The sequence below is a fragment of the Alicycliphilus sp. T452 genome (genome assembly GCF_054512775.1).
Window position 1 is genome coordinate 1 of record NZ_JBTNEH010000017.1, and the last position, 52881, is coordinate 52881.

Consider the following 52881-nt stretch of genomic DNA (forward strand, 5'->3'; position numbering starts at 1 on the left):
CGTGCGCCTGACGCTGCGCAGTAACAGCTCTATCTCGGCAAACTTCTCTCGGCTGATGTCGCTCGGGTATTGCTTTCTTTTCACACCCCTATTGTCTGAGGTCGGAAGATCGCAAACAGGCTCTCAGAAGTTCCACATCGAACCGGGTCAAGAGCCCTCCGAGGAATGGTGGCAATGGCGAGATCATCGTGTCCACCTTGACACTTACCGAAACCCTCATGCGAGTGTCAAAGTGATCCTGTTCCATGGGGTGGGAACCAACGGACGTCAGATGTCCATGGTGCTTGGCGCGCCTTTGGCGAAGCGTGGATACGAGACCATCGCCATCGACATGCCTGAGTACGGCATGACCGAGGTGGCCAAGGGGGCCCCGGTTCGTTACGACGACTGGGTTCAGGCTGGCAGTGACCTGATCGATGCCGAACTCGCCAAGGATGACAGGCCCATCGTCCTGTACGGCTTGAGTGCTGGCGGCATGCTGACCTATCACGTCGCCGCGCTCAACAAGAAGGTCAAGGGCATCGTAGGGATGACCTTCCTCGACAACAGCAGTCAGCAGGTTCGTGACGAGACTGCCCTCAACTGGTTCATGAGCCGAGTCGGCGGCCCAATGCTGCGACTGGGCGCGGCCAGCCCGCTTGCCTCGATGCGCATGCCCATGACCTTGGCAAGCAAGATGCACGCGCTGGTCAACGACCCCGCAGCGCTGCAGGTGTGGCTGTCGGACAAGCGCTCTGCTGGCAATGCGAACACTTTGGCCTTTCTCAGCTCCTACCTGGTCTACCGGCCTGTGGTCAATCCCGAGGACTTCGATATCTGCCCTATCTTGCTGACCCAGCCAGCGGAAGATCGGTGGACACCTCTGCACCTCAGCGAGCCCTTCCTGCGGCGTATTGACAAGGTCCGAGTCCAGACGGTCATGCTTGATCGGGCTGGACACTATCCATTGGAAGAGCCGGGGCTCTCACAGATGGTCGACGCCATCGACGGCTTCTATCAGGAACTCGCAGCCCGGTAGAGAGTCATGGTTCAGCAATGGATGGCTGCGGCCACGACGGTTCTTTCGACAGGGCGCCCATCCTAAGGCGGTGCGCGCGGGCGGTGGAGTTCGACGCTCTGCCGCAACCGTACGTTGCGTGCCGCAGGCAGGCATGTTCCCAGGCGGGAGCCGTGGTGCGTTGGCGCGCGCCAACTCACCGCCAAGCGGCCGCGTGGGTTGTGGGCGGCAGCAACGGGCCGTGGGCCGCCACCTACCGCTCAAACCCGAAAGTCATAGCCAATCGTCAGCGGCGCATGGTCGCTGAACTTGATGTCCTTGAAGATCGCCGCCGCGCGGGCGGTGGCCGCGAGTTCGGGGGATGCCAGGTGGTAGTCCAGCCGCCAGCCCACGTTGTTCGCATACGCCTGGCCCCGGTTGCTCCACCATGTGTAGCAGGCGTCCGTCGTGTCCGGCTGCAGCTGGCGGTACACGTCCACCAGGCCGCCGTCCGCGTCGTCGCCCAGCAGCTTCGTCATCCACGCGCGCTCCTCGGGCAGGAAGCCGCTGTTCTTCTGGTTGCTGCGCCAGTTCTTCAGGTCGGCCTGCCGGTGGGCGATGTTGATGTCGCCGCACAGGATGAACTCGCGCCCGGCCTTCAGGCGCATCAGGTGCGGGTGCATCTGGTCCAGAAAGCGGAACTTGGCCTGCTGGCGCTCCTCGCCCGAGGAGCCGCTCGGAAAATAGGCGCTGATGATGGACAGCCTGCGCGCCGGCGTGTCGAAGCGCAGCTCCACGTAGCGGCCCTCGGCGTCGAATTCCTCGGAGCCGTAGCCGACCAGCACATCGCTGGGCTCGTGGCGCGTGTAGACGCCCACGCCCGAATAGCCTTTCTTGGCCGCGAAGTGGAAGTGGCCCTTGAGGCCCGCCAGTTCCTCGAAGCGGCCCTGCATGTCCGCGGACTGGGCCTTTATCTCCTGTACGCAAATACAATCCGGGCGGTTCTGGTCCATCCACGCCTCCACGCCCTTGGACGTGGCCGAGCGGATGCCGTTGAGGTTGAGACTGGTTAATTTGAACAAGGATGCATCCATGGTGACAGAGAGCGCGCAAGGCCCCGGGCGGGACCGTCTGGCGCAGGATTTCGTGCGTTTCGCGGTCGAATCCGGCGTGCTGCGCTTTGGCGAGTTCAAGACCAAGGCGGGCCGCATGAGCCCGTACTTCTTCAACGCCGGATTGTTCGACGACGGCGCCAAGATGGGCCGGCTCGCGCAATTCTATGCACAGGCGCTGGTGGCCAGCGGCATCGAGTTCGACATGCTGTTCGGCCCCGCCTACAAGGGCATCCCGCTGGGCGCCACCGTGGCCGTGGAGCTGGCGCGCCTGGGGCGCAACGTGCCCTTCGCCTACAACCGCAAGGAGGCCAAGGACCACGGCGAGGGCGGCACGCTGGTGGGCGCGCCGCTCAAGGGCCGCGTGCTCATCATCGACGACGTGATGAGCGCCGGCACGGCCGCGCGCGAATCCATCGCGCTGATCCGCGCCGCGGGCGCCACGCCGCACGCCATCGCCATCGCACTCGACCGCCAGGAGAAGGCCACCGAGAACGGCCGCGACGTGGACCACAGCGCCGTGCAGTACGTGCGCCGCGAGCTCGGCATGCAGGTCTGCGCCATCGCCCGGCTCGCCGACCTGCTGCGCTACCTGGAAGCCGATGGCGGCGACCCGCAGATCCACGCCCACCACGAGCGCGTGCTGGCCTACCGCCAGCGCTACGGCGTGGACGATTGAGGCAGGGGCAGAGGGGCGCGATGGCGGGCGTACGGCGGATGGGCGGATTGCTGGCATGCGCGGCCGGCCTGGCGCTGGGCGCGCTGGCGCCGGCCTGGGCGCAGCAGGGCACGGCCGCGCAGGAGGTCTACACCTGCATCGACAGGCAGGGCCGCCGCATCACGTCCGACCGGCCCATCGCCGAATGCGTGGACCGCGAGCAGCGCGTCCTGGACCACACGGGCACCGAGCGCCGCCGCATCGGCCCCACGCTGACGGAGCACGAACGCGCGGCCCAGGAGGCGCAGCGCCGCCAGGAGGCGCAGGAGCGCGCGCGCTTCCTGGAGGAGCGCCGACGCGAGCGCGTGCTGCTGGCGCGCTACCCCGACGAGGCCGCGCACCAGGCCGAGCGCGAGGCCGCCATCGACCAGGTGGAGGAGGTCATCGCCGTGGCCCACAGGCGCATCCAGGCGCTGAAGGCCGAACGCAGGCGCATCGACGTGGAGCTGGAGTTCTACCGCGGCGACCCCGCCAAGGCGCCCGTGAAGCTGCAGCGCCAGATTGCCGAGAACGAGCAGGCCCTGGCCGAGCAGCAGCGCTTCCTGGCCGCGCAGGACCTGGAGAAGCGCCGCATCCACCAGCGCTTCAACGCCGAGCTGGCCCAGCTGCGCCAGCTGTGGGCGGCCCAGCGGGCCTCGGCCACGCAATGGGCGCCGCCGCCCGCCACCGCGCCGGCGCAAAAATAAAGGCCCCGCGGGGCCTTCATTGTTTTGATAGCTGCCAGCGCTTGGCTGGCGGGCGTTTCAGGCCAGTTTAGCCTTCAAAAGTTCGTTGACCTGCTGGGGGTTGGCCTTGCCCTTGCTGGCCTTCATCACCTGGCCCACGAGCGCGTTGAAGGCCTTGTCCTTGCCGGCCTTGTACTGCTCCACGTTCGCGGGGTTGGCGGCGATGACCTCGTCGATGATCTTCTCCAGCGCGCCGCTGTCGTTCATTTGCTTGAGGCCCTTGGCGTCGATCACGGCGTCCACGTCGCTGCCTTCGCCGCTCCACAGCGCCTCGAACACCTGCCTGGCGGCGTTGTTGCTGATGGTGCCGTCGCCGATGCGCCCGATCAGCGCGGCCAGCTGCCGGCTGGAGACCTTCACCGCATCCATGCCGATCTCCTCGGTGTTCAGGCGGCGCGAGATCTCGCCCATCACCCAGTTGCTGGCGAGCTTGGGCGCGCCGCAGGCCTGGGCGGCGTCCTCGAAATAGGCGGCCATGGCCTGGCTCTGCGTGAGCGTGGTCGCGTCGTACTCGGGCAGGCCGTACTGCTGCACGAAGCGCGCGGCCATGGCGCGCGGCAGCTCGGGCATGGCGGCCAACACCCGCTCCACCCATTCGGGCGTGATGACCAGCGGCGGCAGGTCGGGATCGGGGAAGTAGCGGTAGTCGGCCGCGTCCTCCTTGGTGCGCATGGCGCGCGTCTCGCCCGTGTCGGGGTCGAACAGCACGGTGGCCTGCTGGATGGCGTGGCCGTCCTCCAGCTGCTCGATCTGCCAGCGGATCTCGTAGTCGATCGCCTGCTGCATGTACTTGAAGCTGTTGAGGTTCTTGATCTCGCGGCGCGTGCCCAGCGGCTGGCCCGGCTTGCGCACGGAGACGTTGGCGTCGCAGCGGAAGCTCCCTTCCTGCATGTTGCCGTCGCAGATGCCGATCCAGGTCACGATCTGGTGCAGCGCCTTGGCGTAGGCCACGGCCTCTTCGGTGCCGCGCATGTCGGGCTCGGTCACGATCTCCAGCAGCGGCGTGCCCGCGCGGTTCAGGTCGATGCCGCTCATGCCGTGGAATTCCTCGTGCAGCGACTTGCCCGCGTCCTCCTCCAGGTGGGCGCGCACCAGGCGCACGGTCTTCTTCTCGTCGCCGAGGTAGAAGCCCACCTCGCCGCCCTGCACCACGGGAATCTCGAACTGGCTGATCTGGTAGCCCTTGGGCAGGTCGGGGTAGAAGTAGTTCTTGCGCGCGAAAATGCTCTGCGGCGCAATGTGGGAGCCGAGTGCCAGTCCCAATTTGATAGCGCAGGCCACCGCCTCGCGGTTCATCACGGGCAGGGCGCCGGGCAGGGCCAGGTCCACGGCGCAGGCCTGGGTATTGGGCTCGGCGCCGAAGGCGGTGCTGGCGCGGCTGAAGATTTTGCTCTTCGTGGCCAGCTGGGCGTGGGTCTCGAAGCCGATGACGACCTCGTAGCCTTGGATGAGTTTCTCGGTCATGGTCAGATGCCCTCCGGCGCCCGGAGGTGGAAGTCGGTCGCCTGCTGCAGGCGGTGCGCGGCATTGAGCAGCCGCGCTTCCTGGAAGTAGTTGCCGATCAGCTGCAGGCCCACGGGCAGGCCGCCTTCGCCGAAGCCCGCGGGCACGCTCATGCCGGGCAGGCCGGCCAGCGATGCGGGCAGGGTGTAGATGTCGGCCAGGTAGTTGGCCACCGGGTCGTTCTGGCTGCCCAGCCGCCAGGCCGTGGTGGGGGCCACGGGGCCGGCGATCAGGTCGCATTCCTTGAAGGCTGCCTGGAAGTCGTCGGCGATCATGCGGCGCAGCTTCTGCGCCTGCAGGTAGTAGGCGTCGTAGTAGCCCTCGGACAGCACGTAGGTGCCGATCATGATGCGGCGCTTGACCTCGTCGCCGAAGCCCTGGGCGCGGGTCTTCTTGTACATGTCCAGCAGGTCGGCGTAGTCCTTGGCGCGGTAGCCGTAGCGCACGCCGTCGAAGCGCGAGAGGTTGGACGAGGCCTCGGCGGGGGCCAGGATGTAGTACACGGGCACCGACAGATCGGTGCGCGGCAGCGTGATGGGCACCAGCCGGGCGCCGAGCTTCTCGTACTCCTTGAGCGCCGCGTCCACGGCGGCGTGCACGTCCGCCGCCAGGCCTTCGCCGAAGAACTCGGCCGGCACGCCGATGCGCAGGCCCTCCAGGCTGTCGCCCAGCGCGCGGCCGAAGTCCTCGGCGGGCCGGTCCAGGCTGGTCGAGTCGCGGTCGGGGTCGGGCCCGCACATGGCCGAGAGCAGCAGCGCGCAGTCCTCGGCCGAGCGGGCCATCGGCCCCGCCTGGTCCAGGCTGGAGGCGAAGGCGATCATGCCGTAGCGGCTGGCGCGCCCGTAGGTGGGCTTGATGCCGGTGACGCCGCAGAAGCTCGCGGGCTGGCGGATCGAGCCGCCCGTGTCCGTGCCCGTCACGGCCGGCGCCAGGCGCGCGGCCACGGCGGCGGCCGAGCCGCCCGACGAGCCGCCGGGCACGCGCGCGCCGTCCCAGGGGTTGCGCACGGGCTGGGGCGCGTCGAACCCCACGGGGGCGATGGCCGAGTTCTCGTTGGTGCCGCCCATGGCGAACTCGTCGCAGTTGAGCTTGCCCAGCGTCACGCAGCCGGCTTCGGCCAGCCTGGCCACTACGGTGGCGTCGAACGGCGAGCGGTAGCCCGCCAGCATGCGGCTGGCGGCGGTGGTGGGGAAGTCGCGCGTGACGAAGATGTCCTTGTGCGCGATGGGCACGCCCGCCAGCGGCGCGGCGGTGCCTGCGGCGATCGATTCGTCCTGCGCGCGGGCCTGGGCCAGCGTGGCGTCCTCGTTCAGCGCCACGTAGGCGCCCAGGTGCTGGTGGCTCCTGGCGCGGGCCAGGAAATGCCGGGCGGCCTCCACGGCCGAGACCTGGCCGCCGCGCAGCGCGGCGGCCAGCCGGGCCACGCCCATGTCGTGCAGTGCGGTGGAGCTCATTCGATCACCTTGGGCACGAGGAAGAGGCCGCGTTCCACGGCGGGGGCGCTCTGCTGGTTCGCTTCGCGCTGGTCGGGCTCGCTGGCCACGTCGTCCCGCAGGCGCAGGTGCACGTCCTGGATCGCCGCGACGGGGTGGGGCAGCGGGGCGATGCCGCTGGTGTCCACGGCGCGCATCTTCTCGACGATGCCGAAGAAGCCGTTGAGCTGCGTTAGCATGCGCTCGCTTTCAGCAGGGCTGAGTTCGAGCCGCGCCAGATGGGCGATGCGGCCGATGTCCTGGGGTGTCAGTGCCATAAGGGGATGGGGCGCGGGGAAACCGGATGTAAAGCTGTCATCCGCGCCGCGCCAAGAGAGTTATTCACAGGGGATGCGTTATTATCCCGGCTTTGCCGCAAGACCTCCACATTGCCGGTCATTGTGTGAAAAAAGCCAGCAAACACCCTGTAAATACCCGGCGATGGCAGGCCGAAGCGCATGCCGTGCCTGAGAGGATCCTTGAATGTTCGGAGCTTTCCGTCGGTACTTCTCCACCGACCTGGCCATTGACCTTGGTACCGCCAACACCCTGATCTTCGCCCGCGACAAGGGCATCGTGCTCGACGAGCCTTCGGTCGTCGCCATCCGCCACGAAGGCGGCCCGCACGGCAAGAAGGTGATCCAGGCCGTGGGCCACGAGGCCAAGGCCATGCTGGGCAAGGTGCCCGGCAACATCGAGGCCATCCGCCCCATGAAGGACGGCGTGATCGCCGACTTCGTCATCACCGAGCAGATGATCAAGCAGTTCATCAAGATGGTGCACCCGCGCTCGGTGCTCACGCCCAGCCCGCGCATCATCATCTGCGTGCCCTGCGGCTCCACCCAGGTCGAGCGCCGCGCCATCAAGGACGCGGCCGAGGCCGCCGGCGCCACCGCCGTGTACCTCATCGAGGAGCCCATGGCCGCCGGCATCGGCGCGGGCCTGCCCGTGTCCGAGGCCTCGGGCTCGATGGTCGTGGACATCGGCGGCGGCACCACCGAGGTGGGCGTCATCAGCCTGGGCGGCATGGTCTACAAGGGCAGCGTGCGCGTGGGCGGCGACAAGTTCGACGAGTCCATCATCAACTACATCCGCCGCAACTACGGCATGCTGATCGGCGAGCCCACGGCGGAGTCGATCAAGAAGAACATCGGCAGCGCCTTTCCCGGCAGCGAGGTCAAGGAGATGGAGGTCAAGGGCCGCAACCTCTCCGAGGGCGTGCCGCGCAGTTTCACTATCTCGTCCAACGAGGTGCTGGAGGCGCTGACCGAGCCGCTCAACCAGATCGTCTCGGCGGTGAAGACGGCGCTGGAGCAGACGCCCCCCGAGCTGGGCGCCGACATCGCCGAGCGCGGCATGATGCTCACCGGCGGCGGCGCGCTCCTGCGCGACCTCGACCGCCTGCTCGCCGAGGAAACCGGCCTGCCCGTGCTGGTGGCCGAGGAGCCCCTGACCTGTGTGGTGCGCGGCTGCGGCATTGCGCTCGAGCGCATGGACCGCCAGGGCAGCATCTTCACCAGCGAATAAGCGCGCGCCGCGCTTGGCAGGCAGCCCGCATGCCCCTGGGAACCCTGGACCGCACGGCCCCCACGCTGTTCAAGCACGGGCCGTCGCCGCTGTCCCGGCTCACCCTCTACAGCGCCTTGGCGCTGTTTTTGATGGTGGCGGACGCGCGCTTCCACGTCGCCGATCCGCTGCGCAAGGCCGTGGCCACCGCGCTGTATCCGCTGCAGTGGCTGATGCTGCAGCCCGTGGATCTGGCCGGCAAAGGCGCGCAGTATTTCCAGTCGCTGCAGGCGGCGCAGCAAGGCGCGGACGAGTCCCGCAGGAAGATGGCGCAGATGTCCGTGCGCGCGGGCGAGGCCGACCAGCTGCTGCGCGAGAACGCCGAGCTGCGCCAGCTGCTCGCGCTGCGCGAGCGCCTGGACACGCCGGCACAGGCCGCGCAGGTGCTCTATGACACGGCGGACCCGTACACGCGCCGCATCGTGGTGGACCGCGGCCAGCTGGCCGGGGTGGAGCCGGGCTCGCCCGTGGTGGACGCGGCCGGCGTGCTCGGCCAGGTCACGCGCGTGTTCCCCATGCTCAGCGAGGTCACCCTGCTCATCGACCGCGACCAGGCCATACCCGTGCTCAACCTGCGCACGGGCGCGCGCAGCGTGGCCTACGGCGATCCCGTGGCCGGCCCCGGCGGGGGCATGGAGCTGCGCTTCACGCCCGCCAATGCCGACGTGCAGGAGGGCGACCTGCTCACCACCAGCGGCGTGGACGGCCTGTACCCGGCGGGCCTGCCCGTGGCGCGCGTGCTGCGCGTGGAGCGCCGGGCGGATTCGGCCTTCGCGCGCATCTACTGCGCCCCCCTGGCCCAGGTCCATGGCGCGCGCCACGTGATGGTGCTCAAGCCCCTCGCGGCCGACATGCCCGAGCGCCCCGCGCCCGAGCCGGCGCCGCAGAAGCGCGGAGGCCGCAAATGATCATGCCCAAGGGCCAGCAGCTGCTGCTGCCCGTGAGCCCCGCCTTCATCTGGGCCAGCCTGCTGGCGGCCCTGGCGCTGAACATGCTGCCGCTGGGCCGCGTGGTCTGGACGCCGGACTGGGTCATGGTGCTGCTCGTGTTCTGGGGCATGCACCAGCCGCAGCGCGTAGGGCTGGGCGTGGCCTTCGCCATGGGGCTGTGCATCGACGTGAACCAGTCCGCGCTGCTGGGCCAGCATGCCCTGGTGTATTGCGGGCTGATGTTCGGCGCCCAGTACACCCACCGCCGCCTGCTGTGGTTCGGGCCGCTGCTGCAGGCGCTGCAGCTGCTGCCGCTGTTCTTCGCCGCCCATGCCGTGGAGCTGGCGCTGCGCGTGGTCGCCGGCGGCGGCACCCTGCCCGGGTTCGAAGGCCTGGTGGCGCCGCTGCTGGAGGCGGCCATCTGGCCCCTGGCCAGCTGGGTCCTGCTGGCGCCGCAGCGCCGTCCGCCGGACCAGGACGACAACCGTCCCTTGTGAGCAGGTTCTCATGACCGAGCTGCGCAATGCCGAGGCCGACACCTGGCGCTTTCGCCTGCGCGTGTTCGTGCTGGGCGTGGTGGTGCTGCTGGCGTTCCTGCTCATCGCCGCGCGCCTGGTGGTGCTGCAGGTGGTGCGCCACGAGGACCTGGCCGACCAGGCGGAAAGCAACCGCACGGCCATCGTGCCCATCGTGCCCAACCGCGGCCTGATCCTGGACCGCAACGGCGTGGTGCTGGCCACCAATTATTCGGCCTACACGCTCGAGATCACGCCCTCGCGCGCCATGGACCTGGAGGCGACGATCGACGCGCTGGCCCAGATCGTGGACATACAGCCGCGCGACCGGCGCCGGTTCAAGCGCCTGCGCGAGGAGTCGCGCAGCTTCGACTCGCTGCCGATCCGCACGCGCCTGTCCGACGAAGAGGTGGCGCGCTTTGCCGCGCAGCGCTACCGCTTTCCGGGCGTGGAGATCAAGGCGCGCCTGTTCCGCACCTACCCGATGGGCGAGGTGGCGAGCCACGCCATCGGCTACATCGGCCGCATCAACCAGCGCGAGAAGGAACGCATCGAGGACTCGGACGACGCGGCCAACTACCGCGGCACCGACTACATCGGCAAGCTCGGCGTGGAGCAGAGCTTCGAGTCCACGCTGCACGGCCACACGGGCTTCGAGCGCATGGAGACCTCGGCCGGCGGCCACGCCGTGCGGCGCCTGAACAGCCACCCGGCCACGCCGGGCAACACGGTCATGCTGTCGCTGGACATCAAGCTGCAAAAGCTCGTCGAGGACATGTTCGGCGAGCGCCGCGGCGCGCTCGTGGCGCTCGACCCGCGCAATGGCGAGGTGCTGGCGCTGGTGTCCAAGCCCACGTTCGACCCCAACCTGTTCGTCGAGGGCATAGACCAGGAGAACTGGCAGGCGCTCAACGAGTCCATCAACAAGCCCCTGCTCAACCGCGCGCTGCGCGGCACCTACCCGCCGGGCTCCACCTACAAGCCCTTCATGGCCCTGGCGGCGCTGGAGCTCAAGAAGCGCTCGCCCACGCAGGTCTACAGCGACCCGGGCTTCTTCAACTACGGCGGGCGCACCTTCCGCAGCCATGAAGGGGGCCTGGGCGGCGTGGACATGCACCGCGCCATCCAGTATTCGAGCAACACCTATTTCTACTCGCTGGCCGTGGACATGGGGGTGGACGCCATCCACGACTTCATGAAGCCCCTGGGCTTCGGCCAGATCACCGGAATCGACCTGGGGGGCGAGGTGCGCGGCGTGCTGCCCAGCACCGAGTGGAAGCGCAACACCTACAAGCGCCCGGAGATGAAGCGCTGGTATTCGGGCGAGACGGTGTCGCTGGGCATCGGCCAGGGCTACAACAACTTCACCATGCTGCAGCTGGCCGTGGCCGAGGCGACGCTCGCCAACGGCGGCACGCGCCACCGCCCGCACCTGGTCAAGGCCGTGAAGGACCAGGTCAGCGGCCAGGTGAGCGAGGTGCAGCAGCCCCCGGACGAGTCGCTGGGCTTCAACCCCAGGAACGTGGCCATCGTGAACAACGCGCTCATGGCCGTGAACCAGGCGGGCACGGGCCGGCGCGTGTTCATGGGGGCGCCCTACACGTCGGCCGGCAAGACCGGCACGGCCCAGGCCGTGAGCCTGGGGCAGAACGTGAAGTACAACGCCAGGCTGCTGGAGGAACACCAGCGCGACCATTCGCTGTTCGCCGCCTTCGCGCCGGTGGAGGACCCCAGGATCGCCGTCGCCGTGATCGTGGAGAACGCGGGCTTCGGCGCCGCGGCCGCAGCGCCCATCGTGCGCCGCGTGTTCGACTACTGGCTGCTGGGCCAGTACCCGAACGAGCAGGACCTGGCGGCCGTCACCAAGGGCCAGGCAGCGGCCCCCATGGGCGTGCCGCGGCGCGCCGACGAAGTCACCGTCGTGCCGGAGCCTTGAGCGCCTGAACAGGCTCTAGGCGCGCATCAGCGTGGACTTGCCGAACAGGCTCTCCAGCAGGTCCACCGCCAGCTCGGCCGTCTGGTTGCGGATGTCCAGCGCCGGGTTCAGCTCCATGACGTCCACCGAGCCCAGGGCGCCGCTGTCGGCCAGCATTTCCATGCACAGCTGGGTCTCGCGGTAGCTCGGGCCGCCGCGCACCGGCGTGCCCACGCCGGGCGCGATCGTGGGGTCCAGGCCATCCATGTCGAAGCTCAGGTGCAGGTGCGTGTCCTCGTCCACGTCGGCCAGGGCCGCCTGCATCACGGAGCGCATGCCCAGCTCGTCGATGCTGCGCATGTCGTAGACCTCGATGCCCTGCGCGTTGACGAAGCGCTTCTCGGTCGCGTCCACGCTGCGCACGCCGATCAGCGTGATCTGCCGCGCCTGCAGCGCCGGGCCCGAGCCCGCCAGTTGCGTGAGCTGCTGCGGCCCATGGCCCAGCAGGCAGGCCACGGGCATGCCGTGCAGGTTGCCGCTGGGCGAGGACGCGGGCGTGTTGGCGTCGGCATGGGCGTCGAGCCACAGCACCTTCAGGCGCCGGCCGCGCTGGCGGCAGTGCCGCGCCGCGGCACTGATCGAGCCGATCGCCAGGCAATGGTCGCCCCCCATGAGCAGCGGCAGCCGGCCGGCATCGAGCGCGGCCAGCGTGGCGGAGAACACCGCCTGGTTCCAGGCCGTCACCTCGGCCAGGTGCCGGAAGCCCCCGCTGGGCGCGGCCTGCGGATTGCCCGGGCCGCTCAGGTTGCCCAGGTCCTGCACGTCGGGCTCCAGGGCGCGCAGGGCGCGGGCGATGCCCGCGATGCGCAGCGCGTCCGGCCCCATGCTGGCGCCGAGCACGCTGGCGCCCACGTCGGTGGGGGCGCCGATCAGGGTCACGGGAGGCATGGCGTTTTCTCCTTGCGTCTGGGGCTCAACGCAGGAAGGCGTCGTAGCCGGTCTTGAGGATGAGCAGGCTCACCACCAGGATGAAGATGGCGCGCACGAAGCCCGTGCCATGGCGCAGCGCCATGTGCGTGCCCAGCAGGCTGCCCGCCATGTTGGCCACGGCCAGCGGCAGCGCGAAATGCCACCAGATGTGCCCCTTGCTCGCGAACAGGATGATGGCCGCGACGTTGGTGGCCAGGTTCAGCAGCTTGGCCGACACCGAGGCGTTCAGGAAGTCGTAGCCCAGCAGGCGCACGAACGCGAACACGAAGAAGCTGCCGGCGCCGGGGCCGAAGAAGCCGTCGTAGAAGCCGATGGTCAGGCCGATCAGGCAGGCCAGCGCCGTCTCCATGCGGCCCGCGAAGCGCGGCTCGTGGTGGCGCCCCAGTTCCTTCCTGGCCAGCGTGTACAGCAGCACCGCCAGCAGGATCAGCGGGAGCAGCTTGCGCAGGAAGTCGGCCGAGACCACGGTGACGGTCCAGGCGCCGAAGAACGAGCCGGTGAAGCCCGCGCCGGCCGCGGGCAGCATGGCGCGCCAGGGCATCTGCACGCGGCGGCTGTATTGCCAGGTGGCCATGGCCGTGCCGCAGATGGAGGCGCTTTTGTTGGTGCCCAGCAGGGTGGCGGGCGGAGCGCTGGGGAAGGTGGCGAACAGCGCAGGGACCAGGATCAGGCCGCCTCCGCCCACGATTGCATCCACGAAACCGGCGAGCAACGAGGCCAGCGAGACGACGATCCATTCCATGCGCTGGATTGTCGCATCGCCGCCGTCGCGCCATTGGCGGGTACGCATCTGCGAACGAGACGGGCAATAAAAAAGGCACCTGGGTTGCAGGTGCCTTGTGAGCTGGCATCTCGTTGCGGATGCCTGATTTGATTTGAGTGTTCTTGGTTAGGGTTGTCTCCTCGGTCCCCTCGTTTGGCGGGCCAAGGCACGCGTCGAGTGGCAGAACTGTAACGCGGCCGTCGCGCATGGGACATTGGTGATTTCCCGCAGCGAGGATTCGTGGCTGCAGGGGCGTCACTGCTTGGCGCGTGAGGCCTCGGTGATCCACCGCGCCGCCATCTCGGCCATCATCAGCGTGGGCGAGTTGGTGTTGCCGCTGGTGATGGTGGGCATGGCGCCAGCGTCCACCACGCGCAGCCCGGCCACGACGCCGCCCCGGCCGTCGCGCACGCGCATCTGCGCGTCCAGCACGGCCTGCGGATCGTCCACGCGCCCCATGCGCGTGGTGCCCACGGGGTGGAAGATGGTGGTGGCGATGTCGCCGGCCAGGCGCGCCAGTTCCTCGTCGCTCTGGTATTGCGGGCCGGGCTTGTATTCCTCGGGCCGGTAGGGGGCCAGCGCCGGCTGGGCCACGATGCGGCGCGTGAGGCGCAGGCTGTCGGCGGCCACTTGGCGGTCCTCGGGGGTCGAGAGGTAGTTGGGCGCGATGGCGGGCGCGGCGCGGAAGTCCGGGCTCTTGATGTGGACGCTGCCGCGGCTCGTGGGGTTCAGGTTGCAGACGCTGGCCGTGAAGGCCGGGAAGCCGTGCAGCGGCTCGCCGAAGGCTTCGAGCGACAGGGGCTGCACGTGGTATTCGAGGTTGGGGTGGGGCAGGCCGGGCCGGCTGCGCGTGAAGGCGCCGAGCTGCGACGGCGCCATGCTCATGGGCCCGCTGCGCTTGAGCAGGTATTCCAGGCCGATCTTTGCCTTGCCCGCCAGGCTGCCGGCCATCTGGTTCAGGGTCGGCGCGTCCTGCACCTTGTACACGGCGCGGATCTGCAGGTGGTCCTGCAGGTTGGCGCCCACGCCGGGCAGGTCGAGCGCCACGTCGATGCCGTGCTGCTTGAGCAGCGCACCGGGGCCTATGCCCGACAGCTGCAGCAGCTGCGGCGAGTTCACGGCGCCGGCGCAGAGGATGAGCTCCTGCTGCGCGTGGGCCGTGATCATCTCGTCGCCCGTCCACGCCTGCACGCCGGCGCAGCGCAGGCGGCCGTCCGGCTGGCGCTCCAGGAGCAGCCGCGTGGCCTGGGCCGAGGTCCACAGCTCGAAGTTCGGCCGCCCGTAGCAGGTGGGGCGCAGGAAGGCCTTGGCCGTGTTCCAGCGCCAGCCGTTCTTCTGGTTGACCTCGAAGTAGCCCACGCCCTCGTTGGTGCCGCGGTTGAAATCGTCGGTGGCGGGAATGCCGGCCTGCTGCGCGGCCTGGGCGAAGGCGTCCAGGATGTCCCAGCGCAGGCGCTGTCTGTCCACGCGCCATTCGCCCGTGCTGCCCGTGCGCTTGTTGCCGTGCAGGCGCTCGAAGGCCTCGTCCGCGCCGCCGGGGCGGTCCAGGCGCCAGTGGTCCTCGTGGCGGCGGAAGGCCGGCAGCACGTTGTCCCAGCGCCAGGCGTCGTCGCCGGTGACCTGCGCCCACTGGTCGTAGTCGCGCGCCTGGCCGCGCATGTAGATCATGCCGTTGATGCTGCTGCAGCCGCCCAGCGTCTTGCCGCGCGGGTAGCGCAGGCTGCGGCCGTTCAGGCCCGCGTCGGGCTCGGTCTGGTAGAGCCAGTCGGTGCGCGGGTTGCCTATGCAGTACAGGTAGCCCACGGGGATGTGGATCCAGTGGTAGTCGTCCTTGCGGCCGGCCTCCACGAGCAGCACGCGGCTGCGGGGATTCGCGCTCAGGCGGTTGGCCAGCAGGGCGCCGGCGGTGCCGCCGCCGATGATGATGTAGTCGAATGTGGTGTCGCTCATGGATGCCCAGGGAAAGGCGCCGCCGTTCCAGCCCGCGCGTTGATGCAGTGCAGCAGGCGATTGTGCAAAGCGGTATCCGGGTGTCGAGAGGGAAACCCCGGGATGCTATTATTTTCGTTGCTGCTTGCGCTTGTCCCATGAGCGCAAGCGCCCCATTTTGATGTTTTTTCACGGCCGCCGCGGCCATGCTTTTGCCTCGCGGCGATCTGTGAAATGATGTGCCGCACATCCGCCGCAGTCCCGAGGAAGCCTTCGTTCTGACCACCATGTCCGCCCTCATTCCGCCATCGGTCGTGCAAGACGGCACCGCCACGCCCCGCGCGCTGCCGCAGGGGGACTGGGTGGCTGCGGCCTTTGCCGACCGGCGAGCCTGGCGGCGCCTGGCGGCGCAGCTCAAGGCCTGCGGCCCGGGCCATGCCTGGAGCCTGCAGGGGCTGGCGCGGCTGGACCACGTGGGCGCGCAGGTGCTGTGGGACCACTGGGGCCGGGCTTGGCCGGCGCAGGTCGACCTGAGCGCGGCGCAGCGCGACATGCTCGAGCGCGTGGCGCGCTTTTCCACGCCCTGCGCGCCCGCGCCGCCCTGGCGCCTGGCCGACCAGATCGACCGCCTGGGCGTGCTGGTGCTGCGCGCGCTCGGCCATCTGGCCGACATGGTGGAGCTGGTGGGCCAGCTGCTGCTGGACCTGCTGCGGCTCGTGCGCAACCCGGCGCGCGGGCCCTGGCGCGACATCTCGGGCCACGTGTACCAGATGGGCGCCAAGGCGCTGCACATCACGGCCCTGGTGGGCTTCCTGATCGGCGTGGTGCTGGCCTACCTGATGAGCCTGCAGCTGCGCCAGTTCGGGGCCGAGGCCTTCATCGTCAACATCCTGGGCATCTCGCTGATCCGCGAGCTCGGGCCCATGCTCGGCGCCATCCTCGTGGCCGGGCGCTCGGGCTCGGCCATCACGGCGCAGATCGGCGTGATGCGCGTGACCGAGGAGCTCGACGCCATGCGCGTCATGGGCATCGCGCACGGCTTTCGCCTGGTGATGCCGCGCGCGCTGGCGCTGGGCCTGGCCATGCCGCTGATCGCGCTGTGGACCACGCTGGCGGCGCTGGCCGGCGGCATGCTGGCGGCGGACCTGACCATGGGCATCTCGTCGGCCTATTTCCTGCAGGCGCTGCCGGCCGCGGTGAAGGTCTCCAACCTGTGGCTGGCCATGGCCAAGTCGGTGGTGTTCGGCGTGTTCATCGCGCTCATCGGCTGCCACTGGGGGCTGCGCGTCAAGCCCAACACCCAGAGCCTGGGCGAAGGCACTACGGCCTCGGTGGTCAGCGCCATCACCATGGTCATCGTGGTGGACGCGCTGTTCGCGGTGGCCTTCAAGAATCTGGGGTTCTAGAGATGATCATCCCCCTGGGCGGCTTTGCCGCTTCCCCCTTCTCTCGCAGCGCTGAACGCTGCGGGAAGGGGGGCGACGCCAGCGCGGCGGGGCGGCTCTTGCGCGGCGTCCGCTGGCTTGGGGCACGCCAGTTTCATGCGTTGCGCGCGGTGTGTGGCACGAGGGAGGGGCGAGATGGCTGACACGCAACCCGTCGTCGACATCCGCGGCCTGGCCACCGTCTTCGGCAAGGGCGGCGACGCCTTCACCGTGCACGACGACCTGCGGCTGGCCGTGGACAGGGGCGAGATCCTGTCGCTCGTGGGCGGCTCCGGCACGGGCAAGACGGTGCTGCTGCGCCACATCCTGGGCCTGACGCGGCCCACGCGCGGCAGCGTGACGGTGCTGGGCCGGCCGGCGGCCGAGCTCGGCGGCGAGGGCGCGAGCAGCCGCGTGGGCATGCTGTTCCAGCACGGCGCGCTGTTCTCGGCCTTCAGCGTGATCGACAACATCGCCTTCGCGCTCAACGAACTGGGCACGCTGCCGCCCGCGCTGGTGCGGGACGCCGCCATGGTCAAGCTGCGCCTGGCGGGCCTCAAGCCCGAGCACGCCACGCGCATGCCCTCCGACCTGTCGGGCGGCATGGTCAAGCGCGTGGCGCTGGCGCGCGCCCTCATCATGGACCCGCCCCTGCTGCTGCTCGACGAGCCCACGGCGGGGCTGGACCCGAACAGCTCGGACGAGTTCTGCGGCCTGCTGCGCGAGCTGCATGCGGCGCTGGGCCTCACGGTGATCATGGTCACGCACGACCTGGACACGCTGTTCGCCCTGTCCACGCGCGTGGCCGTGCTGGCCGACCGGCGCGTCATCACCAGCGGCACGCCGCAGCAGGTGGCGCGGTTCGAGCACCCTTTCGTCGACCACTTTTTCCGCGGGGAACGCGGCCGCCGCGCCATGGCGCAGCCGCCCGCCGCCGCGTCCAAGGAAGCCTGATGGAAAACAAGTCCCATGCCCTCGCTGCGGGCATCTTCGTGATCGTCGTGGCGGCGCTGCTGGCCGGCCTCGGCATGTGGCTCACGCGCGACCAGACCTCCTACCGGGTCTACGAGCTGTCGAGCAGGGACAGCGTGAGCGGCCTGCAGCCCCAGGCGCCCGTGCGCTACAAGGGCGTGGCCGTGGGCAAGGTCACGCGGATCGGCTTCGACCCCGAGGCCCCGGGCAACGTGCTGATCCGCATCGCCGTCAACACCACGGCCCCCATCAGCGCCACCACGTTCGCCACGCTGGGCTACCAGGGCGTCACGGGCCTGGCCCACGTGCAGCTCGACGACGCCGACGCGCCCCTGCCCCAGCCCGCGCCCGGCGCCAGCGGCCTGCCGCGCCTGCCGCTGCAGACTTCCACGTTCAGCCAGGTGGCCGAGCAGGGGCCGGCCATCATGGCCCAGGTGCAGCAGGCCACGGAGCGCATCAACACGCTGCTGGGCGACGAGAACCAGCAGCGCTTCGCCACGGCGCTGCAGCAGCTGGGCGCGGCCGCGGGCAGCATCGACCAGCTGGTCCGTCACCTGGACAACACGGTGAGCACGCGGCTCGACCCGGCGCTCGCCGGCGTGCCGGCGCTCACGCAGGACGCGCAGCAGACCCTGCATGCGCTGCGCCAGGCCGGCAGCAGCGCCGCCGGCGCGGCCGACGAGGTGCGCCAGGCGGTGCGCGCGCTCAATGCCGAAGGGGGCGCCCTGGCCGAGATCGCCAGCGGCGCCAAGTCGCTCACGACGGCGGCCGACCGCTTCGGGCGCGTCACGCTGCCGAGCCTGAACCGCGCGGCCGACGAGACCGCGCGCGCCGCGCGCCGCCTGGGCCGCACCGCCACGGGCATCAACGACAACCCGCAGTCGCTCATCTACGGCCCGGGCCGCGCCGCGGCCGCGCCGGGCGAGCCCGGATTCGTCGCGCCGCCCAACCAGCCTTGAGAGAGCCTTCATGAAGACTATCGAAAAAATAGCTGCCCGCGCTTTCTGGAAGCGCGTCAGGGCCGTTTTTTGCATGATGCTTGCGGCCCTGGCCGCGGGCTGCTCCGTGCTGCCCGCTCCGCCCGTGCGCGCCGACGTGTACGACTTCGGCCCCGGCCCCATGCAGCCCGCGGGCGGCGCGCAGGCCGCCGCGCCGCTCGCCCCCATCGTGCTGGCCGCCGTGGACACCGTGGGCATGCCCGAGGGCAGCTCCGCCTTGCTGTACCGCCTGGCCTATGCCAACGCCCAGCAGCTGCGCCCCTACACCCAGGCGCGCTGGAGCCAGCCCCCCGCCGACCTGCTGGCCCAGGCGCTGCGCGAGCGCCTGGGCGAGCGCCGCATGGTGCTCTCGGGCGATGGCGGCGCGGCCCTGCAGCTCGACCAGATCCGCCAGGCCAGCGTGCTGCGCGTGCAGCTCGAAGAGTTCAGCCAGATCTTCAGCACCCCCGATGCCAGCACCGGCCTGGTGCGCGTGCGCGCCATGCTGGCGGACGCCGGCCCTGCCGGCGAGGCGCTGCGGGCCCAGCGCGTGTTCATCGCCCGGCGCCCGGCCGCCACGCCCGACGCGGCGGGCGGCGCCCGAGCCCTGGCCGAGGCCGCGGCGCAGGTGGCCGACGAACTCGCTCACTGGGTGCAGCAGCAGGGCCGCTGAGCCGCCGGGCGCTCACGCGCCGCCGGCCTTGCGGCCTATGCGGCCGAACTCCACCGGCACCTTCACGTAGGTCAGCTCGATGTCCTCGCGCGCCAGGGCCTCCATCAGGCTGCGGCACGCCGCCTCGTCCACCGACACCGTGACCGCCAGCGGCTGGTCGGCCAGCTCGAAGAAATGCGCCGAATGGAAGCGCCCCGTGTGGTCGAAGCCTTCCGCCGCGCCGACCAGCGTGCCGCCTGCCGCGCCGTGCTGGCGCGCGAACTCCAGCAGCCACTCGCCAAGAGGCCTGTGCCCGTGCCGCCGGTCCTGCGCCGTGAAGAACGTCAGTTGATAGCCTTGCATGACCAGTCCTTTCATGACGGGCGGGTGAACGAAACCGTGGCCATGCCCAGCAGGGTCATCGCGAGCGAGCCGCCCAGGTGCAGGGCCACCATGCCGGCCGACCAGCCCAGGCGGCCGTCGCGCAGCAGCGCGAGCAGTTCGGCCGAGAACGTGGAGAACGTGGACAGGCCGCCCGCCAGCCCCGTGACCACGAACAGCCGCCAGTACGGCGAGAGCCCAGGCATCGCCGCGAAGAGCGCGATGGCCGCGCCGACGATGTAGGCGGCGATCAGGTTGGACGCCAGCGTGCCCATCGGGATGTGCGGCACCAGCGCGTTCATCGCCAGGCTCAGCCCGTAGCGCGACAGCGCGCCGACGATCGCGCCCAGGCTGATCGCCAGGGCGGCATGGGCGCCCGTCATCGCCGCTCTCCCTGTCCGAAACGTGGGAATGTGTGCATGGGTCATGGCCTCCAGGAAGGTTGCAGGCTGACCGGCGGCGAAAGCTGTATGCGGGAACGCCTACAGACCCGGCCGCGGCCAGGTTCCGTAGGCGTCATCAACCGCGCGATGCGGTGGTTCGAGGAGGAACGCCATCTCCTGGCGGCCACTATATCCCGTTCGCGCCATCAGTGCCCTGCGAGCACGGGGAACAGCTTGCTCAGCCCGTCGGCCATGACCTCCACGGACAGCGCCGCCAGGATCAGGCCCATGAGCCGCGTCATGACGTTGATGCCGGTCTTGCCGAGCGCGCGCTCTATGGGTTCGGCCAGCGCGAAGCACAGCGCCGTGGCCGCGCCCACCACCACGCCGTAGCCCACCAGGGCCAGGTGCTGCCAGAGGGTCTGGGCGCGGTCGGCATAGATCACCACCGTGGACATGGCCGCCGGCCCCGTGAGCAGCGGAATGGTCAGCGGCACGACGGCGATGCTGGAGCCCTGGGCCGCCTTTTGCGCGCCGGCCTCCAGTTCGTTCGTGTGGGGCTTGGCCTCGGCCGGCTGGGCGTTCAGCATGTTCATGGCGCTGATGAGCAGCAGCAGGCCGCCGCCCACCTGGAAGCTCTGCAGCGAGATGTTGAAGAAGTCCAGGATCTGCAGCCCCACGAGCGCGCAGGCCGCGATCACGCAGAACGCGCTGAAGGCCGCCACCTGGATGGTGCGCCGGCGCTGCGCGGCGCTGAAGCCGTTGGTGTAGTGGATGAAGAACGGCACGATGGCCAGCGGGTTCACGATGGCCAGCAGCGTGATGAGCGGCTTCAGGTCCATGCGAGCTCCCGCGCGGCCGGGGCGCCGCCGATGACCACAACAATCTTGCCCATGAACGCGCGACTCCTGAAACAATCGCGCATTGGAACACGCTTTAGTCAGGAGATCACGACATGGGACAGTGGGTAGACCTCACATCGGGCGACGGCTTCATTTTCCCGGCCTGGGTGGCGCGCACCGATGGCGCGCCGCGCGGCGCGGTGGTGGTGCTGCAGGAGATCTTCGGCGTCAACGCGCACATCCGCTCCGTGGCCGACCGGTTCGCCGCGCGCGGCTACCTGGCGGTGGCGCCGTCCACCTTCGCGCGCGTGCAAAAGGATGTGGACCTGGGCTACGGCCCCGAGGACATGCAGGCCGGCATGGCGCTCAAGGCCGCGGTGGAGGGCCTGCCCGCGCCGGGCGTGCTGCCCGACATCCAGGCCGCCATCAACTATGCGGCGCGCCAGAGCGGCCGCAAGGTCGGCGTGGTGGGCTACTGCTGGGGCGGGCTGCTGGCCTGGCGCGCGGCCTGCCTGGCCGAGGGCCTGTCCGCCGCCGTGCCCTACTACGGCGGCGGCATCACCTCGGCCGGGGAGGCCGCGCGCCGGCCGCGCGTGCCGGTGCTGGCGCATTTCGGCGAGCGCGACCGCTGGATCACGCAGGACGGCGTGCAGGCCTTCGCGCAGGCCCATCCCGAGGTGCAGGTGCATGTGTACCCCGCCGACCACGGCTTCAACTGCGACCAGCGCGCCAGCTACGACGAGGCCGCCGCCCTGAACGCGCGCGAGCGCACGATGGCCTTCCTGGCCAGGCATGTGGGCTGAATCTGGATCGAATATGGACCGGGCGCTTGCCTGCAAAGCGCCAGACGCTATGGTTTTGATGAGTCAATGCGCCCCCGCGGCCGCGTCGGCGCTGCCCGCTGCCGCGTGCGGCGCGTGGGCCAGCCAGACCAGCGGGATCAAGAGCAGGAACAGCGCGGCCGAGACGTAGAAGATGTCGTTGGCCGCGAGCATGAAGGCCTGCTGGTTCACCAGCCGCTCCACCTGCGCGAGCGCCTGCCCGTGCGTGAAGCCGCCGGCCTGCAGGCCCTGCAGCGCCTGGGCCAGCGCCGTGTTGCCGTGGTGCAGGCCCTCGGTGAGCTGGGCGTGGTGCAGCGTGGCGCGGCGCTCCCACAGCGTGGTGGCGATCGACGTGCCCACGGCGCCGGCGGTGATGCGCATGAAGTTCGACAGGCCCGAGGCCGCGGGGATGCGGTCGGGCGTGATCTCCGAGAGCGTGACCGTCACCAGCGGGATGAAGAAGAACGCCATGGCGATGCCCTGCACGATGGTGGGCACCATGATGGTCGCCAGGTCCGCCTGGGTGTTGAAGTTCGAGCGCATCCACAGCACCAGCGCGAACACCAGGAACGCGAAGGTGGCGAAGCGCCGCGGGTCGGTCCTGCCGATGTTCTTGCCCACCCAGGGCGAGAGCACCATGGCCAGCAGGCCCACGGGCGCCATTACCTCGCCGGCCTGCGTGGCGGTGTAGCCCATGTACTGCTGCAACCACAGCGGCAGCAGCACCACGTTGCCGAAGAACACGCCATAGCCCACGGCCGTGGCCAGCGTGCCGGCCCAGAAGTTGCGGTTCCTGAACAGTGTCAGGTCCACCACCGGATGCTCCTCGCCGCGCTCCCAGATCAGAAAGGCCGCCAGGCCGATGATGGCCACCAGCGCGCAGGCCACGACCCAGGGCGACTCGAACCAGTCGTGCTCCTTGCCGATGTCCAGCATGATCTGCATCGCGCCCACCCAGATCACGAGCAGCGCCAGGCCGATGGAGTCGATGGGCAGCTTGCGCCGCACCGTCTCGCGCTTGTGGAAGATGCCCCAGGTGACCAGCACGGCCGCGATGCCCACGGGCACGTTGATGTAGAAGATCCACGGCCAGGCCAGGTTGTCGGTGATCCAGCCGCCCAGCAGCGGCCCGGTGACGGGCGCGATCAGCGTGGTCATGGACCACATGGCCATGGCCAGCCCGGCGAGCGCGCGCGGGTAGCTCGACAGCAGCAGCGACTGCGACAGCGGGATCATCGGCCCCGCGACGAAGCCCTGCAGCGCGCGCGCCGCGATGAGCATCGCCATGTTGGGCGCCAGGCCGCACAGCAGCGAGGCGATCACGAACAGCGTGACGCTGGCCACGAACAGCCGCACCTGCCCGAAGCGCTGCGACAGCCAGCCCGTGAGCGGCACCGCGATGGCGTTGGCTACCGCGAAGCTGGTGATGACCCAGGTGCCCTGCGTGGGGCTCACGCCCAGGTCGCCCGCGATGGCGGGCAGCGACACGTTGGCGATGGACGTGTCGAGCACGTTCATGAACGTGGCGGCCGACAGGGCCAGCGTGCCCCAGGTGCGCGCGCTGCCGGTGAGCGGCGGGGGCAGCAGGGGCGCCGGGTGGGCGGGGGCGGCCATGGTCAGCGCGCGCCCAGGTTCGCCCGGATGATGCGGGCCACGTCGGCGTCGGCGCCGTTGTCCAGCGATGCGTACACGGCCGTCTGCGCCACCGGCTCCTGGCGCGGCGCCTCGGCCAGCGATGCGCCGCCGCGCTCCTTCGTGTCCACCGTCACCTCCATCGACAGGCCCACGCGCAGCGGGTGCTCGGCCAGCTGCTCGGCGTCGAGCACGATGCGCACGGGCACGCGCTGCACCACCTTGATCCAGTTGCCCGTGGCGTTCTGCGCGGGCAGCAGCGCGAAGGCCGCGCCCGTGCCCACGCCCAGGCCCGCCACGGTGCCGGTGTATTCGACCTTCTTGCCGTACAGGTCGGCCGTGAGCTTCGCGGGCTGGCCCAGGCGCAGGTGGCGCAGCTGGTTTTCCTTGAAATTAGCGTCCACCCACACCTGCGACAGCGGCACGATGGCCATGAGCGGCGTGCCAGCGGCCACGCGCTGGCCGAGCTGCACGCTGCGCTTGGCCACGTAGCCGTCCACGGGCGCGGGCAGGGCGGTGCGGCGGTCGGCCAGGTAGGCCTCGCGCACCTTGGCGGCGGCGGCGAGCACGCTGGGGTGCTCCTGCACGGCCACGCCCTGGGTCAGCGCCTGGTTGCTGGCGAGTTGCTCGCGCGCCGCCGCCACGCCGGCCTGCGCGGCCGCGAGCTGGGTGCGCGCGGTGTCGAGCTGGCTCTGCGCGTGCTGCAGCTCCTCCTTGGAGACGGCGCCGTCGCCCGTCAGCATCTGGCGGCGGCGCAGGTCGTCCTGCGCGCGGGCGATGTCGGACTGGGCGCGCGCCACGTCGGCCTCGCGCAGGCGCACCTGGGCGGCCAGCGTGGCGTTGTTGGCGTAGAGCTGGCGCGCCTGGCGCACGGCCTGGGCCAGCGCGGCCTCGGCCTGCTGCAGCGCGACGCGCGCGTCGGCCGGGTCCAGGCGCACCAGCGCGCTGCCTGCGCGCACCAGGTCGGTCTCGTCGGCCAGGATGGCCGTCACCGTGCCGCCGGTCTGCGGCGTGATCTGGATGACGTTGCCCTGCACGTAGGCGTTGTCGGTGTTCTCGTAATGGCTGGCCACCAGCCAGTCGTACAGGCCCCAGGCGGCGCCTGCGAGCACGACCACGCCTGCGAGCGTGAGCAGGGCCTTGCGGCGGGCGGGCTTGGCGGCGGGAGATTGCGGTGCGTTCATGGTGGATGCGGGACTTGTGTTGGGGGGAGTGGATTCAGCTCGCGGCATAGCCGCCGCCGAGGGCGCGCATCACGCCGGCCTGGGCGTCCAGGCGGCGCGCGGCCAGATCGACGGCCAGGCGGCGCTGGGCCAGCACCTGCGTCTCGGCCGAGAGCACCTGCAGGTAGTTGCCCAGGCCGGCCTCGTAGCGCTTGCGCGCGATGGCGTAGGCGGCCTCGGCCGCCTCGCCGGCCTGCCGCTGCTCGGCCATCTGGCGCTCGACCGACGCGCTCGATGCGAGCTGGTCGGCCGCGTCGCGCACGGCGTCCAGCAGCGCGGCGTTGTAGCTCTCCACCGCCGCGTCCAGGTCGGCCGACTTGCCCGCCAGGTTGGCGCGCAGGCGGCCCGCGTCGAAGACGGGCAGGCGCAGCGCCGGGCCCACGCCCCATTCGCGGCTGCCCGCCTCCACGAAGTTGCCCAGGCCCATGCTGGCCAGGCCCACGAAGGCCGTCAGGCTCACGTTGGGGTAGAACTGCGCGCGCGCCACGGCCACGTCCTGCGTGGCGGCTTCCACACGCCAGCGCGCGGCGGCCACGTCGGGGCGGCGGCCCAGCAGGTCGGCGGGCAGCGCGGCGGGGACCGCTGCGGATTGCATAGCTGCCAGCGCAGATGGGGTAAGCGCTAGGGCTGCTTTTGGCTCTCCGGCCAGCGCGCCCAGCGCGTTGCGCGTGAGGGCGGCCTGCTCGCGCAGCGCCTCGATCTGCTGGCGCGCCTCGGGCAGCGCGCCCTCGCTCTGGCGCAGCTCCAGCCGCGTGTCCAGGCCGGCGCTCACGCGCTGCTGCACCAGGCGCAGCACCTCGCCGCGCTGGGCCAGGGTGCGATCGGCCACCTGCAGCTGCTCCTGCAGCCGCGCGAGCTGCAGGTAGGCGTGCACCACGTTGGCCGCGAGCAGCAGGCGCGCGGCATCGGCGTCGGCGCGCGCGGCGCGGGCCGTGCCCAGGGCCGATTCGAGCGCGGCGCGGTTCTTGCCGAAGAAGTCGATCTCCCAGCTGCCCGACAGGCGCGCCGTGTCGATGTCCAGGATGCTGCCGGCCTGGCCCGGCGGGTAGGGGCCGTTCTCGCTGTAGCGCTGGCGCGTGAGGTCGGCGCCCGCGTTCACCTGCGGGCCGAGCGCGGCGCGCGCGGACCGCGTGAACGCCTCGGCGCGCGCGATGCGCGCGGCCGCCTGGCGCAGGCCGGGGTTGCCGTCCAGCGCCTGCTGCACCAGCGCGTCGAGCTGCGCGTCGCCGAAGGCGCGCCACCAGTCGGGCGCCATGGCGGCGGCTGGCGCGCCGGGATCGACGAGCGTGGCCGCGTCGCGCAGCCGTGCCTGCGGGGCGATGCCCGACATGTCGGCGCAGCCCGTGAGCGCCAGCAGCGCCGCGGCCAGCGCGGCGGCATGGAGCAGGGCCGCGCCGGGCGCAGGGGGGATGGAGAGCTGGTTCTTCATGTTGTGGTTCTCTCGGGTGGACGGGGCTTCTTCAGGAGCCCGGCATGGCGCGGGTGTTGGCGTAGATGCGGGCCAGGAAGTCGCGCAGCTGCGCCTCCTCGGCCTCGCTGAAGCCGCCCAGCAGCTCGTCCTGCACGCCGGTCAGGATGGCCGGCAGCCGCTCGGCCACGGCGCGGCCCTCGGGCGTGAGGGCGATGTTCACCACGCGCCGGTCTTCCAGCGAGCGCTCGCGCTGGCACAGGCCCTTGGCCTCCAGGCGGTCGAGCAGGCGCGTGAGGCCGCCCGCGTCCAGGTGGCACATGCGCGCCAGCGCCGCGGCCGTGCCCGGCGGGTCGAGCAGCAGGCGCAGCAGGGGTCTCCACTGCGCGTCGGTCAGGCCCAGGGGCTCCATGCGGCGATCGACCTCGGCGCCCAGCAGCGTGGCGATGCGGCGCAGCTGGAAGCCGATGCTGCGCTCCACTGCGAACGGCACGGGCAGCGACGGGTCCGACAGCGGACACAGGCCGTCGCCACCGGGGGGATCTTCTTCATGCGGTGATTTCATAGTGGAGACAATAATTGTCTTGGCAATTATTTACATGGGCAAATATCGAACCCCTGCCAGAAAGAGGGTTTTCCGGGTCCGTGCGGTCCATGGCGTGTGGAGTCGGGCGCGTCCGAGGCCAGCGGCCGCCGCAGCCGCTTGGACCTTGAACGCGCTCTCAGGGGGCTGGATCCCTGCCCGTGCGGGTCAGGTAGCGCTTGCGCCAGAAGAACACGGTGAGCGCCGCGGCGATCGCGGCCATGGAGCCCATGGCCCACCAGAAGCCTTCCCGCGTGTGCACGAAGGGGATGAACTCGAAGTTCATGCCGAAGATGCCGGCGATCAGGTTCAGCGGCAGGAACACGGCGGTGAGCACCGTGAGCGTGCGCATGATGTCGTTGGTGCGGTTGCTCTGCACCGAGAAGTGCATCTGCAGCACGGCCTCGGTGCTTTGCTCCAGGCGGCGTACGTGGTGCACCACGCGCTCGATGTGCTCCAGCACGTCGCGCGTGCGCACCTTGAGCAGGTCGAGCTCGCGCAGCGCGGCGGGCGTGTCGGGCTGCGGCGTCCAGGTGGAGAGGGCCTCGCTCCAGGCCTGCACGGCGGCGCGCTGGTCTTCGCAGATCTCGTCGAGCTGGTGCAGCGCCAGGCGCGCGCCGAGCAGCGCGCTCCAGTCGGTGAAGCGCGTGCTGGGCCGCAGCAGCTCGGTCTGCCAGTGGTCGAGCTGGCGCGAGAGCTCGCGGCGCAGATCCAGGTAGTTGTCCACGATGTGGCCCACCACGCGCACCATCAGGTCGGCGGGGCTGGTGGGCAGCCGGGCGCCGGCCACGGGGCCGGCGCGCAGCTCGCGCACCACGGCCTCGGCGGGGGTGGCAGCGGGTGAGGAGGGCGCTGCCTGCGAGAGCAGCCGCGCGGCGTAGGCGTCGCGCACGCCGCAGTCGCCCGGGTGCACCGACAGCAGCACCTGGTCGAACACGGCGAAGCCCACGGGGCTGGTGTCTATGCGCCGCAGCACGGGCAGGCCGCCGCGCGCGGCGGGCCGGGCCAGCGGCGCGCCGGCCTCGGCCTGCGCGGTGCCCAGGCGCCGCACCACGAGCAGGTCGTACTGCGAGGTGTAGTCGTAGTGCGAGGGCAGCTGCGCGTTGAGCAGGTCGGAGACGTGCAGGTCCACGAGCTGCTGTCCCGCCACGGCCTGCAGCATGGCCTGCAGGCGCGGCAGCTCGGCGCTGAAGGCCGCGCGCGTGCAGGCGATCCAGTAGAAGCCCTGCGCGGGCGGCGCCCCCGGCAGCTGCGCGAGTTCGCTGGCGCCCACGCCAGGCTGGAGGTGAAAGACCCGGAACGGCTGCGGGGATTTTTCAGGCAAATCGGCCTCCAGCGCTTGTCTGGCAAGCGTAAGCAGCTCTTATTTCGTGAGCAGCCGCGCGGCGTCCAGGGCGAAGTAGGTCAGGATGCCGTCTGCGCCGGCGCGCTTGAAGGCCAGCAGCGCCTCCATCATCACCTTGTCATGTTGAAGCCAGCCGTTGGCCGCGGCGGCCTTGAGCATGGCGTACTCGCCGCTGACCTGGTAGGCGAAGGTGGGCACCTTGAACTCGTCCTTCACGCGGCGCAGCACGTCCAGGTACGGCATGCCGGGCTTGACCATGACCATGTCGGCGCCCTCGGCCAGGTCCAGCGCCACCTCGCGCAGCGCCTCGTCGGTGTTGGCCGGGTCCATCTGGTAGACGTCCTTGTTGCTGGCGCCCAGGTTGGCGGCCGAGCCCACGGCGTCGCGGAACGGGCCGTAGAAGGCGCTGGCGTACTTGGCGCTGTAGGCCATGATGCGCGTGTGGATGTGGCCGTGGGCCTCCAGCGCGTCGCGGATCGCGCCGATGCGCCCGTCCATCATGTCGCTGGGCGCCACCATGTCCACGCCGGCCTGGGCGTGGGCAAGCGCCTGGCCCACGAGGATCTCGACCGTCTCGTCGTTCAGGATGTAGCCGGTGTCGTCGAGCATGCCGTCCTGGCCGTGGCTGGTGTAGGGATCCAGCGCCACGTCGGTCATCACGCCGAGCTGCGGGAACTCCTTCTTCAGCGCGCGCACCACGCGCGGGATCAGGCCCTCGGGATTCAGGGCCTCCTTGCCATCGGGGGTTTTCAGCGCCGCGTCGATGGAGGGAAACAGCGCCAGGTAGGGAATGCCCAGCCGCACGCACTCTTCGGCCACCGGCAGCAGCAGGTCCAGGCTCAGGCGCTCCACGCCGGGCATGGAGGGCACGGGCACGCGCAGCTGCGTGCCCTCGTGCACGAACACGGGGTAGATGAAGTCGTGCGGCGTGAGCCGGTTCTCGCGCACCAGGTTGCGGGTGAATGCGTCGCGGCGCAGCCGGCGCGGACGGTTGGCGGGGAAGGGGGTGGGGCTGGACAGATGCATGGGCGTGATTGTCCCCCACATCGCCGGGCGCGCGCGGTGGTAGGCTGCGCGTCCATGTCCGACCCGCAGACCTTCCTCACCACCATCGCGCAGGAGCAGGCGTGGAACCATCGGCAGATGCTGGAGCCCGTGGCGCAGCCGCGCTTTCGGGTGTGGACCTATGGCGCGCCCGCCATCGTGCTCGGCTGCTCGCAGCGCAGGTTCGAGGAGGAGGCCCGCGCGCGCCTGGCGCCTGGCACCGACCTGCTGCTGCGCCCCTCGGGCGGCGGCGCGGTGCTGGTCGGGCCGTGGATGGTCAGCTGCTCGGTCGTCCTGCCGCTGGACCACCCCTGGGTGCAGGGCCGCCTGCCCGACAGCTACCAGGGCCTGGGCCGGCTGCACGTGCAGGTGCTGGCGGCGCTGGGCGTGGCCGCCGAGGCGCTGCCCCCGGCGCAGGTAGATGCGGCCAACGCGCGCACCGGCCCTGTCGTGCCCTGGGCCTGCTACGGCAGCCTGGCGCCCTGGGAGGTGGTGGACGCCGCTGGGCGCAAGCTCGTCGGCCTGGCGCAGCGGCGCCAGCGCACCGGCGTGCTGCTGGTGGCGGGCACCCTGGTCGCGCCGCCCGACTGGGCGCTGCTGTGCCACGCGCTCGGCCAGAGCGGCGACGAGGCCGCGATGCGCCGGCGCACCGTGTCGTGCGCCCAGCTCGGCGCGCCTGCGCCGGACGCGCAGCGCCTGGCGCGGGCGCTGCACGAGGCGCTTGGTTCCGGGCTTGCGCCCGCCGCGTGCCAGTGCTAGATTGCCCCCGGGCGGCCGTGCCGCCCCCCGCTTCACCTCCCTGAGCGGGACCCCGGGGCGTCCACCGCCGCGGGGCTTTCCCGCCCGGTCCCGTCCGGGCTTCTTTTTTTCGCCGCCGCGCCGCCGCGCGCCACGTACACTGCGCCGATGCTCTGGGTCAAAGCCTTCCACATCGTCTTCATCGCCAGTTGGTTCGCCGGCCTGTTCTACCTGCCGCGCATCTTCGTCAACCTGGCCATGGTGCAGCCGGGCTCGGTGGCCGAGCGCGACCGGCTCCTCCTGATGGCGCGCAAGCTGCTGCGCTTCACCACCCTGCTGGCGCTGCCGGCCATCGGCCTGGGCCTGTGGCTGTGGCTCGGCTACGGCATAGGCATGGGGCCGGGCAATGGCTGGCTGCACGCCAAGCTGGCCGTGGTGGTGCTGGTGGTGCTCTACCACTGGGTCTGCGCGCGGCTGCTGAGCGCCCTGGCGGCCAATACCGACCAGCATGGCCACCGGTGGTTCCGCTGGTTCAACGAACTGCCCGTGCTGCTGCTCATCGCGGCCGTGGTGCTGGTGGTGGTCAAGCCGTTCTGATGGCTGGGGGCAAGCGCGGTGCACAAGACATCGGCCTGGCCCCTGGCGCTCATCTATGCGGCACTGATCGTCTTCGCCAGCCTGTTCCCGTTCGAGGGCTGGCGCGAGCAGGGCATCTCCCCCTGGGTGTTCTTCACCGCGCGCATCCCGCCGCCGTACTGGACCTGGTTCGACGTCAACCTGAACGTGGCCGGCTACGCGCCGCTGGGCTTCCTGCTGGCGCTGGCCCTGCTGCGCACCGGCTGGCCGCGCGCGGCCGTGCCGGCGGCGGCGCTGGCGGGCGCGCTGCTGTCGTTCGCCATGGAGTACCTGCAGATCTACCTGCCGCGGCGCGTGCCCTCCAACATGGACCTGGCGCTCAATGCCGCGGGCGCGCTGCTGGGCGCGCTCGCCGCGGCGCTGCTCGAACGCCTGGGCGCCATCGCGCGCTGGAGCCGCTTCCGCGAGCGCTGGTTCGTGCCGCAGGCGCGCGGCGCGCTGGTGCTGCTGGCCCTGTGGCCCTGGGCGCTGCTGTTCCCGGCGGCCCTGCCCTTCGGCCTGGGGCAGGTGTGGGACCGGCTGGAGGCGGCCCTGACCGAGCTGCTGGAGGACACGCCCTTCATCGGCTGGCTGCCCGTGCGCGAGCCGGTGCTGGAGCCGCTGTCGCCCGGCGGCGAGCTGCTGGCCGTGGCGCTGGGCCTGCTGATCCCCTGCCTGCTCGGCTACGGCGTGATGCGCCACGTGGGGCGGCGCGTGGCGTTCGCCCTGGCGGCGGCGGCGGTCGGCGTGGCGGTGACGGCGCTGTCCGCGCTGCTCAGCTATGGCCCGACCCACGCCTGGGAATGGCTGACCCCGGCGGCGCGCGCCGGCCTCGGCGTGGGGCTGGGCGCGGCCCTGGCGCTGGCGGCCGTGCCCCGGCGCGCCAGCGCGGCCCTGCTGCTGCTGGCGCTGATGCTGCACCTGAACCTGCTCAACGAGGCGCCCGCGAGCGCCTACTTCGCCCAGACGCTGCAGGCCTGGGAGCAGGGGCGCTTCATCCGCTTCTACGGCCTGGGGCAGTGGCTGGGCTGGCTCTGGCCCTACGCCGCGCTGATGTATGTGGTGCTGCACGTGTCGCGGCGCGACACGCAATCCTAGAATCGACCCATGAGCGATACCACGACCCCCTACTACCAGCGCCACATCTTCTTCTGCCTCAACGAGCGCAGCAACGGCGAGAACTGCTGCGCGCAGCACGGCGCGCAGCAGGCGTTCGAGCGCTGCAAGATGCTGGTCAAGCAGCAGGGCCTGATGGGCCCCGGCAAGGTGCGCGTGAACAAGGCCGGCTGCATGGACCGCTGCGCGGGCGGCCCCATCGCCGTGGTCTACCCCGAGGGCGTCTGGTACACCTATGTGGACGAGGCCGACATCGACGAGATCGTGGAGTCGCACCTCAAGAACGGCGTGGTGGTCGAGCGCCTGCGCACGCCGCCGGAACTCGGCCGCTGATCGGCGCTCTATCCTGGTTAGCAGTGTTTTTGGGCTGTAGCGCTTGTCCGGCAAGCGCGAGAAGCTCTTGATTGGATAGCAACGTGAATGCCCAGACCGAACGCCTGAGCCTGACCGGCCCGGCCGGCGCCATCGAGGCCGTGCGCGATGCCCCGGTCGCCGGCGCGCCGGCGCGCGGCGTGGCCGTGATCGCCCACCCGCACCCGCTGTTTGGCGGCACCATGGACAACAAGGTCGTGCAGACCCTGGCGCGCGCCTTCGTGGCCAGCGGCTTCGCCGCCGTGCGCTTCAACTTCCGCGGCGTGGGCGGCACGGCCGGCGTGCACGACGCGGGGGACGGCGAGCTCGACGACCTGCTGGCCATGGTGCGCCAGGTGGCGCCCGAGGGGCCGATCGCGCTGGCGGGCTTTTCCTTCGGCGCCTTCGTGACCAGCCATGCGATCGCCCGCCTGTGGGGCGAGCGGCGGGTGGAGAGCGCCGTGCTCGTGGGCACGGCGACCAGCCGCTTCACGGTGGCGCCGCTGCCGCCCGAGGCCCACATGCGCGCCCTCGTCGTGCACGGCGAGCACGACGAAACCGTGCCGCTGGCCACCGTGATGGACTGGGCGCGCCCCCAGACACTGCCGGTTACGGTTGTCCCCGGGGGCGGCCATTTCTTTCACGGACAATTGCCCCTGCTCAAGGGGCTGGTCATGCGCCACCTCCAGTCCATGCCCTGATTCCCAAGCGCCGTGCCGCGGCTGGCGGCATGGCGCAGATGCCCTCCAGCGGCCGCCCCGGCCGGTTTGTTTTTCCTGTTCCCCGAGTGCCTGTTTCCACCATGAAGTCTCTCCTGTCCTTGTTGCGATCCCTTGCCTGTGCCGCGCTGATGGCGCCCGCCATCCTCTGGGCCCAGGCGCCCCAGCCTCCCGAAATCGCCGCGCGCAACTACCTGCTGGTGGACGTGACGGCGGGCCAGGTGCTGGCCGCCAAGGACATCGACGCGCCGGTGGAGCAGGCGTCGCTGACCAAGCTCATGACCGGCTACCTCGTGTTCGATGCGCTGCGCGCCAAGAAGATCACGCTGGAGCAGCGCCTGCCCGTGAGCGAGCGCGCCTGGAAGATGCCGGGCTCGCGCATGTTCATCGACCCCAAGATGCAGGTGCCGGTCGATGACCTGCTCAAGGGCATGATCGTGCAGTCGGGCAACGACGCCACCATGGCCCTGGCCGAGGGCGTGGGCGGCACGGCGGAGAACTTCGTGCGCCTGATGAACGAGCAGGCCAAGGCGCTGGGCATGAAGAACACCGCCTACAAGAACCCCGAGGGCCTGACCGAGCCCGGCCACACCACCACGGCGCGCGACCTGGCCACGCTCGCCACGCGGCTGATGCAGGACTTCCCGCAGTACATGCATTACTACTCCACCAAGCAGTACCGCTACGAGGGCACGCCGGCCTCCAACGGCAACAACCGCAACACGCTCTTGTTCCGCGACCCGACGGTCGACGGCCTGAAGACCGGCCACACGGCCGCCGCGGGCTACTGTCTGGTGGCCACGTCCAAGCGCGACTTCCCGAACGTGGGGCAGCGCCGCCTGCTGTCCATCGTGCTCGGCGCCGCCAGCGAGAACTCGCGCGCCAACGAGAGCCAGAAGCTGCTGAACTGGGGCTACACGGCGTTCGACGCCGTCAAGCTGTTCGACGCCGGCCAGGCCGCCGCTACCCCGGCCGTCTGGAAGGGCACGCAGGGCACGCTCAAGATCGGCCGCCCCGACGCCATCGTGGTCACCGTGCCCTCGGGCAGCGCCGGCAAGCTGAGCACCGAGATCGTGCGCCAGGACCCGCTGATCGCGCCCTTCACCAAGGGCCAGCCCATCGGCACGCTGAAGGTGAAGCTGGGCGGCGAGCAGGTGGCCGAGGTGCCCCTGGTGGCGCTGGAGGACGTGGCGCAGGCCGGCATCTTCGGCCGCGCCTGGGACGCCATCCGCCTGTGGATCAAGTAGGCGGTTGCCTGCGAAGCTTCAAGCTGGTACATTAGAAGGCTTTTCGGAATTTCCGAAGGGATTCACGTTTTCGCTTTTCATTCACGTTTAGGGACGTATTAATGCCAACCATCAACCAACTCGTGCGTCAGGGCCGCACGGTCGAAGTTGTCAAATCCAAAAGCCCTGCCATGGAAAACTGCCCCCAGCGCCGTGGCGTGTGCACCCGCGTGTACACCACGACGCCCAAGAAGCCGAACTCCGCGCTGCGCAAGGTCGCCAAGGTGCGCCTGACCAACGGCTTCGAGGTCATTTCCTACATCGGCGGCGAAGGCCACAACCTGCAGGAGCACTCCGTGGTGCTCGTGCGCGGCGGCCGTGTGAAGGACTTGCCCGGTGTGCGCTACCACATCGTGCGCGGCTCCCTTGACCTGCAAGGCGTCAAGGATCGCAAGCAGGCCCGTTCCAAGTACGGTGCCAAGCGTCCCAAGAAGGCCTAAAGCGTCTTTTTGCAGGAAACATTCGGTGTTCGGAGGCCTGGCAGGCCGGCCGGACGTAGTGACCCCAACGTGCATGGTGCGCGCGGGTCGAGTAAGTGGGAGTCCCGGATGGGCTCTCGCGGTGCCGGGAACGGCGCCAACTGAAGCAAAGATAGAGGTGAGAAATGCCACGTCGTCGCGAAGTCCCCAAACGTGAAATCCTGCCGGATCCCAAGTTCGGCAACGTAGAGCTGTCCAAATTCATGAACGTGATCATGGAAGGCGGCAAGAAGGCAGTTGCAGAGCGCATCATCTACGGCGCCCTGGAACTGATCGAGAAGAAGCAACCCGAGAAGGATGCCCTGGAGGTGTTCGTCACGGCCATCAACAACGTCAAGCCCATGGTGGAAGTCAAGTCCCGCCGCGTGGGTGGCGCCAACTACCAGGTGCCCGTGGAAGTGCGCCCCGTGCGCCGCCTGGCCCTGTCGATGCGCTGGATCAAGGAAGCCGCGCGCAAGCGCAGCGAGAAGTCCATGGCACAGCGCCTGGCCAACGAGCTGATGGAAGCCACCGAAGGCCGTGGCGGCGCCATGAAGCGCCGTGACGAGGTGCACCGCATGGCGGAAGCCAACAAGGCCTTCAGCCACTTCCGCTTCTAAGCCTCAGCGCATCCCTATCGCACTGGCTGGGAGCCCGATTCGCCCTGTTTGGCGGACGGGCTCTTGGCCGTTAACGAAAGACCATCATGGCACGCAAAACCCCCCTTGAGCGCTACCGCAACATCGGTATCTCGGCGCACATCGACGCAGGCAAGACCACGACGTCCGAGCGCATCCTGTTCTACACCGGCGTGACCCACAAGCTGGGCGAGGTGCACGACGGCGCCGCCACCACCGACTGGATGGAGCAGGAGCAGGAGCGCGGCATCACCATCACCTCCTCGGCAGTGACCTGCTTCTGGAAGGGCATGGACCTGTCGCGCCCCGAGCACCGCATCAACATCATCGACACCCCCGGCCACGTGGACTTCACCATCGAGGTGGAGCGTTCCATGCGCGTGCTCGACGGCGCCGTGATGGTGTACTGCGCCGTGGGCGGCGTGCAGCCCCAGTCCGAAACCGTCTGGCGCCAGGCCAACAAGCACAAGGTGCCGCGCCTCGCGTTCGTGAACAAGATGGACCGCACCGGCGCCAACTTCTTCAAGGTCTACGACCAGATGAAGCTGCGCCTGAACGCCAACCCGGTGCCGATCGTGGTGCCGATCGGCGCCGAGGACCACTTCCAGGGCGTGGTCGACCTGCTCAAGATGAAGGCCATCATCTGGGACGAAGCCAGCCAGGGCATGAAGTTCGAGTACGGCGACATCCCCGCCGACCTGGTCGAAACCTGCAACAAGTGGCGCGAGAACATGGTCGAGGCCGCCGCCGAGGCGTCCGAAGAGCTGATGAACAAGTACCTCGAAGAGGGCGACCTCTCCGAGCAGGACATCATCGCCGGCCTGCGCCAGCGCACCATCGCCACCGAGATCCAGCCCATGCTGTGCGGCTCGGCCTTCAAGAACAAGGGCGTGCAGCGCATGCTCGACGCCGTGCTCGACCTGCTGCCCTCGCCGGTGGACATTCCCGACGTGGCCGGCACCGACCCGGACGACCACGAGAAGCACCTCTCGCGCAAGGCCGATGACAACGAGAAGTTCTCGGCCCTCGCGTTCAAGCTGATGACCGACCCCTTCGTCGGCCAGCTGACCTTCGTGCGCGTGTACTCGGGCGTGCTGAACAAGGGCGACACCGTCTACAACGCCGTCAAGGGCAAGAAGGAGCGCATCGGCCGTATCGTGCAGATGCACGCCAACGAGCGCCAGGAAATCGAAGAGATCCGCGCCGGCGACATCGCCGCCTGCGTGGGCCTGAAGGAAGTGACCACGGGCGACACCCTGTGCGACCTGGACCACCACATCATGCTCGAGAAGATGGTCTTCCCCGAGCCCGTGATCGCCCAGGCCGTGGAGCCCAAGTCCAAGGCCGACCAGGAGAAGATGGGCATCGCCCTGTCGCGCCTGGCCTCCGAGGACCCGTCTTTCCGCGTGCGCTCCGACGAGGAATCGGGCCAGACCATCATCGCCGGCATGGGCGAGCTGCACCTGGAAATCATCGTCGACCGCATGAAGCGCGAATTCGGCGTGGAAGCCAACGTCGGCAAGCCCCAGGTGGCCTACCGCGAGACCATCCGCAACACCGTCAAGGACGTGGACGGCAAGTTCGTGCGCCAGTCCGGCGGCAAGGGCCAGTACGGCCACGTGGTGTTCCGCCTGGAGCCCAACGAGCCGGGCAAGGGCTTCGAGTTCCTCGACGAGATCAAGGGCGGCGTGGTGCCGCGCGAGTACATCCCCGCCGTGCAGAAGGGCGTGGAAGAGGCGCTGACCAGCGGCGTGCTGGCCGGCTACCCCGTGGTGGACGTCAAGGTCGCGCTGACCTTCGGTTCGTACCACGACGTGGACTCGTCGGAGCAGGCGTTCAAGATGGCGGCCATCTTCGGCTTCAAGGAAGCCGCCAAGAAGGCCAACCCCGTCATCCTGGAGCCCATGATGGCCGTGGAAGTCGAAACGCCCGAAGACTACGCCGGTACCGTGATGGGCGACCTGTCGTCCCGCCGCGGCATGGTGCAGGGCATGGACGACATGGTCGGCGGCGGCAAGGCCATCAAGGCCGAGGTGCCGCTGTCCGAGATGTTCGGCTACGCCACGCAGCTGCGCTCCATGACGCAGGGCCGCGCCACGTACACGATGGAGTTCAAGCACTACGCCGAGGCTCCTCGCAACGTGGCCGAGGCCATCATCGCTGCGCGAGCCAAATAAACCAAGGTGCCGGACCAGGATTCGCGCAGCGAAGCTTGCCCGGACACCTCTGGTTAAAGACGAATTGGCTGCCAGTGCTTGGTCCTCAAGTGCTGGCAGCTATCTAATAGATAGCAAATTTCTTGCAATCTGCGATCCGGTGCCGTCCTGTCGCCCTGTGCGGGACGAACCAGCAACCGGGTGCAGACGTTAAACCTCTACACAGGCATTGCTCTTTGGAGAAATTGAAATGGCAAAAGGTAAATTCGAGCGGACCAAGCCCCACGTGAACGTGGGCACGATCGGTCACGTGGACCATGGCAAGACGACGCTGACGGCGGCCATCGCGACGGTGCTGTCCAAGAAGTTCGGCGGCGAAGCCAAGGGCTACGACCAGATCGACAACGCGCCCGAAGAAAAGGCGCGCGGCATCACCATCAACACCTCGCACGTCGAATACGAAACGGCCAACCGCCACTACGCCCACGTGGACTGCCCCGGCCACGCCGACTACGTCAAGAACATGATCACCGGCGCCGCCCAGATGGACGGCGCCATCCTGGTGTGCTCGGCCGCCGACGGCCCCATGCCCCAGACGCGCGAACACATCCTGCTGGCCCGCCAGGTGGGTGTGCCCTACATCATCGTGTTCCTGAACAAGTGCGACATGGTGGACGACGAAGAACTGCTCGAACTCGTCGAAATGGAAGTGCGCGAACTGCTGGACAAATACGAATTCCCCGGCGACGACACCCCCATCATCCGCGGCTCGGCCAAGCTGGCCCTGGAAGGCGACCAGTCCGACAAGGGCGAACCCGCCATCCTGCGCCTGGCTGAAGCCCTCGACACCTACATCCCCACGCCCGAGCGCGCAGTGGACGGCGCCTTCCTCATGCCCGTGGAAGACGTGTTCTCCATCTCCGGCCGCGGCACCGTGGTCACGGGCCGCGTCGAGCGCGGCATCATCAAGGTCGGCGAAGAAATCGAAATCGTCGGCATCCGCGACACGCAAAAGACCACCGTCACCGGCGTGGAAATGTTCCGCAAGCTGCTGGACCAGGGCCAGGCTGGCGACAACGTCGGCCTGCTGCTGCGCGGCACCAAGCGTGAAGACGTCGAGCGCGGCCAGGTGCTGTGCAAGCCCGGCTCCATCAAGCCGCACACGCACTTCACCGCCGAGGTGTACGTGCTCTCCAAGGACGAAGGCGGCCGCCACACGCCGTTCTTCAACAACTACCGTCCGCAGTTCTACTTCCGCACGACCGACGTGACCGGCTCCATCGAGCTGCCGGCGGACAAGGAAATGGTCATGCCCGGCGACAACGTGTCGATCACCGTCAAGCTGATCGCGCCAATCGCCATGGAAGAAGGCCTGCGCTTCGCCATCCGCGAAGGCGGCCGCACCGTGGGCGCGGGCGTCGTGGCAAAGATCATCGAGTAATCGGCGGACAGCCAGTCAAGGAACATCATGTCCAAGCAAAAGATCCGTATCCGCCTCAAGGCGTTCGATTACAAGCTGATCGACCAGTCCGCCGCCGAGATCGTCGACACCGCCAAGCGCACCGGCGCCATCGTCAAGGGCCCCGTGCCCCTGCCCACGCGCATGAAGCGTTTCGACATCCTGCGCTCGCCGCACGTCAACAAGACCAGCCGCGACCAGCTGGAGATCCGCACGCACCAGCGCCTGATGGATATCGTCGATCCCACGGACAAGACGGTGGACGCGCTGATGAAGCTCGACCTGCCGGCCGGCGTGGACGTCGAGATCAAGCTGCAGTAATCCCTGCGGCACATGCGGCGCGGCCATGAGGCGGCGCCCGCAATAACGCGGACTTGCTCGGAAGGGCGGTCCGCGTTATACTTTGCGGCTTCGCGTTTTTGCGTCCAGGTTGCTGGGCGCCAAGTATGCGGAGTTTTATCAACCTTCTTTCACGCACCTTGGTGCAAACGCCTGGGCCAATTGCAGTCGGGGCGGTGGAAGTTTTGGAGAAAACCAATGAGTCTGAGCAACTCCCTCGGGTTGCTGGGCCGCAAGGTGGGCATGATGCGTCTGTTCACCGATGACGGGGACGCAGTGCCCGTCACGGTGGTGGATGTGTCCAACAACCGCGTGACCCAGGTCAAAACCCAAGAGAACGATGGCTACGTGGCCCTGCAGGTCACGTTCGGTTCGCGCAAGGCATCTCGCGTGACCAAGCCCGAAGCCGGCCACCTCGCCAAGGCGGGTGTCGAAGCCGGTGAAATCATCCGCGAATTCCCCGTGACCGCCGAAGTCGCCGGCAAGTACGCCGCCGGCAGCGCCGTGCCCGTGGCCGACGTGTTCGCCGTGGGCCAGAAGGTGGACGTGCAGGGCACCTCCATCGGCAAGGGCTACGCCGGCACCATCAAGCGCCACAACTTCGGTTCGCAGCGCGCCTCGCACGGTAACAGCCGCTCGCACAACGTTCCTGGCTCCATCGGCATGGCGCAGGATCCGGGCCGGATTTTCCCGGGCAAGAAGATGACGGGCCACCTCGGTGACGCCACCGTCACGACGCAAAACCTCGACGTGGTTCGCATCGACGAAGCACGCCAACTGCTCTTGATCAAGGGCGCCGTTCCGGGCTCCAAGGGTGGGTTCGTGACGGTGCGTCCGGCAGTCAAGGCCAAAGCTTCCAAAGGAGCGAACTAATGCAGCTCGAACTCCTGAATGAACAAGGCCAGGCCGCGTCCAAGGTGGACGTGCCCGAGACCGTGTTCGATCGCCAGTACAACGAAGACCTGATCCACCAGATCGTCGTCGCCTACCAGGCCAATGCCCGCCAGGGCACGCGCGCCCAGAAGGACCGCGAGCAGGTCAAGCACTCGACCAAGAAGCCCTTCAAGCAGAAGGGCACCGGCAACGCACGTGCCGGTATGACCTCCTCGCCGCTGTGGCGTGGGGGCGGTCGCATCTTCCCGAACCTGCCCGAAGAAAACTTCACGCAGAAGATCAACAAGAAGATGTACCGCGCCGGCATGGCCGCCATCCTGTCGCAGCTGGCCCGCGAAGGCCGCCTGGCCGTGGTGGACTCGCTGAAGCTGGAAAGCCCCAAGACCAAGGTGCTGGCCGACAAGTTCAAGGCCATGAACCTGCAATCGGTGATGGTGATCGCCGATGAGGTCGATGAGAACCTGTACCTCGCCTCGCGCAATCTGAAGAACGTGTTCGTCGTCGAGCCGCGTTATGCAGACCCCGTGTCGCTGGTGCATTACAAGAAAGTGCTCGTCACCAAGGGCGCGATCGACAAACTCAAGGAGATGTTCGCATGAGCACGCTCAAGTTTGACGAAGGTCGTCTGATGCAGGTGTTGGTCGCTCCCATCGTGTCCGAGAAGGCCACCATGGTTGCCGAGAAGTCCAACGCCGTGACGTTCAAGGTGCTGCAGAACGCAACCAAGCCCGAAATCAAGGCCGCCGTGGAACTGATGTTCAAGGTGGAAGTGAAGGGTGTTTCTGTGGTGAACACCAAAGGCAAGACCAAGCGCTTTGGCAAGACCATGGGCCGCCGCGACAACGTGCGCAAGGCCTATGTGCTGCTCAAGGAAGGTCAAGAGCTGAACCTGTCCGGGGAGGCTGCGTAAACCATGGCTGTTATCAAGCTCAAACCCACGACCCCGGGCCAGCGCGGCACGGTGAAGATCTCGCGTGACCACCTGTACAAGGGTGATGCGTTCGCGCCTCTGCTGGAGCCCCAGTTCCAGAAGGCCGGCCGCAACAACAACGGTCACATCACCACCCGCCACAAGGGCGGCGGCCACAAGCACCACTACCGCGTGGTGGACTTCCGCCGCAACAAGGACGCCATCCCCGCCAAGGTGGAGCGCATCGAGTACGACCCGAACCGCACGGCCCACATCGCCCTGGTGTGCTACGCCGACGGCGAGCGCCGCTACATCATCGCCCCGCGCAACCTGGAAGTCGGCGCCTCCATCGTGAGCGGCTCCGAGGCTCCGATCCGCGTGGGCAACACGCTGCCGATCCGCAACATCCCGGTGGGCTCGACCATCCACTGCATCGAGCTCAAGCCCGGTGCCGGTGCCCAGATCGCGCGCTCGGCCGGCACGTCGGCCACGCTCCTGGCCCGCGAAGGCGTGTACGCCCAGGTGCGCATGCGCTCTGGCGAAGTGCGCAGGATCCACATCGAGTGCCGCGCCACGATCGGCGAGGTTGCCAACGAAGAGCACAGCCTGCGCCAGCTCGGCAAGGCCGGTGTGAAGCGCTGGATGGGTATCCGCCCGACGGTGCGCGGCGTTGCCATGAACCCGATCGACCACCCGCACGGTGGTGGCGAGGGCCGTACCGGCGAAGGCCGTCACGCGGTTGACCCATGGGGCAACCTGACGAAGGGCTACCGCACCCGCAACAACAAGCGCACACAGACCATGATCGTGTCGCGTCGCAAGAAGTAAGGGGTAGCAAATGACTCGTTCTCTCAAAAAGGGTCCGTTTGTTGACCATCACTTGCTGGCCAAGGTCGAGAAGGCCATCGCCACCAAGGACAAGAAGCCCGTCAAGACCTGGTCGCGCCGCTCCATGGTGCTGCCCGAGTTCATCGGCCTGACGATTGCCGTGCACAACGGCAAGCAGCATGTGCCGGTCTACGTCACCGACCAGATGGTGGGCCACAAGCTGGGCGAATTCGCCCTGACGCGCACCTTCAAGGGCCACCCCGCCGACAAGAAGGCCAAGAAGTAAGGAATGACCATGTCTGAAACACGTGCAGTCCTGCGTGGCGTCCGCCTGTCGGTTGACAAGGGTCGCCTGGTCGCAGATCTGATCCGCGGCAAGAAGGTGGATCAAGCCCTGGACATCCTGACGTTCACGCAGAAAAAGGCTGCGGGCATCGTCAAGAAGGTGCTGGAATCCGCCATTGCCAACGCCGAGCACAACGACGGCGCCGACATCGACGAACTGAAGGTCAAGACCATCTTCGTCGAGCAAGGCACCACGCTCAAGCGTTTCACCGCGCGCGCCAAGGGCCGCGGCAATCGCATCAGCAAGCCGACGTGCCACATCTACGTGACCGTGGGTAACTAAGGCCAATAGGAACGAATATGGGACAGAAAATCCATCCTACCGGCTTTCGCCTCTCGGTCAGCCGCAACTGGGCCAGCCGCTGGTACGCGAGCAACCGTGACTTCGCCGGCATGCTGGCCGAAGACATCAAGGTGCGCGAGTTCCTCAAGGCCAAGCTGAAGAACGCCGCCGTCTCGCGCATCCTGATCGAGCGCCCCGCCAAGAACGCCCGCATCACCATCTACTCGGCACGTCCGGGCGTGGTGATCGGCAAGAAGGGCGAGGACATCGAGAACCTGAAGAAGGAACTCGCCACGCGCCTGGGCGTGCCGGTGGCCGTGAACATCGAAGAAGTGCGCAAGCCCGAAATCGATGCCAAGCTGATCGCCGACTCGATCACCCAGCAGCTCGAAAAGCGCATCCAGTTCCGCCGCGCCATGAAGCGCGCCATGCAGAACGCGATGCGCCTGGGCGCCCAGGGCATCAAGATCATGTCCTCGGGCCGCCTGAACGGCATCGAAATCGCACGTACCGAGTGGTACCGCGAAGGCCGCGTGCCGCTGCACACCCTGCGCGCCGACATCGACTACGGCACCTCCGAAGCCAAGACCACCTACGGTGTGATCGGCGTGAAGGTGTGGGTCTACAAGGGCGACACGCTGGGCCGTGGCGACCTGCCCGTGGCCGAGACGCCGCGCCCCGATGACGAGCGCCGCCCCCGTGGCCCCCGCCGCGATGGCCGTCCTGGCGATCGCGCAGGCCGTGGTGGCCGTCGTCCGATGGGCGGCAATGCCGCTCCGGCCGATGGCAGCGACAAGCCCCAAGGCGCCGGTGGCGCCGACGCAACCGCCGTTAAGCGCGTTCGCAAGACTGACGCGCCCGCTACAGCAGCGGACGGCAAAGGAGAATAAACATGCTGCAACCTGCTCGCCGCAAGTTCCGCAAGGAGCAAAAAGGCCGCAACACCGGCATTGCCACGCGTGGCAATTCGGTGGCTTTCGGTGACTTCGGTCTGAAGTGCACGGACCGCGGCCGTCTGACGGCCCGCCAGATCGAGGCCGCACGCCGTGCGATCTCTCGTCACGTCAAGCGTGGCGGCCGCATCTGGATCCGCGTGTTCCCCGACAAGCCGATCTCCACCAAGCCCGCCGAAGTGCGTATGGGTAACGGCAAGGGTAACCCCGAGTACTACGTGGCCGAGATTCAGCCCGGCAAGGTGGTGTTCGAGATCGTCGGCGTGCCCGAAGAACTGGCCCGCGAGGCGTTCCGCCTGGCTGCCGCCAAGCTGCCGCTGCGCACTACGTTCGTAGCCCGTCAGATTGGCGCTTAAGGAGAAATCAACATGACGAAAGCTGCTGAACTCCGCCAAAAGGACGTAGCCGGCCTGGAGGCCGAAATCAAGTCGCTGCAGAAGGCCCATTTCGGCCTGCGCATGCAGAAGGCTACGCAACAGTTGGGCAACACCAACACGCTGCGCGCCACGCGCCGTGACATTGCCCGCGCCAAGACCATTCTTGCTGAAAAGCAAGCCGCCAAGTAATCCAGGAGCGAACATGACGGAAGCCAAACCCTCCCTCAAGCGCACCTTGGTTGGCAAGGTGGTCAGCGACAAGCGTGCCAAGACCGTGACCGTGCTCGTCGAGCGCCGCGTCAAGCATCCCATCTACGACAAGATCATGATCAAGTCGAGCAAGTACCACGCCCACGACGAAAACGGCGAGTACAAGATGGGCGACACGGTCGAGATCACGGAAAGCCGTCCGCTTTCCAAGACCAAGAACTGGGTGGCCACGCGCCTGGTGCAAAAGGCCGCACTGGTCTAAGCCCTATCGGCCCCCGGGCAGCAATGCCCAGTCAAACGACCCACAATGTGGGTCGTTTTTTTATTCCCAGGAGCCAATCATGATCAAGGTCGGAGACCAACTGCCCGCCACCACGTTGATGGAATACGTCGAAGTCGAGGGCAATGGCTGCAGCATCGGCCCCAACCCGGTCGACGTGCAAAAGGCCGCCGCGGGCAAGACCATCGCGCTGTTCGCCGTGCCGGGCGCATTCACGCCCACCTGCTCGGCCAAGCACGTGCCGGGCTACGTGGAGCAGGCCGAGGCCCTCAAGGCCGCCGGAGTGGACGAAATCTGGTGCCTGGCGGTGAACGACGCCTTCGTCATGGGCGCATGGGCGCGCGATCAGAAGACGGGCGGCAAGGTGCGCATGCTGGCCGATGGCGACGCCGTGTTCGCCAAGGCCGCGGGCCTCACGCTCGACCTGAACGGCAAGGGCCTGGGGCTGCGCAGCAACCGGTACTCGATGCTGGTCAAGGACGGCAAGGTCGCCACGCTGAACGTGGAGGCGCCCGGCAAGTTCGAGGTCAGCGACGCGGCCACCCTGCTGGCGCAGGCCAAGGGCTGATCCCTTCCCGGCACGAAAAAGCGCCGCCGCGACGATCCGTCGCGGCGGCGCTTTTGTTTTGATAGCTTCCAGCGCTTGCCTGGCGGGCGCGAGAGGCCGAAAGGACTAGAAAATATCCGCCTTCAGGTAATGCGATCCCGCGAGGGGGTTGTGGTAGTACGGCGGTATCTCCACGAAGCCCAGCTCGGCATACAGCGCGCGCGCCGCCTCCATGCCGTCCAGCGTATCGAGCAGCACGCAGGCGTAGCCCGCCTGGCGCGCCAGGTCGAGTACGGCCTCGGCCAGCTGGCGGCCCAGGCCGAAGCCGCGGAACGCCTTGCGCACGTACAGGCGCTTCATCTCGCAGGCGTTGGGGTAGTCGGCCGTGTCCAGCGGCCGCAGGGCGCAGCAGCCGGCGATGCTGCCCTCGACCTCGGCCAGCAGGAGGTGGCCGCGCGGCGGCGCATAGTCGCCAGGCAGGGTGGCCAATTCGTCCGCGAAGCCCTGGAACGACAGGTCCACGTCCAGGCTGTCTGCATATTCCTGGAAGATCTCGCGTACCGCTTCCATTTCGTGGGGCAGGGTGGGGCTCAGCAGCGTGACGACGGGGCGGTGATCCATTGGGCGCGGGGACTCTTTCTCGAGCGGTAGACGGCGATGGCCCAGTGTATCCATGCGCCTTTCCGGGTTTACCCCAGGCTTGCGACCCACCAGGCGAGCACGCAGGCAGCGGCCAGGATCGCGGCCGCGCCGATGCGGCTGGCCAGGTCGTCGCGGGACGAGGGCGCGGGCCGGGGCAACTGCTTGTCCCCGCGGACCATGGCGCGCACGAGCGGACGCCGGCGCACCAGCGTGTAGAACGCGATGGCGCACAGGTGCAGGACCACGAAGGCCACCAGGAGGTACTGGCCCACGTCCTTGTGGTACCAACTCGCCAGATCGACCCATTCACCCGGGGCCAGGTGCGCCAGGGGGCCGGCGGAGGCGATCTCGTCGTCGCTCAGCAGCCCGCTGCACACCTGCGCCAGCAGCAGCGCCAGCAGTGCGAATACGGACAGCGCGCCCAGGGGCGAGTGGCCCACGTCGTCGCGCGCCTCGTCGCCCCGGCCCGCCAGGTAGCGCCACAGGCGCCCGGGCGAATACAGGAAGCTCGCGAAGCGCGACCAGTGCCCGCCCACCAGCCCCCAGGCCAGCCGGAAGGCGAGCAGCGCCAGCATCGCCAGGCCCAGGCGCATGTGCCATTGCATGGCGTTGCCGCCGATCTTGGCGGTGGCCACGAGCGCGATGGTCGTGGCGACGATTGCCCAGTGGAACAGGCGGGTGGGCAGATCCCAGACGCGTACCGTGTGCTGCATGGTGTGCGGATTCGAGGCCGAGAAAGATGCGGCCATTGTGCCCCGCGGCCGCGCCGGCGCCGCATGCCATACCCGAGCAAAGCCCGGGCGCTTAGGCGTGGCGCGATACTGCGGCCTGGCAGGCGGCGGCCTCCTGCCGCGCTGCTGCCCCACTTCCCCACGAAAGGTGCACTACATGCCATCCAAAGCCATTGCCTTCGCCGTAGCCGCCTCTGCGGCCATGCTGCTCTCCCTGCCGGCCGCGGCGCAGTTCGCCAAGCCCGAAGAGGCCATCAAATACCGCCAGAGCGCGCTGTTCATGATGGGGCAGCATTTCGGGCGCATCGGCGCCATGGTCAACGGCAAGGCGCCCTACGACGCCAAGGCGGCGCAGGCGAATGCCGACGTGGTGGCCAGCCTCGCGGCCTTGCCCTGGGCGGGTTTCGGCCCGGGCACGGACAAGGGCGCGCCGACCAAGGCCAAGCCCGGCGTGTGGAGCGAGCATGCCAAGTTCACCGAGTATTCGGAGAAGCTGCAGGCCGAGGTCGCCAAGCTCGACGCTGCCGCCAAGACCGGCAGCCTGGACAACCTGAAGGCCGCCTTCGGCGCCGCGGCCAATGCCTGCAAGACCTGCCACGACGCCTATCGCGCACGGTGAGGCGGAACAACCCCCAGTGGCGCTTCGCGCCTTCCTCCTTCTCTCACGCTGCGCGTGGGAAGGGGGACGACGCCGGTGGCCGGGCAAAGCCCGCTCCACGGCGTCTGCGGCCATTAGGCTGGTGGGAGTGCGCCGGTTTCATGCGGATGCTATTTTGAGAATAGCTGCTGGCGCTTGCCCAGCAAGGAAAAACGCCGTTTTCTTATGAAGAAAACGGCGTTTCGCACGAGAAGGAGGGTGGTCAGGCCTCGGCCAGCAGCCGCTCTATGAGCTTGTGCAGTTCGCCGAAGTCGGGCGCGCCCACGTAGCTCTTCACGATCTCGCCGCGCTTGTTGACGATGAAGGTCGAGGGGGTGAGCTTCACGTCGCCCCAGGCCTTGGCCACGGCGCCGGTGTTGTCGATGGCCACCTTGAACGGCAGCTTGCGCGTCTCGGTGAAGTTCACCACGTAGCTCGGCGGGTCGTAGCTCATGGCCACGGCCAGGGTCTCGAAGCCCCGGTCCTTGTACTTGTCGTAGGTAGCGACGATCTCCGGCATCTCCGCCACGCAGGTGGTGCAGCTCGTGGCCCAGAAGTTCACCAGCGTCACCTTGCCCTTGAGGTCGGCCGTGGTCTGCTGGGAGCCGTCGAGCAACACGAAGGTCGACTGCGGTGCGGCCGACTGGCCCGAACCCAGCACCACCACGGCGCCCACGGCAACGCCCGCCGCCACGGCGCCGGCCACCAGCCACTTCTTGATTCCCATATCCGTTTCCCCATCATGGCACCCGGCAAGGGTGCAGCCACGCCGCGATTGTGCCGCAGCGCCCGAGCTGAACATGCCAGCGTGGGATTGGGCCGGGCGCGAAAAGTTCGCGGGCCCTGGCGCCTGCCTGGGAATAATGCCCGCCATGTCCCGTTCCACCGTCCGCCTCTCCGTGGCCGCCAGCGCGCTGGCCTTGCTCGCCTGCAGCCCGGCGCTCGACTGGCGCAGCGTGCCCTTGCCGGAGGCGGGCATCACGCTGTCCCTGCCCTGCAAGCCCGAGCGCGCCGCGCGGCCCGTGGACCTGGGTGCCGGGGCCGTGGAGCTGTCCATGGTCGGCTGCCAGGCCGATGGCGCCACCTTTGCCCTGTCGCACATGCCGCTGGCCGACCCGTCCCAGGCGGGCGCCGCGCTCGCGCGCTGGCGCACCGCCGCCCTGGCGCGCATGCAGGCTGGCCCGCAGGCGCAGGCCGGCGCGGCCTTCGTCCCCCGGCAGGCCCTGGATTTGCCGCAGTCGCTGCGCATGGTGGTGCGCGGGCGCGGCGCGGATGGCGCCGAGGTCGTGGCCGAGGCCGTGTGGTTCGCGCGCCTGGAGGGCCCGCGGGCGCGCCTGTACCACGCCGTGGTCTACGCGCCGCAGCCGCGCACGGCGGCGGCCGACACCTTCTTCGCGGGCCTGGCGCTGCAGCCGTGAGCGCGCGGAGGCGCCATCGGGCGGCGCCATAATGCATGGCATTGCCGCCTGCCATGAACACACGCCTTTTCATCATTGCCCACGCCCCCCTGGCCCATGCCCTGCGCGAATGCGCGCTGCATGTGTTTTCCGATTGCGCGGATGACCTGCTGGCCCTGGACGTGCCGCCCGATGAACCGCCGGAGCAGACGCTGTCCAACGCCCGCGCCCTGCTGGCGCAGCATGGCCAGGCGCCCGTGCTGGTGCTGTCCGACCTGTTCGGCGCCACGCCCTGCAACGTGGCCCGGCGCCTGGTCGATGACGTCCATGCGCGCCTGATCGCCGGCGTGAATCTGCCCATGCTGCTGCGGGCCGTGTGCTACCGGGCCGAGCCGCTCGATGCCCTGGCCGCGCGCGCCCTGGCCGGCGGAACGCAGGGGATGCTGCAGGTGGCCGCGGCCGCAGAATCCCATCCAACGCGCAACTCATGATCAAGAACACCATCACCATCAGCAACAAGCTGGGCCTGCACGCCCGCGCCTCGGCCAAGCTGACCAAGCTGGCCGGCAGCTACCCCTGCGACGTCTGGATGAGCAAGGGCGAGCGCCGCATCAATGCCAAGAGCATCATGGGCGTGATGATGCTGGCCGCGGGCCTGGGTTCGCAGGTGGAGATCGAGACCGACGGCACGCAGGAGCAGGAGGCCATGGGCGCGCTGCTGGCGCTGATCGATGGCAAGTTCGGCGAGGGCGAATAAACCGCGGGCGAGGCGCACATGACCTTCTCCATCCACGGCCTGGCGATCGCCCGCGGCATCGCCATCGGGCGAGCGGTGCTGGCAGCGTCCGGCAGCATGGAGGTCGCGCACTATTTCATCGAGCCGCAGCAGGTGCAGGCCGAGATCGCGCGCGTGCGCAGCGGCCGCAATGCCGTGATCGAGGAACTGCAGCGCCTGCAGGCGGACATGCCGCCCGACGCGCCGCCCGAGCTGGCCGCGCTGCTGGACGTGCACCTCATGCTGCTGCAGGACGAGATGCTGGTCAGCGGCGTCAAGCACTGGATCACCGACCGCCTCTACAACGCCGAATGGGCGCTGACCACGCAGCTGGAGATCATCAGCCGCCAGTTCGACGAGATGGAGGACGAATACCTGCGCGAGCGCAAGGCCGACCTCGCGCAGGTGGTGGAGCGCATCCTGCGCCGCATGAAGGGCGTTGCCAGCCCCGTGGCGCCGCCGCCCAGCCCGCGCCGCCGGGCCGAGGCCGGCGCCGAGGCCGAGTACCTGCAGGGCGACGCGGCCGACGTGCCGCTGGTGCTGGTGGCCCACGACCTGTCGCCGGCCGACATGCTGCAGTTCAAGCAGAGCGTGTTCGCCGGCTTCGTCACCGACGTGGGCGGCAAGACCAGCCACACGGCCATCGTGGCGCGCAGCATGGACATTCCCGCCGTCGTGGGCGCGCGCGGGGCCAGCCAGCTGGTGCGCCAGGACGACTGGATCATCATCGACGGCGACGCCGGCGCGGTGATCGTCGACCCCACGCCCATCATCCTGGCCGAATACGGCTTCCGCCAGCGCCAGCTCGCGCTGGAGCGCGAGCGCCTGACGCGGCTGCGCCATACGCCGGCCGTCACGCTGGACGCCCAGGCCATCGAGCTGCTGGCCAACATCGAGCAGCCGGGCGACGCCGCTGCAGCCCTGCGCGCGGGTGCCGTGGGCGTGGGCCTGTTCCGCAGCGAATTCCTGTTCATGGGGCGCGGCGGCCGCCTGCCCGACGAGGAGGAGCAGTACCTCGCCTACCGCGAGGCCGTGCAGGGCATGGAGGGCCTGCCCGTGACCATACGCACGGTGGACGTGGGCGCGGACAAGCCGCTGGACAAGGGCTACAAGGACCGCTCGCTCAACCCCGCGCTGGGCCTGCGCGCCATCCGCTGGAGCCTGGCCGATCCGGCCATGTTCCGTACCCAGCTGCGCGCCATGCTGCGCGCTGCCGCGCATGGGCCGGTGCGGCTGCTGTTTCCCATGCTCGCGCACGTGAGCGAGATCCGCCAGACGCTGGCCCAGGTGGACCTGGCGCGCGCCGAGCTCGATGCGCGCGGCGCGGCCTATGGCACCGTGCAGCTGGGCGCCATGATTGAGGTGCCGGCCGCGGCCCTCATCGTGCAGCAGTTCCTGCGCTACTTCGACTTCCTCTCGCTGGGCACCAACGACCTGATCCAGTACACGCTGGCCATCGACCGCGCCGACGAGGCCGTGGCGCACCTGTACGAGCCGCTGCACCCGGCGGTGCTGCGGCTCGTGGCCGACGTGATCGCCGAGGGTGCGCGCCAGGGCAAGAGCGTGAGCGTGTGCGGCGAGATGGCGGGCGACGTGGGCATGACGCGGCTGCTGCTGGGCCTGGGCCTGCGCAGCTTCTCCATGCAGCCGGCGCAGATCCTGGCCGTCAAGCAGGAGGTGCTGCGCGTCGACGCGCGCAAGCTCGCTGGCTGGGCGCAGCAGGTGCTGGCCTCGGACGACCCGGCCGCCATGCTGGCCCAGTAGTCCGGGTTTCTATCGATTTCGTAGCTGCCAGCGCTTGCTGGATAAGCGCTGGAGGCCGATTTTTCTTCAAACCCCGGCCGCGTGCGCCTGCTGGTCGGCGTGGTAGCTCGAACGCACCATGGCGCCCACGGCCGCGTGCGAGAAGCCCATCTTGTAGGCCTCGGCCTCGAACATCTTGAAGGTGTCGGGGTGCACGTAGCGGCGCACCGGCAGATGGCTGTTGCTCGGCGCGAGGTACTGGCCGATGGTCAGCATGTCGATGCCGTGCGCACGCATGTCGCGCATCACCTGCAGGATCTCCTCGTCGGTCTCGCCCAGGCCGACCATGATGCCGCTCTTGGTGGGCACGCCCGGGTGCAGGGCCTTGAACTTCTTGAGCAGGTTCAGGCTGAACTGGTAGTCCGAGCCCGGGCGCGCCTCCTTGTACAGGCGCGGCGCGGTCTCCAGGTTGTGGTTCATCACGTCCGGCGGCGCGGCCTTGAGGATCTCCAGCGCGCGGTCGTCGCGGCCGCGGAAGTCGGGCGTGAGGATCTCGATCTGCGTGGCGGGCGAGAGCTCGCGGATGCGCTGTATGCACTCCACGAAATGGCCCGAGCCGCCGTCGCGCAGGTCGTCGCGGTCCACGCTGGTGATGACGACGTACTTGAGCCGGAGCGCGGCGATCGTCTTGGCCAGGTTCAGCGGCTCCTCCTTGTCCAGCGGGTCGGGCCGGCCGTGGCCCACGTCGCAGAACGGGCAGCGGCGCGTGCACTTGTCGCCCATGATCATGAAGGTGGCCGTGCCATGGCCGAAGCACTCGCCGATGTTGGGGCAGGAGGCCTCCTCGCACACCGTGTGCAGCTTGTGCTCGCGCAGGATCTGCTTGATCTCGTAGAAGCGCGTCGTCGGGCTGCCGGCCTTCACGCGGATCCACTCGGGCTTCTTGAGGACCTCGCCCCGCTCGACCTTGATCGGGATGCGCGACAGCTTGGCCGCGGCCTTCTGCTTGGCCAGCGGGTTGTAGGCTTCGGCGGATTGCGCTTCGCGCACGGTTTCTGGAGTGCTCATGGCTTTTCGGGGGGCGGGTCAGGGCGCGAGGCGGGAGGCAAGCTGTTGACCCAGCACGGCCGCCACGTCGTCCCAGGTGGTGTGGACGCCGATTGTAGAAAGGTCCACCGTCTGCAATCCTGCGTAACCGCAAGGGTTGATGCGCGAGAAGGGCTCCAGGTCCATGGCCACGTTCAGCGCCACGCCGTGGTAGGTGCAGTGGCGCGCGACCTTGATGCCCAGCGCCGCGATCTTGGCCAGGCCCGCGAAGTCGGGCACGGGCGCCGCGCTGCCAGGCGCGCGCCGCAGCGGGCGCTGCGGCAGCCGCGCGTGGCTGCCGGGGTCGTCCGGGCGCACGTAGATGCCCGGCGCGCCGGCCACGCGGTGGCCCGTCACGCCATAGTGGCCCAGCGTGCGGATCACGGCCTCCTCGATGCGATGGACGTACTCCTTGACGTAGTAGCCCGCGCGGTGCAGGTCCACCAGCGGATAGGCGACGACCTGGCCGGGGCCATGGTGCGTGACCTGCCCGCCGCGGTTGGTGGCGACGACGGGAATGTCGCCAGGCATCAGGACGTGGTCCTTCCTGCCCGCAATGCCCTGCGTATAGACCGGCGGATGCTCGCAAAGCCACAGCTCGTCCGCCGTGTCACCGGTGCGCTCCTCGGTGAAACGCCGCATGGCGGCCACGGTGTCGGCGTAGCCCGCGCGGCCCAGCACGCGCAGCTGCATGGCGGGCAGGCTCACAGCACGACCTTGACCATGGGGTGCGAGGACAGGGCGCGGTACAGGTCGTCGAGCTGCTCGCGGCTGGTGGCGGTGATGGTGATGGTCACGCCCAGGTAGTTGCCGGCGCGGCTGTCGCGCAGCTCGATGGTGGAGGCATCGAAATCGGGATCGAAGCGCCGGGCCACCTCGGTCACCGCATGCACGAAGCCGTTCACGTTCGCGCCCATCACCTTGATGGGAAAGCGCGAGGGGTATTCGATCAGCGAGTCCTTGCGGGGATCGGTGGCGGGCGGGTTGGCAGGCGTCGTCATGTCGGGTCTTTCTGGCTCGGGCGGCCACGGGAGCCAATGGTATGGTGCTGGGGCTGATGGCCGGGGGCCGTTGGGGCGCCACCACATTGCCGCCGCTCGTGCCTCGGTTCGGTGGCCGGCCCCTGGGTAATTGTGGATCGGACGGGGTTTTTACTTATAATCAAGGGCTTTGTGAAAGTTTTGGTCTGTGGCGCAAGCTTCTTCCCGCGAGAAAACAACCGCCTCCTGGACCGAATCTGAGGCTGAAGATTCCGACTTCAAGCCCTTGACCGCGCAGGAGGCAACGGAGTGGCGCAAGCGCCAGCCCCGCCTGTCGGTCTGGCGGATCGTCGCGGTCCAGGCAGCGGTGGGTGTGTTGGCTGCGCTGCTGGCCTGGTTGCTGACGGGGCGGGCGCAGTGGGCCTGGTCCGTCGGCTACGGGGGCTTGTCGGTGGTGCTGCCCGCGGCGCTGTTTGCGCGTGCAATGGCGCGCAGGCGAACGTCCGCAGGGGCTGCCGTGGCGGGACTCTTCGGCTGGGAGCTGGTGAAGATTGTTGTGACCGTCGCCATGTTGGCGGCGGCGCCCAG

General features: G+C 68.9%; 61 protein-coding genes, 1 pseudogene and 1 riboswitch (1 of these 63 only partly in view). Of the genes and pseudogenes, 40 read left to right on the forward strand and 22 right to left on the reverse strand.

The annotated features are described in order from the left end of the window. Position 1 precedes the first annotated feature (1 nt). On the forward strand, positions 2-1018 hold the full coding sequence (locus ACX12L_RS15140) for an alpha/beta hydrolase (protein ID WP_459263355.1): 1017 nt from the start codon (positions 2-4) through the stop codon (positions 1016-1018). Between the two features lie 239 nt (positions 1019-1257). Here ACX12L_RS15140 and ACX12L_RS15145 read toward each other — a convergent pair whose 3' ends face one another. Beyond that, positions 1258-2058, reverse strand: a complete 801-nt coding sequence (locus ACX12L_RS15145; protein ID WP_459263356.1) for an exodeoxyribonuclease III — start codon at positions 2056-2058, stop codon at positions 1258-1260. A gap of 10 nt (positions 2059-2068) precedes the next feature. Here ACX12L_RS15145 and pyrE point away from each other — a divergent pair, with 10 nt between their 5' ends. After that, the gene (gene pyrE / locus ACX12L_RS15150) at positions 2069-2767 is read left to right on the forward strand and encodes an orotate phosphoribosyltransferase (protein ID WP_013517283.1); all 699 of its coding nucleotides are present in this window, start codon (positions 2069-2071) and stop codon (positions 2765-2767) included. A 20-nt stretch (positions 2768-2787) separates the two neighbouring features. After that, positions 2788-3492: a DUF4124 domain-containing protein gene (locus tag ACX12L_RS15155; protein ID WP_459263357.1), complete on the forward strand. Its 705-nt coding sequence runs from the start codon at positions 2788-2790 to the stop codon at positions 3490-3492. 57 nt (positions 3493-3549) lie between these two features. Here the strand turns inward: ACX12L_RS15155 and gatB are convergent, their stop codons facing one another. From gatB to gatC, 3 genes are read right to left on the reverse strand one after another with little or no spacing between them, the layout of a single operon-like run. Then, positions 3550-4995: an Asp-tRNA(Asn)/Glu-tRNA(Gln) amidotransferase subunit GatB gene (gene gatB / locus ACX12L_RS15160; RefSeq protein ID WP_459263358.1), complete on the reverse strand. Its 1446-nt coding sequence runs from the start codon at positions 4993-4995 to the stop codon at positions 3550-3552. Between the two features lie 2 nt (positions 4996-4997). Further along, positions 4998-6488, reverse strand: a complete 1491-nt coding sequence (gene gatA / locus ACX12L_RS15165) for an Asp-tRNA(Asn)/Glu-tRNA(Gln) amidotransferase subunit GatA (protein WP_459263359.1) — start codon at positions 6486-6488, stop codon at positions 4998-5000. Then, entirely contained in the window at positions 6485-6784 is a 300-nt protein-coding gene (gatC, locus tag ACX12L_RS15170) for an Asp-tRNA(Asn)/Glu-tRNA(Gln) amidotransferase subunit GatC (protein ID WP_459263360.1), read from the reverse strand. The genes gatA and gatC overlap by 4 nt, the downstream gene beginning before the upstream one ends. Positions 6785-6989: 205 nt before the next feature. Between gatC and ACX12L_RS15175 the strand changes: the two genes are divergently transcribed. Genes ACX12L_RS15175 through mrdA form a run of 4 tightly spaced genes read left to right on the forward strand, consistent with a single transcriptional unit; the run spans position 6990 to position 11452 of the window. Then, positions 6990-8033 carry a rod shape-determining protein gene (locus ACX12L_RS15175; RefSeq protein ID WP_459263361.1) on the forward strand — a complete coding sequence of 348 codons (1044 nt, stop codon included), beginning with the start codon at positions 6990-6992 and terminating at the stop codon, positions 8031-8033. 29 nt (positions 8034-8062) lie between these two features. Then, entirely contained in the window at positions 8063-8980 is a 918-nt protein-coding gene (gene mreC / locus ACX12L_RS15180) for a rod shape-determining protein MreC (RefSeq protein WP_459263362.1), read from the forward strand. Next, positions 8977-9498 carry a rod shape-determining protein MreD gene (mreD, locus tag ACX12L_RS15185; protein ID WP_459263363.1) on the forward strand — a complete coding sequence of 174 codons (522 nt, stop codon included), beginning with the start codon at positions 8977-8979 and terminating at the stop codon, positions 9496-9498. The genes mreC and mreD overlap by 4 nt, the downstream gene beginning before the upstream one ends. A gap of 10 nt (positions 9499-9508) precedes the next feature. Further along, positions 9509-11452 carry a penicillin-binding protein 2 gene (gene mrdA, locus ACX12L_RS15190; RefSeq protein ID WP_459263364.1) on the forward strand — a complete coding sequence of 648 codons (1944 nt, stop codon included), beginning with the start codon at positions 9509-9511 and terminating at the stop codon, positions 11450-11452. A 15-nt stretch (positions 11453-11467) separates the two neighbouring features. On the opposite strand, the gene rocF is transcribed toward mrdA, so the two are convergent. The 3 genes from rocF to ACX12L_RS15205 form a co-directional block, all read right to left on the reverse strand. Continuing rightward, positions 11468-12379, reverse strand: a complete 912-nt coding sequence (rocF, locus tag ACX12L_RS15195; protein WP_459263365.1) for an arginase — start codon at positions 12377-12379, stop codon at positions 11468-11470. A gap of 25 nt (positions 12380-12404) precedes the next feature. After that, the gene (locus tag ACX12L_RS15200) at positions 12405-13163 is read right to left on the reverse strand and encodes a sulfite exporter TauE/SafE family protein (RefSeq protein WP_459263449.1); all 759 of its coding nucleotides are present in this window, start codon (positions 13161-13163) and stop codon (positions 12405-12407) included. Positions 13164-13439: 276 nt separating this feature from the next. Next, positions 13440-15134, reverse strand: a complete 1695-nt coding sequence (locus ACX12L_RS15205) for a GMC family oxidoreductase (protein ID WP_459263366.1) — start codon at positions 15132-15134, stop codon at positions 13440-13442. A 266-nt stretch (positions 15135-15400) separates the two neighbouring features. Between ACX12L_RS15205 and ACX12L_RS15210 the strand changes: the two genes are divergently transcribed. The 4 genes from ACX12L_RS15210 (at position 15401) to ACX12L_RS15225 (ending at position 19159) form a co-directional block, all read left to right on the forward strand. Then, on the forward strand, positions 15401-16519 hold the full coding sequence (locus tag ACX12L_RS15210; protein ID WP_459263367.1) for an MlaE family ABC transporter permease: 1119 nt from the start codon (positions 15401-15403) through the stop codon (positions 16517-16519). A 174-nt stretch (positions 16520-16693) separates the two neighbouring features. Beyond that, a complete protein-coding gene (locus ACX12L_RS15215) occupies positions 16694-17491 on the forward strand; it encodes an ABC transporter ATP-binding protein (protein ID WP_459263368.1) in 798 nt (265 codons plus the stop codon). After that, a complete protein-coding gene (locus ACX12L_RS15220) occupies positions 17491-18468 on the forward strand; it encodes an MlaD family protein (protein WP_459263369.1) in 978 nt (325 codons plus the stop codon). The genes ACX12L_RS15215 and ACX12L_RS15220 overlap by 1 nt, the downstream gene beginning before the upstream one ends. A gap of 10 nt (positions 18469-18478) precedes the next feature. Next, positions 18479-19159, forward strand: a complete 681-nt coding sequence (locus tag ACX12L_RS15225; protein WP_459263370.1) for an ABC-type transport auxiliary lipoprotein family protein — start codon at positions 18479-18481, stop codon at positions 19157-19159. A gap of 12 nt (positions 19160-19171) precedes the next feature. Here ACX12L_RS15225 and ACX12L_RS15230 read toward each other — a convergent pair whose 3' ends face one another. From ACX12L_RS15230 to ACX12L_RS15240, 3 genes are all read right to left on the reverse strand, one after another. Further along, positions 19172-19501, reverse strand: coding sequence for a DUF190 domain-containing protein (locus ACX12L_RS15230; protein ID WP_459263371.1), 330 nt, complete (start codon positions 19499-19501; stop codon positions 19172-19174). 11 nt (positions 19502-19512) lie between these two features. Beyond that, a complete protein-coding gene (gene crcB, locus ACX12L_RS15235; RefSeq protein WP_459263372.1) occupies positions 19513-19902 on the reverse strand; it encodes a fluoride efflux transporter CrcB in 390 nt (129 codons plus the stop codon). Between the two features lie 120 nt (positions 19903-20022). Further along, positions 20023-20089: riboswitch (Fluoride riboswitch) on the reverse strand. A gap of 19 nt (positions 20090-20108) precedes the next feature. After that, the gene (locus ACX12L_RS15240) at positions 20109-20744 is read right to left on the reverse strand and encodes a MarC family protein (RefSeq protein ID WP_459263373.1); all 636 of its coding nucleotides are present in this window, start codon (positions 20742-20744) and stop codon (positions 20109-20111) included. Between the two features lie 113 nt (positions 20745-20857). Here ACX12L_RS15240 and ACX12L_RS15245 point away from each other — a divergent pair, with 113 nt between their 5' ends. After that, a complete protein-coding gene (locus ACX12L_RS15245; protein WP_459263374.1) occupies positions 20858-21547 on the forward strand; it encodes a dienelactone hydrolase family protein in 690 nt (229 codons plus the stop codon). A gap of 63 nt (positions 21548-21610) precedes the next feature. Here the strand turns inward: ACX12L_RS15245 and ACX12L_RS15250 are convergent, their stop codons facing one another. The 6 genes from ACX12L_RS15250 to hemB all read right to left on the reverse strand — a co-directional run bounded on the left by ACX12L_RS15250 (position 21611) and on the right by hemB (position 28782). Next, positions 21611-23179: a DHA2 family efflux MFS transporter permease subunit gene (locus ACX12L_RS15250; RefSeq protein WP_459263375.1), complete on the reverse strand. Its 1569-nt coding sequence runs from the start codon at positions 23177-23179 to the stop codon at positions 21611-21613. Positions 23180-23181: 2 nt separating this feature from the next. After that, positions 23182-24381, reverse strand: a complete 1200-nt coding sequence (locus ACX12L_RS15255) for an efflux RND transporter periplasmic adaptor subunit (protein WP_416401358.1) — start codon at positions 24379-24381, stop codon at positions 23182-23184. Positions 24382-24415: 34 nt separating this feature from the next. After that, positions 24416-25849, reverse strand: a complete 1434-nt coding sequence (locus ACX12L_RS15260; protein ID WP_459263376.1) for an efflux transporter outer membrane subunit — start codon at positions 25847-25849, stop codon at positions 24416-24418. A 31-nt stretch (positions 25850-25880) separates the two neighbouring features. Then, on the reverse strand, positions 25881-26393 hold the full coding sequence (locus ACX12L_RS15265; protein WP_459263377.1) for a MarR family winged helix-turn-helix transcriptional regulator: 513 nt from the start codon (positions 26391-26393) through the stop codon (positions 25881-25883). 157 nt (positions 26394-26550) lie between these two features. Then, a complete protein-coding gene (locus tag ACX12L_RS15270) occupies positions 26551-27735 on the reverse strand; it encodes a magnesium transporter CorA family protein (RefSeq protein ID WP_459263378.1) in 1185 nt (394 codons plus the stop codon). A gap of 39 nt (positions 27736-27774) precedes the next feature. Then, positions 27775-28782: a porphobilinogen synthase gene (gene hemB, locus ACX12L_RS15275; protein WP_459263379.1), complete on the reverse strand. Its 1008-nt coding sequence runs from the start codon at positions 28780-28782 to the stop codon at positions 27775-27777. A gap of 54 nt (positions 28783-28836) precedes the next feature. On the opposite strand from hemB, the gene ACX12L_RS15280 reads away from it, so the two are divergent. From ACX12L_RS15280 to ACX12L_RS15385, 22 genes are all read left to right on the forward strand, one after another. Continuing rightward, positions 28837-29559: a lipoate--protein ligase family protein gene (locus tag ACX12L_RS15280; RefSeq protein ID WP_459263380.1), complete on the forward strand. Its 723-nt coding sequence runs from the start codon at positions 28837-28839 to the stop codon at positions 29557-29559. A 147-nt stretch (positions 29560-29706) separates the two neighbouring features. After that, the gene (locus tag ACX12L_RS15285) at positions 29707-30135 is read left to right on the forward strand and encodes a CopD family protein (protein WP_459263381.1); all 429 of its coding nucleotides are present in this window, start codon (positions 29707-29709) and stop codon (positions 30133-30135) included. Positions 30136-30153: 18 nt separating this feature from the next. Then, positions 30154-31251, forward strand: coding sequence for a VanZ family protein (locus ACX12L_RS15290; RefSeq protein WP_459263382.1), 1098 nt, complete (start codon positions 30154-30156; stop codon positions 31249-31251). Between the two features lie 9 nt (positions 31252-31260). After that, positions 31261-31602 carry a (2Fe-2S) ferredoxin domain-containing protein gene (locus tag ACX12L_RS15295; RefSeq protein WP_013517314.1) on the forward strand — a complete coding sequence of 114 codons (342 nt, stop codon included), beginning with the start codon at positions 31261-31263 and terminating at the stop codon, positions 31600-31602. 83 nt (positions 31603-31685) lie between these two features. After that, on the forward strand, positions 31686-32321 hold the full coding sequence (locus ACX12L_RS15300; RefSeq protein ID WP_459263383.1) for an alpha/beta hydrolase: 636 nt from the start codon (positions 31686-31688) through the stop codon (positions 32319-32321). 101 nt (positions 32322-32422) lie between these two features. Beyond that, positions 32423-33586 carry a D-alanyl-D-alanine carboxypeptidase family protein gene (locus ACX12L_RS15305; protein ID WP_459263384.1) on the forward strand — a complete coding sequence of 388 codons (1164 nt, stop codon included), beginning with the start codon at positions 32423-32425 and terminating at the stop codon, positions 33584-33586. 101 nt (positions 33587-33687) lie between these two features. Then, positions 33688-34065 (forward strand): 30S ribosomal protein S12, encoded by a 378-nt coding sequence (rpsL, locus tag ACX12L_RS15310; RefSeq protein ID WP_013517317.1) that lies wholly within the window; start codon positions 33688-33690, stop codon positions 34063-34065. Between the two features lie 164 nt (positions 34066-34229). Beyond that, positions 34230-34703: a 30S ribosomal protein S7 gene (rpsG, locus tag ACX12L_RS15315; RefSeq protein ID WP_013517318.1), complete on the forward strand. Its 474-nt coding sequence runs from the start codon at positions 34230-34232 to the stop codon at positions 34701-34703. 86 nt (positions 34704-34789) lie between these two features. Further along, on the forward strand, positions 34790-36898 hold the full coding sequence (gene fusA, locus ACX12L_RS15320) for an elongation factor G (protein ID WP_459263385.1): 2109 nt from the start codon (positions 34790-34792) through the stop codon (positions 36896-36898). 229 nt (positions 36899-37127) lie between these two features. Continuing rightward, complete coding sequence (gene tuf / locus ACX12L_RS15325; protein ID WP_459263386.1) at positions 37128-38318, forward strand: elongation factor Tu; 1191 nt, start codon at positions 37128-37130, stop codon at positions 38316-38318. A gap of 27 nt (positions 38319-38345) precedes the next feature. Further along, the gene (gene rpsJ / locus ACX12L_RS15330; RefSeq protein WP_005796953.1) at positions 38346-38657 is read left to right on the forward strand and encodes a 30S ribosomal protein S10; all 312 of its coding nucleotides are present in this window, start codon (positions 38346-38348) and stop codon (positions 38655-38657) included. Between the two features lie 216 nt (positions 38658-38873). Continuing rightward, positions 38874-39548, forward strand: coding sequence for a 50S ribosomal protein L3 (gene rplC / locus ACX12L_RS15335; protein ID WP_459263387.1), 675 nt, complete (start codon positions 38874-38876; stop codon positions 39546-39548). Further along, entirely contained in the window at positions 39548-40168 is a 621-nt protein-coding gene (gene rplD / locus ACX12L_RS15340; RefSeq protein WP_013517322.1) for a 50S ribosomal protein L4, read from the forward strand. Before rplC ends, rplD begins: the two co-directional genes overlap by 1 nt. After that, complete coding sequence (gene rplW, locus ACX12L_RS15345) at positions 40165-40479, forward strand: 50S ribosomal protein L23 (RefSeq protein WP_011803744.1); 315 nt, start codon at positions 40165-40167, stop codon at positions 40477-40479. The genes rplD and rplW overlap by 4 nt, the downstream gene beginning before the upstream one ends. Before the next feature lie 3 nt (positions 40480-40482). Then, positions 40483-41307: a 50S ribosomal protein L2 gene (gene rplB, locus ACX12L_RS15350; protein ID WP_013517323.1), complete on the forward strand. Its 825-nt coding sequence runs from the start codon at positions 40483-40485 to the stop codon at positions 41305-41307. Between the two features lie 10 nt (positions 41308-41317). Beyond that, positions 41318-41593 (forward strand): 30S ribosomal protein S19, encoded by a 276-nt coding sequence (gene rpsS, locus ACX12L_RS15355; protein ID WP_003059413.1) that lies wholly within the window; start codon positions 41318-41320, stop codon positions 41591-41593. A 9-nt stretch (positions 41594-41602) separates the two neighbouring features. Beyond that, positions 41603-41935, forward strand: a complete 333-nt coding sequence (gene rplV, locus ACX12L_RS15360; RefSeq protein ID WP_013517324.1) for a 50S ribosomal protein L22 — start codon at positions 41603-41605, stop codon at positions 41933-41935. A gap of 17 nt (positions 41936-41952) precedes the next feature. Next, a complete protein-coding gene (rpsC, locus tag ACX12L_RS15365) occupies positions 41953-42825 on the forward strand; it encodes a 30S ribosomal protein S3 (RefSeq protein WP_459263388.1) in 873 nt (290 codons plus the stop codon). 2 nt (positions 42826-42827) lie between these two features. Further along, positions 42828-43244, forward strand: coding sequence for a 50S ribosomal protein L16 (gene rplP, locus ACX12L_RS15370; protein ID WP_013517326.1), 417 nt, complete (start codon positions 42828-42830; stop codon positions 43242-43244). Positions 43245-43256: 12 nt separating this feature from the next. After that, positions 43257-43454 (forward strand): 50S ribosomal protein L29, encoded by a 198-nt coding sequence (gene rpmC / locus ACX12L_RS15375; RefSeq protein ID WP_459263389.1) that lies wholly within the window; start codon positions 43257-43259, stop codon positions 43452-43454. Positions 43455-43467: 13 nt separating this feature from the next. Next, complete coding sequence (gene rpsQ, locus ACX12L_RS15380; protein WP_013517328.1) at positions 43468-43737, forward strand: 30S ribosomal protein S17; 270 nt, start codon at positions 43468-43470, stop codon at positions 43735-43737. Positions 43738-43816: 79 nt separating this feature from the next. After that, positions 43817-44323 carry a redoxin family protein gene (locus ACX12L_RS15385; protein ID WP_459263390.1) on the forward strand — a complete coding sequence of 169 codons (507 nt, stop codon included), beginning with the start codon at positions 43817-43819 and terminating at the stop codon, positions 44321-44323. 105 nt (positions 44324-44428) lie between these two features. Here the strand turns inward: ACX12L_RS15385 and ACX12L_RS15390 are convergent, their stop codons facing one another. Together ACX12L_RS15390 and ACX12L_RS15395 are read right to left on the reverse strand one after the other, a co-directional pair. Beyond that, positions 44429-44923, reverse strand: coding sequence for a GNAT family N-acetyltransferase (locus ACX12L_RS15390; RefSeq protein ID WP_459263391.1), 495 nt, complete (start codon positions 44921-44923; stop codon positions 44429-44431). A 68-nt stretch (positions 44924-44991) separates the two neighbouring features. Then, a complete protein-coding gene (locus tag ACX12L_RS15395) occupies positions 44992-45657 on the reverse strand; it encodes a cytochrome b/b6 domain-containing protein (protein ID WP_459263392.1) in 666 nt (221 codons plus the stop codon). 175 nt (positions 45658-45832) lie between these two features. Here ACX12L_RS15395 and ACX12L_RS15400 point away from each other — a divergent pair, with 175 nt between their 5' ends. Beyond that, positions 45833-46294: a c-type cytochrome gene (locus ACX12L_RS15400; RefSeq protein ID WP_459263393.1), complete on the forward strand. Its 462-nt coding sequence runs from the start codon at positions 45833-45835 to the stop codon at positions 46292-46294. Between the two features lie 241 nt (positions 46295-46535). On the opposite strand, the gene ACX12L_RS15405 is transcribed toward ACX12L_RS15400, so the two are convergent. Then, positions 46536-47039, reverse strand: coding sequence for a TlpA disulfide reductase family protein (locus tag ACX12L_RS15405; RefSeq protein WP_459263394.1), 504 nt, complete (start codon positions 47037-47039; stop codon positions 46536-46538). A 145-nt stretch (positions 47040-47184) separates the two neighbouring features. On the opposite strand from ACX12L_RS15405, the gene ACX12L_RS15410 reads away from it, so the two are divergent. The 4 genes and pseudogenes from ACX12L_RS15410 to ptsP all read left to right on the forward strand — a co-directional run bounded on the left by ACX12L_RS15410 (position 47185) and on the right by ptsP (position 50248). Continuing rightward, entirely contained in the window at positions 47185-47730 is a 546-nt protein-coding gene (locus ACX12L_RS15410; RefSeq protein WP_459263395.1) for a hypothetical protein, read from the forward strand. Positions 47731-47783: 53 nt separating this feature from the next. Further along, positions 47784-48225: pseudogene (locus tag ACX12L_RS15415) on the forward strand (PTS sugar transporter subunit IIA); the annotation flags it as partial. Beyond that, positions 48197-48466: an HPr family phosphocarrier protein gene (locus tag ACX12L_RS15420; RefSeq protein WP_459263396.1), complete on the forward strand. Its 270-nt coding sequence runs from the start codon at positions 48197-48199 to the stop codon at positions 48464-48466. The pseudogene ACX12L_RS15415 and the gene ACX12L_RS15420, both read left to right, overlap by 29 nt. A gap of 18 nt (positions 48467-48484) precedes the next feature. Further along, positions 48485-50248: a phosphoenolpyruvate--protein phosphotransferase gene (gene ptsP / locus ACX12L_RS15425; protein WP_459263397.1), complete on the forward strand. Its 1764-nt coding sequence runs from the start codon at positions 48485-48487 to the stop codon at positions 50246-50248. A gap of 66 nt (positions 50249-50314) precedes the next feature. Here the strand turns inward: ptsP and lipA are convergent, their stop codons facing one another. From lipA to ACX12L_RS15440, 3 genes are read right to left on the reverse strand one after another with little or no spacing between them, the layout of a single operon-like run. Further along, positions 50315-51295, reverse strand: a complete 981-nt coding sequence (lipA, locus tag ACX12L_RS15430; RefSeq protein ID WP_459263398.1) for a lipoyl synthase — start codon at positions 51293-51295, stop codon at positions 50315-50317. Between the two features lie 18 nt (positions 51296-51313). Next, a complete protein-coding gene (gene lipB, locus ACX12L_RS15435) occupies positions 51314-52006 on the reverse strand; it encodes a lipoyl(octanoyl) transferase LipB (protein ID WP_459263450.1) in 693 nt (230 codons plus the stop codon). 11 nt (positions 52007-52017) lie between these two features. Then, positions 52018-52314 carry a YbeD family protein gene (locus ACX12L_RS15440; protein ID WP_013517339.1) on the reverse strand — a complete coding sequence of 99 codons (297 nt, stop codon included), beginning with the start codon at positions 52312-52314 and terminating at the stop codon, positions 52018-52020. 187 nt (positions 52315-52501) lie between these two features. Here ACX12L_RS15440 and ACX12L_RS15445 point away from each other — a divergent pair, with 187 nt between their 5' ends. Then, positions 52502-52881, forward strand: the 5' portion of a protein-coding gene (locus tag ACX12L_RS15445) for an ATP synthase subunit I (RefSeq protein ID WP_459263399.1). The gene runs 109 nt beyond the window's last position; the window shows 380 of its 489 coding nt (coding positions 1-380); it begins with the start codon at positions 52502-52504; its stop codon lies beyond the right edge, outside the window.

Bases quoted from the DNA above. Each gene is read 5' to 3' on its own strand.
- pyrE (WP_013517283.1), top strand. From the start codon at position 2,069: ATGGTGACAGAGAGCGCGCAAGGCCCCGGGCGGGACCGTCTGGCGCAG.
- ACX12L_RS15155 (WP_459263357.1), top strand. From the start codon at position 2,788: ATGGCGGGCGTACGGCGGATGGGCGGATTGCTGGCATGCGCGGCCGGC.
- gatB (WP_459263358.1), bottom strand. From the start codon at position 4,995: ATGACCGAGAAACTCATCCAAGGCTACGAGGTCGTCATCGGCTTCGAG.
- gatA (WP_459263359.1), bottom strand. From the start codon at position 6,488: ATGAGCTCCACCGCACTGCACGACATGGGCGTGGCCCGGCTGGCCGCC.
- gatC (WP_459263360.1), bottom strand. From the start codon at position 6,784: ATGGCACTGACACCCCAGGACATCGGCCGCATCGCCCATCTGGCGCGG.
- ACX12L_RS15175 (WP_459263361.1), top strand. From the start codon at position 6,990: ATGTTCGGAGCTTTCCGTCGGTACTTCTCCACCGACCTGGCCATTGAC.
- mreC (WP_459263362.1), top strand. From the start codon at position 8,063: ATGCCCCTGGGAACCCTGGACCGCACGGCCCCCACGCTGTTCAAGCAC.
- mreD (WP_459263363.1), top strand. From the start codon at position 8,977: ATGATCATGCCCAAGGGCCAGCAGCTGCTGCTGCCCGTGAGCCCCGCC.
- mrdA (WP_459263364.1), top strand. From the start codon at position 9,509: ATGACCGAGCTGCGCAATGCCGAGGCCGACACCTGGCGCTTTCGCCTG.
- rocF (WP_459263365.1), bottom strand. From the start codon at position 12,379: ATGCCTCCCGTGACCCTGATCGGCGCCCCCACCGACGTGGGCGCCAGC.
- ACX12L_RS15200 (WP_459263449.1), bottom strand. From the start codon at position 13,163: ATGGAATGGATCGTCGTCTCGCTGGCCTCGTTGCTCGCCGGTTTCGTG.
- ACX12L_RS15205 (WP_459263366.1), bottom strand. From the start codon at position 15,134: ATGAGCGACACCACATTCGACTACATCATCATCGGCGGCGGCACCGCC.
- ACX12L_RS15210 (WP_459263367.1), top strand. From the start codon at position 15,401: ATGTCCGCCCTCATTCCGCCATCGGTCGTGCAAGACGGCACCGCCACG.
- ACX12L_RS15215 (WP_459263368.1), top strand. From the start codon at position 16,694: ATGGCTGACACGCAACCCGTCGTCGACATCCGCGGCCTGGCCACCGTC.
- ACX12L_RS15220 (WP_459263369.1), top strand. From the start codon at position 17,491: ATGGAAAACAAGTCCCATGCCCTCGCTGCGGGCATCTTCGTGATCGTC.
- ACX12L_RS15225 (WP_459263370.1), top strand. From the start codon at position 18,479: ATGAAGACTATCGAAAAAATAGCTGCCCGCGCTTTCTGGAAGCGCGTC.
- ACX12L_RS15230 (WP_459263371.1), bottom strand. From the start codon at position 19,501: ATGCAAGGCTATCAACTGACGTTCTTCACGGCGCAGGACCGGCGGCAC.
- crcB (WP_459263372.1), bottom strand. From the start codon at position 19,902: ATGACGGGCGCCCATGCCGCCCTGGCGATCAGCCTGGGCGCGATCGTC.
- ACX12L_RS15240 (WP_459263373.1), bottom strand. From the start codon at position 20,744: ATGGACCTGAAGCCGCTCATCACGCTGCTGGCCATCGTGAACCCGCTG.
- ACX12L_RS15245 (WP_459263374.1), top strand. From the start codon at position 20,858: ATGGGACAGTGGGTAGACCTCACATCGGGCGACGGCTTCATTTTCCCG.
- ACX12L_RS15250 (WP_459263375.1), bottom strand. From the start codon at position 23,179: ATGGCCGCCCCCGCCCACCCGGCGCCCCTGCTGCCCCCGCCGCTCACC.
- ACX12L_RS15255 (WP_416401358.1), bottom strand. From the start codon at position 24,381: ATGAACGCACCGCAATCTCCCGCCGCCAAGCCCGCCCGCCGCAAGGCC.
- ACX12L_RS15260 (WP_459263376.1), bottom strand. From the start codon at position 25,849: ATGAAGAACCAGCTCTCCATCCCCCCTGCGCCCGGCGCGGCCCTGCTC.
- ACX12L_RS15265 (WP_459263377.1), bottom strand. From the start codon at position 26,393: ATGAAATCACCGCATGAAGAAGATCCCCCCGGTGGCGACGGCCTGTGT.
- hemB (WP_459263379.1), bottom strand. From the start codon at position 28,782: ATGCATCTGTCCAGCCCCACCCCCTTCCCCGCCAACCGTCCGCGCCGG.
- ACX12L_RS15280 (WP_459263380.1), top strand. From the start codon at position 28,837: ATGTCCGACCCGCAGACCTTCCTCACCACCATCGCGCAGGAGCAGGCG.
- ACX12L_RS15285 (WP_459263381.1), top strand. From the start codon at position 29,707: ATGCTCTGGGTCAAAGCCTTCCACATCGTCTTCATCGCCAGTTGGTTC.
- ACX12L_RS15295 (WP_013517314.1), top strand. From the start codon at position 31,261: ATGAGCGATACCACGACCCCCTACTACCAGCGCCACATCTTCTTCTGC.
- ACX12L_RS15305 (WP_459263384.1), top strand. From the start codon at position 32,423: ATGAAGTCTCTCCTGTCCTTGTTGCGATCCCTTGCCTGTGCCGCGCTG.
- rpsL (WP_013517317.1), top strand. From the start codon at position 33,688: ATGCCAACCATCAACCAACTCGTGCGTCAGGGCCGCACGGTCGAAGTT.
- rpsG (WP_013517318.1), top strand. From the start codon at position 34,230: ATGCCACGTCGTCGCGAAGTCCCCAAACGTGAAATCCTGCCGGATCCC.
- fusA (WP_459263385.1), top strand. From the start codon at position 34,790: ATGGCACGCAAAACCCCCCTTGAGCGCTACCGCAACATCGGTATCTCG.
- tuf (WP_459263386.1), top strand. From the start codon at position 37,128: ATGGCAAAAGGTAAATTCGAGCGGACCAAGCCCCACGTGAACGTGGGC.
- rpsJ (WP_005796953.1), top strand. From the start codon at position 38,346: ATGTCCAAGCAAAAGATCCGTATCCGCCTCAAGGCGTTCGATTACAAG.
- rplC (WP_459263387.1), top strand. From the start codon at position 38,874: ATGAGTCTGAGCAACTCCCTCGGGTTGCTGGGCCGCAAGGTGGGCATG.
- rplD (WP_013517322.1), top strand. From the start codon at position 39,548: ATGCAGCTCGAACTCCTGAATGAACAAGGCCAGGCCGCGTCCAAGGTG.
- rplW (WP_011803744.1), top strand. From the start codon at position 40,165: ATGAGCACGCTCAAGTTTGACGAAGGTCGTCTGATGCAGGTGTTGGTC.
- rplB (WP_013517323.1), top strand. From the start codon at position 40,483: ATGGCTGTTATCAAGCTCAAACCCACGACCCCGGGCCAGCGCGGCACG.
- rpsS (WP_003059413.1), top strand. From the start codon at position 41,318: ATGACTCGTTCTCTCAAAAAGGGTCCGTTTGTTGACCATCACTTGCTG.
- rplV (WP_013517324.1), top strand. From the start codon at position 41,603: ATGTCTGAAACACGTGCAGTCCTGCGTGGCGTCCGCCTGTCGGTTGAC.
- rpsC (WP_459263388.1), top strand. From the start codon at position 41,953: ATGGGACAGAAAATCCATCCTACCGGCTTTCGCCTCTCGGTCAGCCGC.
- rplP (WP_013517326.1), top strand. From the start codon at position 42,828: ATGCTGCAACCTGCTCGCCGCAAGTTCCGCAAGGAGCAAAAAGGCCGC.
- rpmC (WP_459263389.1), top strand. From the start codon at position 43,257: ATGACGAAAGCTGCTGAACTCCGCCAAAAGGACGTAGCCGGCCTGGAG.
- rpsQ (WP_013517328.1), top strand. From the start codon at position 43,468: ATGACGGAAGCCAAACCCTCCCTCAAGCGCACCTTGGTTGGCAAGGTG.
- ACX12L_RS15385 (WP_459263390.1), top strand. From the start codon at position 43,817: ATGATCAAGGTCGGAGACCAACTGCCCGCCACCACGTTGATGGAATAC.
- ACX12L_RS15390 (WP_459263391.1), bottom strand. From the start codon at position 44,923: ATGGATCACCGCCCCGTCGTCACGCTGCTGAGCCCCACCCTGCCCCAC.
- ACX12L_RS15395 (WP_459263392.1), bottom strand. From the start codon at position 45,657: ATGCAGCACACGGTACGCGTCTGGGATCTGCCCACCCGCCTGTTCCAC.
- ACX12L_RS15400 (WP_459263393.1), top strand. From the start codon at position 45,833: ATGCCATCCAAAGCCATTGCCTTCGCCGTAGCCGCCTCTGCGGCCATG.
- ACX12L_RS15405 (WP_459263394.1), bottom strand. From the start codon at position 47,039: ATGGGAATCAAGAAGTGGCTGGTGGCCGGCGCCGTGGCGGCGGGCGTT.
- ACX12L_RS15410 (WP_459263395.1), top strand. From the start codon at position 47,185: ATGTCCCGTTCCACCGTCCGCCTCTCCGTGGCCGCCAGCGCGCTGGCC.
- ACX12L_RS15420 (WP_459263396.1), top strand. From the start codon at position 48,197: ATGATCAAGAACACCATCACCATCAGCAACAAGCTGGGCCTGCACGCC.
- ptsP (WP_459263397.1), top strand. From the start codon at position 48,485: ATGACCTTCTCCATCCACGGCCTGGCGATCGCCCGCGGCATCGCCATC.
- lipA (WP_459263398.1), bottom strand. From the start codon at position 51,295: ATGAGCACTCCAGAAACCGTGCGCGAAGCGCAATCCGCCGAAGCCTAC.
- lipB (WP_459263450.1), bottom strand. From the start codon at position 52,006: ATGCAGCTGCGCGTGCTGGGCCGCGCGGGCTACGCCGACACCGTGGCC.
- ACX12L_RS15440 (WP_013517339.1), bottom strand. From the start codon at position 52,314: ATGACGACGCCTGCCAACCCGCCCGCCACCGATCCCCGCAAGGACTCG.